The following is a 57,327-nucleotide window of genomic DNA, read 5'->3' as shown; positions in this document are numbered from 1 at the left end:
GTACTTCATGCTCCGGGTGCGCGTCGACGGCGGCCGGCTGACCACCGAGCAGCTGCGCGTCATCGGCGAGATCTCCCAGGAGTTCGCGCGCGGCACCGCCGACCTCACCGACCGGCAGAACATCCAGTACCACTGGATCCGCATCGAGGACGTCCCCGAGATCTGGCGGCGGCTCGAAGCCGTGGGGCTCTCGACCACCGAGGCCTGCGGTGACACGCCCCGCGTGATCCTCGGCTCCCCCGTGGCGGGCGTCGCCGAGAACGAGATCATCGACGGCTCCCCCGCCATCGACGAGATCCAGCGCCGCTTCATCGGCAACCCCGACTTCTCGAACCTGCCGCGCAAGTTCAAGACCGCGATCTCCGGCTCGCCGCAGCTCGACGTGGCCCACGAGATCAACGACGTCGCGTTCGTCGGCGTCCACCACCCCGAGCACGGCCCCGGCTTCGACCTGTGGGTCGGCGGCGGCCTCTCCACCAACCCCAAGCTCGGGGTGCGGCTCGGCGCCTGGGTGCCGCTCGACGAGGTCCCGGACGTGTTCGGCGGCGTCATCGGCATCTTCCGCGACTACGGCTACCGCCGGCTGCGCAACCGCGCCCGCCTGAAGTTCCTCGTCGCCGACTGGGGCCCGGAGAAGTTCCGGCAGATCCTGGAGGACGAGTACTTGAAGCGGAAGCTGGTCGACGGGCCCGCCCCCGAGCAGCCCGCGGGCACCTGGCGCGACCACCTCGGCGTCCACCGGCAGAAGGACGGCCGCTTCTACGTCGGCTTCGCGCCCCGCGTCGGCCGCGTCGACGGCGCCACCCTCACGAAGATCGCCGAGGTCGCCGAGGCACACGGCTCGGGCCGCCTGCGCACCACCGCCGAGCAGAAGATGATCGTGCTCGACGTCGCGCAGGACCAGGTCGACTCGCTCGTCTCCGCCCTCGAAGCGCTCGACCTGCGGGTCAACGCCTCGCCCTTCCGGCGCGGCACGATGGCCTGCACCGGCATCGAGTTCTGCAAGCTCGCCATCGTCGAGACGAAGGCGCGCGGCGCCTCCCTCATCGACGAACTGGAGCGCCGCATCCCCGAGTTCGACGAGCCGATCACCATCAACATCAACGGCTGCCCGAACGCCTGCGCCCGCATCCAGGTCGCCGACATCGGCCTCAAGGGCCAGCTCATGCTCGACGCGGACGGCAACCAGGTCGAGGGCTATCAGGTGCACCTGGGCGGCGCCCTCGGGCTCGACGCCGGCTTCGGCCGCAAGGTCCGCGGCCTGAAGGTCACCGCGGCCGAGCTGCCCGACTACATCGAGCGGGTCCTGGGGCACTTCCAGGCGGAGCGCGAGGAAGGCGAGCGCTTCGCCACCTGGACCGCCCGCGCGTCCGAGGAGGCCCTCAAGTGAGCGAGCGTGCCGCCCCGTTCCACTGCCCCTACTGCGGCGACGAGGACCTGCGCCCCCACGAGGCCGGTCACGGCGCCTGGGAATGCGCGGCGTGCAACCGGGCCTTTCAGCTGAAGTTCCTCGGGCTGCTCGCCCGGGGCGTTCAGCACACCAGCAGTGGAGAGAACCAGATATGACGACCGCTCAGGACAAGAAGTCGCGCACGGACGACGAGTTGAAGGCGCTCGCCGAGCAGGCCGGGCGCGACCTGGAGGACGCCTCCGCGCTTGAGGTCCTCCAGTGGGCCGCCGACACCTTCGGGACACGCTTCTGCGTCACCTCCTCGATGGAGGACGCGGTCGTCGCCCACCTCGCCTCGCGGGCCATGCCCGGCGTCGACGTCGTGTTCCTGGACACCGGCTACCACTTCCCGGAGACCATCGGAACCCGTGACGCCGTCGAGGCCGTCATGGACGTCAACGTCATCACCCTGACGCCCCGTCAATCGGTGGCCGAGCAGGACTCCGTGTACGGCGCGCGGCTGCACGACCGCGACCCGGACCTGTGCTGCAAGCTGCGGAAGGTGCAGCCCCTGGAGGAGGGTCTCGCGGGATACGCCGCGTGGGCCACCGGACTGCGCCGCGACGACTCGCCGGCCCGGGCGAACACCCCGGTGGTCGGCTGGGACGAGAAGCGCCGCAAGGTCAAGATCTCGCCGATCGCCCGCTGGACGCAGGACGACGTCGACGCGTACGTCGCCGAGCATGGCGTCCTCACCAACCCGCTCCTCATGGACGGCTACGGCTCGGTGGGCTGCGCCCCCTGCACCCGCCGCCTCCTGGCGGGCGAGGACGCGCGGGCCGGCCGCTGGGCCGGGAACGCCAAGACCGAGTGCGGGATCCACGGATGACCGCGCCGCAGACTCAGCAGCAACAGACCCGGGAGAACCACGTGACGACCGGAGCCACCGTCTGGCTCACCGGCCTGCCCAGCGCCGGCAAGACCACCATCGCGTACGAACTGGCGGGCCGCCTGCGCGCGGAGGGCCGCCGCGTCGAGGTGCTCGACGGCGACGAGATCCGTGAGTTCCTCTCGGCGGGCCTCGGCTTCAGCCGCGAGGACCGGCACACCAACGTGCAGCGCATCGGCTTCGTCGCCGAACTCCTCGCCCGCAACGGCGTGCTGGCGCTCGTCCCGGTGATCGCTCCGTTCGCGGACAGCCGCGAGGCGGTGCGCAAGCGCCACCAGGCGGGCGACACCGCGTACATCGAGGTGCATGTCGCGACGCCGGTCGAGGTGTGCTCCGTACGCGATGTGAAGGGTCTGTACGCCAAGCAGGCGAAGGGTGAGATCTCCGGTCTCACCGGGGTCGACGACCCGTACGAGGCGCCGGACTCGCCCGACCTGCGCATCGAGTCGCAGAACCAGACCGTGCAGGAGTCGGCGGCGGCTCTCCACGCACTGCTCACGGAGAGGGGTCTCGCATGACCACGGTTGCCACAGTGCCGGACGAGGGCACCCACAGCCCCTACGCGCTCAGCCACCTGGACGCTCTGGAGTCCGAGGCGGTGCACATCTTCCGTGAGGTGGCGGGGGAGTTCGAGCGGCCGGTGATCCTGTTCTCCGGCGGCAAGGACTCCATCGTCATGCTGCACCTGGCGCTGAAGGCGTTCGCCCCCGCGGCGGTCCCCTTCTCGCTGCTGCACGTCGACACGGGACACAACTTCCCCGAGGTCATCGAGTACCGCGACCGGGTGGTCGCCGAGCACGGGCTGCGGCTGCACGTCGCCTCGGTGCAGGAGTACATCGACGCGGGCAAGCTGCGCGAGCGCCCCGACGGGACGCGCAACCCGCTGCAGACCGTGCCGCTCACCGAGAAGATCCAGAGCGAGAAGTTCGACGCGGTCTTCGGCGGCGGACGCCGCGACGAGGAGAAGGCGCGGGCCAAGGAGCGGGTGTTCTCGCTGCGCGACGAGTTCTCGCAGTGGGACCCGCGCCGCCAGCGCCCCGAGCTGTGGCAGCTCTACAACGGCCGCCACGCCCCCGGCGAGCACGTGCGCGTCTTCCCGCTGTCCAACTGGACCGAGCTCGACGTGTGGCAGTACATCGCCCGCGAGAAGATCGAGCTCCCGCAGATCTACTTCGCGCACGAGCGGGACGTGTTCCAGCGCTCGGGGATGTGGCTGACCGCGGGCGAGTGGGGCGGCCCCAAGGAGGGCGAGACGGTCGAGAGGCGGCTGATCCGCTACCGCACGGTGGGCGACATGTCCTGCACCGGCGCCGTCGACTCCGACGCCACGACGCTGGACGCCGTCATCACCGAGATCGCCGCGTCGCGGCTGACCGAGCGCGGGGCGACGAGGGCCGACGACAAGCTCTCCGAGGCCGCGATGGAAGACCGCAAGCGCGAGGGGTACTTCTAACCATGAGCAACAGCACCACTGAGCCGGTCCAGCCGCTCTCCACCGAGCAGTTGTCGGCCACCACCCTGCTGCGGTTCGCCACCGCCGGCTCTGTCGACGACGGCAAGTCCACCCTGGTGGGCCGCCTGCTTCACGACTCCAAGTCGGTCCTGACCGACCAGCTGGAGGCCGTGGAGCGCGTCTCGGCGAGCCGCGGCGCCGACGCCCCCGACCTGGCGCTGCTCACCGACGGCCTGCGGGCCGAGCGGGAGCAGGGCATCACCATCGACGTCGCCTACCGCTACTTCGCCACCGCCCGGCGCCGGTTCATCCTCGCCGACACCCCCGGGCACGTGCAGTACACCCGCAACATGGTCACCGGCGCCTCCACGGCCGACCTCGCCGTGGTCCTCGTGGACGCCCGCAACGGCGTCATCGAGCAGACCCGCCGGCACGCCGCGGTCGCCGCGCTCCTGCGCGTGCCGCACGTGGTGCTCGCCGTGAACAAGATGGACCTGGTCGCGTACGACGAGACCGTCTTCGCGAGGATCGCGGAGGAATTCACCGCCTACGCGGGCGAGCTGGGCGTCCCGGAGATCACCGCGATCCCGATCTCGGCGCTGGCCGGTGACAATGTCGTCGAGCCGTCCTCGAACATGGACTGGTACGGCGGCCCCACCGTCCTGGAGCACCTGGAGACGGTCCCGGTCAGCCACGACCTGGCCACCTGCCACGCGCGCCTGCCCGTCCAGTACGTGATCCGCCCGCAGACCGCCGAGCACCCCGACTACCGCGGCTACGCGGGCCAGATCGCGGCCGGCGCGTTCCGGGTCGGCGAGTCCGTGACGGTGCTGCCCTCCGGACGGACCTCGAAGGTCGCCGGGATCGACCTGCTGGGCACGCCGGTGGACGTGGCGTGGACGCCGCAGTCGGTCACCCTGCTCCTTGAGGACGACATCGACATCTCGCGCGGCGACCTGATCGTGCCCAGCGGTGACGCCCCGCCGACCACGCAGGACATCGAGGCGACGGTCTGCCACGTCGCGGACACCGCGCTCGCCGTCGGCCAGCGGGTGCTGCTCAAGCACACCACCCGCACGGTCAAGGCGATCGTGAAGGAGATCCCGTCGCGGCTCACCCTCGACGACCTCTCCCAGCACCCCGAGCCCGGCCGGCTCGTCGCCAACGACATCGGCCGCGTCAAGGTCCGCACCGCCGAGCCGCTCGCCCTCGACTCGTACGCCGACTCGCGCCGCACCGGTTCCTTCCTGCTCATCGACCCGGCGGACGGCACGACGCTCGCGGCCGGCATGGCGGGCGACGCGTTCGCCGCGCCGACCGACGCCGTGGCGGAGACCGGCTCCGCGGCCGACGACGAGGGCTGGGACTTCTGACCATGACCTACGTCGACATGTTCGCGACGTTCGCGAAAGAGGGCGGCCGCATCGGCAGCGGCGCCCTCGGCAGCGGACAGGGCGGGGTGGCGCGATGTGCGGCGTAACGCCCCGGACGGGAACCGCGCACGCGCACCGCGTGCGCGCCCACGCCCGTCCCTGCCGCACCTGTGCCCCCGTACGAAGACGAAGACCTGCCGACCACCCGGCCACGACCTGACGGCGTGAGACCGGGCCAACGAGAGGACCACCTCCCGTGCCTGCACCACGCACCCGCCTCGCCGCCCTCGCGGCACTGCCCCTGCTCGCCCTGGCGCTCGGCGCCTGCGGCTACGGCTCCGAGGCGGCCGACGCCGACGAGAAGTCCAAGGTCGCCGAGGGCGCCGAGAAGATCGACGGCCTGGACAGCGTGAAGATCGGTTACTTCCCGAACCTCACCCACGCCACCGCCCTCGTCGGCAGCCAGGAAGGCCTGTTCCAGAAGGAGCTCGGCGGCACGGAGGCGAAGTACTCGCAGTTCAACGCGGGCCCCTCGGAGATCGAGGCGCTCAACGCCGGCTCCATCGACATCGGCTGGATCGGCCCGTCGCCCGCCATCAACGGCTACGCCAAGTCGCAGGGCAAGAACCTGCGGATCATCGGCGGCTCCGCGTCCGGCGGCGTGAAGCTCGTGGTGAACCCCGCGAAGATCAAGTCCCTGGACGACGTCAAGGGCAAGAAGATCGCGACGCCGCAGCTCGGCAACACCCAGGACGTCGCCTTCCTCAACTGGATCGCCGAGCAGGGCTGGAACGTCGACGCGCAGAGCGGCAAGGGCGACGTGTCCGTCGTCCGCACCGACAACAAGATCACCCCGGACGCCTACAAGTCCGGTTCCGTGGACGGCGCCTGGGTACCGGAGCCGACCGCCTCCAAGCTGGTCGCCGAGGGCGGCAAGGTCCTGCTGGACGAGGCCGACCTGTGGCCGGACAAGAAGTTCGTGATCACGAACATCATCGTGCGGCAGGAGTTCCTGAAGGAGCACCCGAAGGTCGTCGAGGCCGTGCTGCGCGGCGCCGTGAAGACCAACGCGTGGATCGAGAAGAACCCGGAGAAGGCCAAGGCGGCCGCGAACGCCCGGCTGAAGGCGGACTCCGGCAAGGCGCTGCCCGCCGAGGTGCTCGACCCGGCGTGGAAGTCGATCGCGACGACCGACGACCCGCTGGCCGCCACCCTCGACGCGCAGGCGGCCCACGCCGTCAAGGCCGGTCTCCTGGAGAAGCCCGACCTCAAGGGCATCTACGACCTCCGCCCGCTGAACAAGGTTCTCAAGGCCGCGGGCGAGTCCCCGGTCGACGACGCCGGTCTCGGCGTCAAGTAGCCCCGGACCACGACCCGTTCCCAGGAGGTGACGACCATGGCAAGCACCCTCGCCAAGGCCGCGGAGGACACCCGCACCACGGCCGGCCAAGCCGCGCGGATCGAGCACGTCTCGAAGTCCTTCGGCGGTCCCGCCGGACCCCAGCTGGTCCTGGACGACATCACGCTCGATGTCGCGCCGGGCGAGTTCGTCACCCTCCTGGGAGCCTCCGGCTGCGGCAAGTCGACGCTGCTCAATCTGGTCGCGGGGCTCGACGAGCCGTCCGCGGGCACCATCGCGACGGACGGCCGCCCGGCCCTGATGTTCCAGGAGCACGCCCTCTTCCCGTGGCTGACCGCGGGCAAGAACATCGAGCTCGCCCTCAAACTGCGCGGCGTGCCGAAGCCCGAGCGCCGCCCGAGGGCCGAGGAGCTCCTCGAACTCGTCCGGCTGCAGGGCGCGTACGGCAAGCGGGTGCACGAGCTGTCCGGCGGCATGCGCCAGCGCGTGGCGCTGGCCCGCGCGCTGGCCCAGGACAGCAGGCTGCTGCTGATGGACGAGCCGTTCGCGGCGCTGGACGCGATCACGCGCGATGTGCTGCACGACGAGCTGACCCGCATCTGGCGCGAGACGAACGTCTCCGTCCTCTTCGTCACGCACAACGTCCGCGAGGCCGTGCGCCTCGCCCAGCGCGTCGTGCTCCTCTCGTCGCGTCCCGGCCGGGTGGCGCACGAGTGGCGGGTCGGCATCGAGCACCCGCGCCGCATCGAGGACACCGCCGTGGCGGAACTGTCCGTCGAGATCACCGAACAACTGCGTGGGGAGATCCGCCGCCATGGCCAGCACTGAGACGACAGGACCGGTCAAGGCTGCCGGGGACGGCCAGGACCTCGCCGGCCTGGAGGCGGGCCTCGACGCGCTGGAGACGAAGGCGGGCCCCACCCGCACGCCGGTGCGGCAGGTGCTCGTCCAGAAGGTGGTGCCGCCGCTCACCGCGGTGGTCCTCGTCGTGCTCGTGTGGCAGGCGCTGGTCTCCTTCAAGATCGTCGACGATCCGACGAAGCTGCCCTCGCCGTCCGCGGTGTGGGACGAGGTGACCGACGCGTGGCTGCAGGGCACGCTGCTCGACTACATCTGGACCTCCGTCTCGCGCGGCCTGCTCGGCTTCCTGCTCGCCCTCGCGATCGGCACACCGCTCGGCCTGATCGTCGCGCGGGTGCGGTTCATCCGGGCCGCGATCGGCCCCATCCTCTCCGGCCTGCAGTCGCTGCCGTCGGTGGCGTGGGTGCCGCCCGCGGTGCTGTGGCTGGGCCTGAACAACTCGATGATGTACGCGGTGATCCTGCTCGGCGCGGTCCCCTCCATCGCCAACGGCCTGGTCTCCGGCGTCGACCAGGTGCCGCCGCTGTTCCTGCGGGCGGGCCGCACGCTCGGCGCGACGGGCCTGCGCCACACCTGGCACATCGTGCTGCCCGCGGCGCTGCCCGGCTATCTCGCGGGGCTCAAGCAGGGCTGGGCGTTCTCCTGGCGCTCACTCATGGCCGCCGAGATCATCGCGTCGTCGCCGGAGCTCGGCGTCGGACTCGGGCAGCTCCTGGAGAACGGCCGCAACGCCAGCTCCATGCCCATGATCTTCCTCGCCATCCTGCTCATCCTGATCGTCGGCATCGCCATCGACCTGCTGATCTTCAGCCCGCTGGAGCGGCGCGTCCTGCGCAGCCGCGGCCTCCTCGTGAGGAGCTGAGTCCCGTGCACCGTCCCGTCCTCCTCGTCATCGCCCACGGCAGCCGCGACCCGCGGCACGCCGCGACCGTGCACGCCCTGGTGCGCCGGGTGCGGTCGCTGCGCCCCGGGCTGCGCGTGGAGACGGCCTTCCTCGACTTCAACACCCCTTCCGTCCACGGGGTGCTGGAGCGGCTCGCGGCCGAGGGCGTACGCGACGTCGTGGCGCTGCCCCTGCTCCTGACGCGGGCGTTCCACGCCAAGGCGGACATCCCCGCGGTGCTGCGCGAGGCGCCGCCGGTGCTGCGCGTCCGGCAGGCGGCGGTGCTCGGCCCGTCCCCGCTGCTCCTGTCCGCCCTGGAGCAGCGGCTGTACGAGGCGGGGCTCGACCCCGCCGACAGGTCCTCGACCGGGGTCGTCCTGGCCTCGGCGGGGTCGTCGGACCCGGAGGCGATCGCAGTGATCGCTGATATCGCGCGGGAGTGGCGGCACACCGGTTGGTGCGCCGTGCGGCCTGCGTTCGCCTCCGCGTCCCTGCCGCGCACGGAGGACGCCGTGCGCGAGCTGCGGGCCGTGGCCGGGGTGCGGCGGGTGGCCGTCGCCCCCTATGTCCTGGCCCCCGGCTTCCTGCCGGACCGCATCGCGCGGGGCGCGGCGGGTGCCGACGTCCTGGCCGACGTCCTCGGACCGGCGCCGGCGGTCGCCCGGCTCCTGGTACGGCGCTACGACGAGGCCTATGCGCCTGGCACCTGCCAGGTTGCGCCTCTGGCGCGGACTCCCGCACTGGCCTAGCTTGTGGGTTCATGACCCCGAGCCGATCCCGCACGCTGTGGCTGCGCACCGAACCCCTGCACGCGGTGGTCTACTTCGAGGACCGCTGCCGCGGCCTCGGCCGGGCCGTGGGCCTCAAGGGCTTCTGGATGGGGTACTTCGCGGCCCGCACCGCGCCGATGGGCCGCGTCGGTCCCGGGGTGGCCGCCGCGGCACTGGGTGTCTTCGCCCCCGGCATGGTCGCGCGCGCCCTGCCGTCCGCGTGGGAGTACGCGTCACCGGACCGCGTCATCGAGGAGCGCGCCCGCCTCACGGCCGCCGCCCTGCGCCAACTCGTTCCTTCCGTCGGGACGTTGGCTGCCGCGGTGAACGGCCCCCTGATGGCCATGGTGGAGGACGCCCCGTCGCTCGCCCGCCCGCTGTTCGCCGCCAACCGCGACCTGGCGCACCGCGCCGATCCGGTCGAGCGGCTCTGGCAACTGTGCACGTGCGTGCGTGAGTTCCGCGGCGACGCGCACGTCGCGGTCCTCGCCGACCGCGGTCTGGACGCCCGCGAAAGCCTCGTCCTCGCCGCCGCGACCGACCGCGTGGACGCGGCCGGCATCCGGCAGGACCGGGGCTGGACCGAGGAGGAGTGGGCCGTCTCCGTGGACCGGATGCGCGGCCTCGGCCTGCTCGACGCGCTGGGCCGCGTCACCGAACGCGGCCTTACGGAGCGGGAGTTGATCGAGGACGACACGGACCGCCTCGCGGCACGCCTGCTGCGCCCCCTGCACCACGGGGAGACGGAGGCGCTCCTCACCGCCCTGGAACCGGCGGCCCGCCACATCCTGGACTCGGACGTCCTGCCGTTCCCGAACCCCATCGGACTGCCGCGGGCGGTGGGCTGAGCGTCCCCCGCGAATCCGTTTGCACCCCCGCGCCGGGCGCCCTACCGTCACGCGGATGACACCCGAACTGCGGTCCGAACGCCTTTCCCTCTCTCCCTATGCCGTCTCCGACGAGGCGGACTTCGTGGCGCTGTTCCAGGACGAGGCGGTGGGGCGCTGGTTCGGGGACGGGATGCAGAGCGAGGCGGCGGACCGGGAGCTGTTCGGGCGGATCTTCAGCCGCGTGTACGCGGAGGGGCGCTTTCCCGTGTGGGCAGTCCGGTACGAGGGGCGCTATGCCGGCCACGCCGAGGTCAAGCCCTCGCCGGAGAGCTGGCTCGACGGCCACGAGATCGTCTACGGCCTCACCAGGGAGAGCTGGGGGCTCGGGCTCGGCACCGAGCTGGCGGGGCTCCTCACCTCGTACGGGCACGAGACCCTGGGCCTGGCCGAGGTGCACGCGACCGTCGACGCGGAGAACGCCCCCTCCCTCTCCGTCCTCAAGCGCCTCGGTTACACGCAGAGCCGCACGGTCCCCGAGGAGGGCGGCACGGTCACCCTCCAGCTGACGTCCCGGCGCACCGAGGGCTGAACTCCGGGGGCGGTCTCAGGAGAAGTCGAGGCCGCCGGTGCGGGTGCGCTTCAGCTCGAAGAAGTCCGGGTGGCCCGCGAGGACGCGGAAGCTGTCGAAGAGCCGGGCCGCCTCCTCGCCGCGCGGGATCGCGCGCAGCACGGGCCCGAACCAGACGGTGCCGTCGACGTGGAGCGTCGGCGTGCCCACGTAGCCGCCGGCCCCGGGCTCCTTGCCCGCGTCGTGGCTGCGGCGCAGGACGTCGTCGTACGAGGCGTCGTGCGCCGCAGCCGCGAGATCGGCCGGCAGCCCCAGCTCGGCCAGGGCCTGGGCGGCGACCTCTTCGAAGTCCTCGTTCCCGTCCTGGTGGATGCGGGTCCCGAAGGCGGTGTAGAGGTCGCGGAGGACCTTGTCGCCGTGCCGGTCGGCGGCGGCCGCGGCGATTCTCGTCAGGGTGAGCGAGCGGTCGACCAGGTCCCGGTACCAGTCGGGGAGTTCGTTGCCCTCGTTGTGGAAGAAGAGGCTCATCACGTGGAAGCGGACGTCGAGGTGGCGGTGGCGTTCGACCTCCAGGATCCAGCGCGAGGTGATCCAGGCGAACGGGCAGGCCGGGTCGAAGTAGAAGTCGACCCGGGCCGGGGCTGAGGGGGGCGTGGGGGTGGTGGCGCCGGGTGCGGCGTCGGTGTTGGTCATGCGCCGACACTAACCAGCGAATGGCGCGGACTTCTGGGCCATTGCCGCCCCACCCGCGCGGGCCACTTCACCCCCGACTCCGTCCGCCTCCCCTCCCTTTCTCATCCTCCGTCGATCTCCCGGGCCAGCTCCGCGACCGTCATCGATCCGGCGGGCCGCCGCTCGCGGGCGCACGTGTTCGCCACCCGCTGGAGGGCGTCGTTCACCGGCGTCGGAACCCCGTGCCACCTGCCGAGCAGGGCGATCTCGCCGTTGAGGTAGTCGGCCTCGATGCTGCCCGTGCCGCGGTCCAGGCTCTGCCAGGAGGAGCCGCCGACGCGCGGTGAGCCGTCGAAGGGGTCGAAGCGGATGTGGTCGGCGCGGGCCTGCCGCTGCTCCTCGTCGCCGACCCAGGCGATGCCGGCCGCGGTGAGCGCGGCCTCGCCCTCGGCGCGGGCCCTGGCGTACAGGTTCCGCGCATCGTCGCCGGAGATCGGTCCGGTGACGGCCTCGACGGAGTTGGCCAGGTTGGCGAGCAGCTTCGCGTACTTCCAGCGCAGCACGTCCGCGACGACGGGCGCGAGGATCCGCGACTTCTCCAGGTCCGCGGCGATCCGCCGGGCGGTGTCGTCCGTGCCCGCCGGGTAGCGGCCGATGTGCAGCATGCCCGAGTGGGGGCTGCCCGCGGCGGACACCGCGCCCGGTTCCGTGTGGGAGGCGGGCATCCAGACGCACACGCCGTACACGTGCCGGAAGCGGCGCAGGGCGATGCGCTCGCTCTCCACGCCGTTCTGCGCGCAGACGAGGGGCAGCTTCTCGGCCGCCGTGCCGCCGCCGGCCACCGGGCGGCCGCCCCAGGCGTCGAGGGCCGCCGTGACGTCCTGGGTCTTCACGGCGAGGAAGAGTATGTCGTCGCCGCGCAACTCGCCCAGCTCGGCGGGGTGTTCCACCACCGGCAGCCGGTGGGTCCGTGCCCCCTCGGGTGTCCTGAGGCGCAGTCCGCCGCCCCGCAGCGCCGCGGCGTGGGCGCCCCGCGTGACGAGCACCACGTCGTGTCCGGCCTCGGCGAGCCGCCCGCCCACGGTGCCGCCGACGGCCCCTGCTCCGATGATGACGTAGCGCATGCGTGGCCTCATTCCTCGCTGAACGGTGTCGCCTGGTGGAACCAGAGCCGCCAGGTGCCTTCGGTGCGTCGCCACAGTGAACTGCGGTGTGCCCGGCGGCCGTTGTCGTCCGTGTCGAAGGTCAGGTGCACCAGGTCGTCGGCGAGCTGGACGCCCTTCATGCGGGAGGTGGTGAAGGGCCGGGTGCCGGGTTCCGGGGTCGCCGTGAGGACCCGGACGATCGACGCGCGGTCCCACTGCGCGCCGGACGCGCCGAACTCGGTGAACTCCGGGTGCAGCAGGACCTCGAAGAGTTCGGGCGACGCGCGCACCTCGGGGTCGATGAGGCGCAGCTCGCCCTCGATGGCGGCCTGGACGGCGGCATTGCGGTCAGTCACGGGTCAACTCCACGAGCTGGGTGACGGTGTTCCAGTTGCGGGTGGTGGCGACGAGGCCCTTGGTCAGGGCGGGTCTCGCCAGCTGTTCGGCGAGCTTGGAGCGGCCGAGGCCGTCGGGGGCGTACAGATAGAGGACGCGGTCGCCGAGCCTGAACTCCTCGGGCATGAAGGCGACTTCGTCGATTGCCGCGAAGCGTTCCCGGTCGACCGGTGCGGAGAAGTAGGTGACGTGCAGCTGTTTGGGCTGCAGGCCGGCGGCGGGGAAGGGGCAGGCGTCGGCCACCGCCTTCAGGTAGGCGCTGTCGCGCACGAGGACGTCGACGGCGAAGCCGAAGTGCTCCTCGATCGCCGCCCGGACCTCGGCCGCCAGGGACTCCTCGCCGCCGTGGTCCGCGGTGAAGACGGCGTTGCCGCTCTGCAGATACGTCCGTACGCCGCCGTGGCCGAGCCCCTCCAGGAGCGTCCGCAGGTCGGCCATCGGCACTTTCCTGTGGCCGCCCACGTTGATGCCGCGCAGCAGCGCCGCGTATGTCTTGATCGCCATGTGCACACGATAGAGCGGCCGCCGTGCCCCGTGGGGGTGGGCACGACGGCCGCGGCTCAGCGGGCGGCGAGGGTTACTCGACGACCTTCAGGAGCTTGTTGGGCGTGCCCTCGCTCGGGTTGGAGATCTTGTCGGCGGTGGCACCGTCGGTCAGCGCCTTGGCGACGTCCGCGGGCTTGGCGTCCGGGTGGGCGGCGACGTAGACGGCGGCGGCGCCGACGACGTGCGGGGTCGCCATCGAGGTGCCGGAGATGGTGTTGGTGGCGTCGTCACCGGTGTTCCAGGCGGACGTGATGTCCGAGCCCGGGGCGTAGATGTCCACGACGGAGCCGTAGTTGGAGAAGTCGGACTGCTCGTCGTCCTTGGTGGAGGAGGCGACCGTGATGGCGTCCTTCACGCGGGCCGGGGAGCCCTGGGAGGCGTCGGTCGACTCGTTGCCCGCGGCGACCGCGAAGGTGACGCCGGCGTCGATCGCCTTCTGTACGGCCGCGTCGAGCGCTTCATCCGCTCCGCCGCCGAGGCTCATGTTGGCGACGGAGGGGCCCTGGTGGTTCTTGGTGACCCAGTCGATGCCCGCGACGACCTGCTCGGTGGTGCCGGAGCCCTGGTCGTCGAGGACGCGGACGGCGACGATCTTCGCCTTCTTGGCGACGCCGTGCGCGTCACCGGCGATGGTGCCGGCGACGTGCGTGCCGTGGCCGTTGCCGTCGTCGGCGTTGTCGTCGTTGTCGACGGCGTCGAAACCGGAGACGGCGCGGCCGCCGAAGTCCTTGTGGCTGACGCGGACACCGGTGTCGATGACGTACGCGGTGGCGCCCCCACCCGCGGCGTCCGGGTAGGTGTACTTCTTGTCGGCCGCGGTGTCCGCCTGGTCGATGCGGTCCAGGCCCCACGACGGCGGGTTGTCCTGGGTGGCGTCGATGGTGAACTTCTTGGACTGGACGACCTTGCCGACGGACGGGTCGGCGGCCAGGCGCTTGGCCTCGGTCTCACTCAGGCCCTTGGCGGAGAAGCCGTTGATCGCGGAGGAGTAGTTGCGCTTGAGCTCGCCGCCGTACTCCTCGGCCAGGTCGGACTTGCCGGCCTTGTCGACCTTCTCGTCGAGCATCACGATGTAGCTGCCGGCCACGGCGCCCTTGGCGTCCAGGCCGTACACCTTGCCCTCGGCGGGGGTAGCCGCACCGGCGAAGGAGGTCGCGAAGACGGTGACGCCGACCGCGGTGGCGGCGGTGGCTATCGCGGCGGTGAGCTTCATCGTGCGGGCACGCTTGTGTGTTGCCATGAAGAGGGGTCTCCTCAGTGCTGTGTGGGGGGATGTGGGGGGGTGTTCAGCTGTTTCGCGCAGGGCCTGCCGTGACGACAAGTTCGTCGCGACATCCCTCTGGGGCCGGAAGATCTCCGGGTGTTGGGACGAAACCCTGTCTGATTGACGCGCGCAGATCAATACCTACATACAGCTGTGACTTGTTCAACAAGGTTCCGTAATAACAAACCGGATCTGTGCTGCCGGACCGGACATCCCGGGCCACAGCACCCCCAACTCCCGGTAACAGAAGGCGTTTCGCGCCACACGCGCGACAACGCCGGACGTGCTGGGAGAACCAGCTCGTCCGGCGTCGGGAGCATGCGTGCGGGCGGTCGCGCCTCAGGCCGCGGCGGGGACCTTCTGCTCCTCGAAGGAGTCGATCGTCCGCGTGAAGTCACGGGTCGAGAGCAGCAGCTTGTAGATGATGGCGAGTTCGAAGACCAGCAGGAGCGCACCCGAAATGATCGTCGCGGGAATCACCGCGTCGAAGAGCGGGCCGATCATGAAGACGCCCATCTGGAACTCGATTCCGCTCACCAGGTGCGCGCGGATGCGGTGGCGCAGCAGGAAGGAACGGGCCCGCAGATACGCGGGGAACTTCCGCCGGAACTCCTGGTGCAGGTCGATCACCTGGGCCTTCGGAGCCACCGCCGCCGTCTCCCCCTCGGCTCCGGCCTCCTGCGACTGCTGCTGGGCGTAGGGCGCCTCGCCCGCGGCCCGCTGCAGGTCCTGCTCGATGTCCGCCGAGGGGTTGTCCCGCAGAAGGTCCTCCATGAAGGCGAGCTCGGCGTCGTTCTGCGCGCGCCGGGCGGCCCGCATGCGCGTCTTGATCTGCTTGCGCATGGTGTGCCGGATCTTGAAGATTTCCAGCGAGTTGATGTAGCGCAGGGTGTCGAGCGCGACGACGGCGAGCGCGAGCCAGATGTAGAGGGTGTCGCCGGTGCGGTCGTACTGGCCCCACATCAGCGCGACACCGCACACCATGACGCGGATCCGGTCGAAGACGAAGTCCAGCCAGGCGCCGAAGACGGAGCCCTGCCCGGTGAGCCGGGCGACCTTGCCGTCCATGCAGTCGAGGATGAAGCTGAAGTGGTAGATCACCGCACCGAGGGCGAGCCACTTCCAGTCGCCGAACGCGAAACACGCCGCCGAGCCGAGCCCGAGAAGGAACGCGCCCCAGGTGATCTGGTTCGGCGTGATCCGCGTGTACTTGGCGGTGAGCCGCACGAGCGGCGTGGCGACCGGGTCGACAAGCAACACGGTCCACCACGCGTCACGCTTCTTCTCGGTGATGCGGCGCACCTCGGCGAGGGGCGGTATGTCTCGACGCATGGGGGTCAACTTCCTGGCGTTCGGCGAAAGTTCACCCCACGCTAGGAAGTGGTTCACCCAAGGAACAAGATCTACGCTGTGCAACCTTTGACCGGGGGTAACAGTCAACCTTTCAGGGCGAGTCAATGGGCCTTCCAGCACGGTGGCGCGTTATCAGAGCGTTACCGAATAACTGGGCCGCCGAGGGAACCGCGTCACGCAGCGTCACGTCGGGGTCGTTCGGCCCGCGCCTTCTCCAGCTCCTCCTCGATGAGGTCGGCCGCCCTCCGCGTGCCGCCCTCCCCCGCCACCGACCGCTGGATCTCCCCCAGTCTGCGGGCCACTTCGGGGTCCCCGACCAGCGCGAGGACCGCCTCGCGCAGCGTCTCGGCGGTGGCCTCCTCCATGGGCACGTGCCGGGCGACACCCAGCCCCTGGAGCATGTCCGCGTTGCCGAACTGGTCGACGGCCTGCGGCACGGCCACCATCGGCGTCGCGGTCGCAAGACCCTCCTGGCTGCCGCCCGCGCCGGCGTGGGTGATGAAGGCGTCGGCCTTTTTGAGGACCGCGAGCTGCGGCACCCAGGGGTGCACCTCTACGTTCTCCGGTACGTCCCCGAGCTCGCCCGCGTGGACGTGCCTGCCGACCTGGAGCACCACGTGCCAGCCCGGCAGGCCCCCGAAGGCCTTGACGCACTCGCGGTAGAAGCCGGGCTGCTTGGTGAAGGACGAGCCGAGCGAGACGAGCAGCACCTTCTCGGCGCTCGCGGGCCGCTCCCAGTCGCCCTGCGCCGCCCGGTCGCCCTGGCAGGCGCCGACGAAGGTGTGGACGCTCTCGTCGACCCGGTCGGCGTGCGGCTGCAGCGCCTTCGGGATCAGCACGAGGGAGCGCGACGGCCTGCCGACGAAGGGGTCCGGGTGCTGGGTGATGCCGTTCTCGGCGAGCCAGCCGATGAAGCGTTCGTAGTACGCCCGCCCGCGCTCGGTCTCCTTCAGCTCCGCGTACATCGGCTCGGCGACCTCCTCCTCGTAACCGTCCCAGGCGACGAGGTTCGGCGAGAGGGAGATCTCGGGGACGCCCCAGCGGCGGGCGAGGACGCGTGCCGGGTAGGAGGTGATGTCATACAGGACGAGGTCGGGCTCGTCCCCTTCATAGGCGCGGGCCAGCTCCGGCAGGACGTGGATCGCGTCGGCGAGGAACGGCTCGATGTTGTCGATCAGTTCGGTGCCCCAGGCCTCCGGGTCGTCGTCCGGGGCGGGCAGCGTCGTGGCGTAGGGCCGGGGCTCGGCGCCGGTCTCGGCGACCTTGTCCACGAAGAGGTGCGGGATGGCGTACGTGACGCGGTGGCCGCGCGCGACGAGCTCGCGGATCACTTCGAGGCTCGGGTTGACGTGCCCGTGGGCGGCGATCGAGAACATGGCGATGTGGGCAGGCCCGGATGAGGTCATGCCCGGACCTTAAGCGAGACGAGACGTCTCGTGCAAGTGCAAGTGGTGGGAGTAGCGGGAGCTAGGCGGGGTTGTCGTCGGCGGCCGCCGCCTCGTTGTAGCGGAGCAGATACTCGGCGAACCGCGACAGGTCCGCCCCGCTCCACCCCGCGAGCCGCTCCTGGAAGGCGACCCGGCGTGCGGCGCCGACCTGCGCGAGGACCTCGTTGCCCCGCTCGGTCGGATGCAGCACGTGCACCCGGTGGTCGGCCGGGTCGAGCCGCCGCTCGACGAGCCCGGCCTTCTCCAGGGCGCCGACCTGCCTACTGATGGTCGACTTGTCGAGCGTGTAGTGCGCGGCGAGGTCCGTGGCCCGGCAGCCCCCCTGGTCCTCCAGATGGCCGAGCAGCGTGAAGGACACGAGCGAGAGCTCGGGGTGCATCCGTGCGGCGGTGGCGCGGGCCCGGCGGGCGAACGCGGTCATCTCCCGCTGAATGATCTCGATGGACTCGTCCCGGACGCCGGTTCCGGCCTCGGGTCCAGCCCCGGGCCCTTCTCGATCGGTCACGATTTCTCCCTCTCCTCGAATGGTTGTAGAGTACAACACAAGAAGAGTTGTATATGCCAACCACCTCTGCCGAGCCCAGCCCGAGCACGCCGATCCACCGGAGTCCCCCCTATGTCCGCCACCCCCGCGGAACCCGCCGCCCGACTGCGTGACGTCCTGCGCCACGTCCTCCTCCACCTGCTCACGCCCCTGCTGATGTGCCTCGGCATGGGCCTCGCCTACATGGGCGCGTTCGTCACGCCCGAGCCGAACGACATGCCGATCGCCGTCGTCGGCTCGGGCCCGCAGACCCAGGCCTTCGCGCAGACCGTCAAGGACAAGGCGGGCGACGCCCTGGACGTGCGCACCCTCACCACCCGCGACCAGGCGGTCGACGCCCTCAAGTCGCAGGACATCGCGGGCGCCTACGTCCCCGACGCGAAGTCGCCCGAGCTGATCGTGGCCACCGCCGGATCCGACATGAGCGCGACGGCCGCGCAGAAGATCTTCACGCCCGTCGCGGCGGAGCAGGGCAGGCCGCTGAAGGTCACCGACGTGGCCGCGCCGGTCGACGACGACCCCACGGGCCAGGGCCTGTTCTTCCTGCTCGTCGCCGTGAGCATCGGCTCGTACGCGTCGGTGGCGGTGCTCGGCGCGGCGGGCGCAGGGCTGCGGATGCGGGCCCGCGCAGGGCTCGTCGTGGGTGTCTCCTTCGCCGTCAGCCTGATCGGCGCGGCGCTCGCGGGCCCGGTCTTCCACCTGGTGCACCAGGGGCTGTGGGGCGTGTGGGCCATGTGCTGGCTGTACGCGGCGGGGATCCTCTTCATCGGCGTGGGACTGCACACGTTCCTGAAGCGCTGGACGACGCTGGCGATGATGGTCCTCTTCGTGATGCTCAACTTCACGACGTCCGGCGGGCTCTTCCGCCCCGAGCTGCAGAACGGCTTCTTCGGCTCCCTGCACGCCTTCTGGAACGGCGCGGGCTTCGTCGAGGGCGTCCGCAGCCACCTCTACTTCGGCGGCCACGGACTCGGCGCCCACGTCTGGACACTGGCCGGCTGGCTGCTGCTCGGCCTGGTCGTGGTCGGCGTCGCGGCACTCCGGGAGCGGCGCGGGCGCGCCGCGGTCACCCCGGCGACCGCTCAGGCACGCCACGCACGGGTGGCCGGTGGTGACGCCCAGGAAGAGGAGATGGAGGAGTCGGTGGCGGTGTGACGACGCGGCTGCACTTTTGGGCCCCGCATCGCTTCGGCGGTGCGGGGCCCTGTCGCACTTACCTCCGGCTCGCCCCGTACGAGCCGGTGTAGTCGGGGTAGTCGGGGTAGTCGGGGTAGTCGGGGTAGTTGCCGGTCGGCGGTGCGCCGGGCGGGGCGGTGGTGGGGACCGACGGGGCGTGGTGGCGGCCGTGGGGTCGGGCCGGCCTGCGGGGCCACCACAGGCCGCGGCCGAGGAGCGCGGCCAGGGCGGGCACCAGGACGAGGGAGAGCACGAGCGAGGAGAGCAGGATGCCCAGGCCCGTGGCGAAGCCGATCTCCTGGGTTGCGGGGCTCGCGGCCAGGCTCGCGAAGGACCCGGCGAGCACGATGCCGGCCGTGGCGACGGCGGGCGCGGTGTGCCGTACCGCCTCGGCCACCGCGTGCCGGGCCGGTACCTGCTTCTCCATCTCCTCCCTGATGCGGTCGGTGATCAGGATGTTGTAGTCGGTGCCGAGGGCGACGACGAAGAGGAAGAGCACCAGGGGCAGCGTGAACGAGACCCCCGGCCGGTCGAGGCCGTGCTGGAAGAGCAGCGTGCTGGAGCCGAGCGTGGCCAGGAACCCGAGCCCCACGGCGATCATCAGCACGACCGGGGCGAGCAGGGAGCGCAACAGCAGGAAGAGGATGACCGCGATCAGCAGGGCCGCAACCGGGAACACCAGCCGAAGGTCCTTCTCCACGGCCGTCGAGATGTCGGCGAAGACGGCGGCCGTCCCCGTGACGTACGCCTCGGTGCCCTCCGGGGCGGTCCGTGCGGCCGTCTCCCTGACGGGTCCCGAGACCAGGTCGCGTGCCTTCTGCGTATCGGACTTCACGCTGAGGAACAGGTCGACCCGCGCGGCCGTGCGGTCCTTGCTGAGCACCGGCTCGCCCACCTCGCCGACGCCCTCCGCCTCGGCGAGGGAGCGGGTCATGCCGGTGAGCGAACTCGCCTTGATGTCACCGCCGTTCGTGCTGCGTACGTACACGGTGTGCGGGTCGGAGACGCCCGCGGGCAGGCTGCGCGAGATCTGCTCCGCGGTCCTGGTGGCGGCGGTCTCGTGCAGGCCCTGCTGGTCGTAGCTCATCTTCATGCCGAGCGCGCCCGCGCCCAGCGCGCCGAGCAGCACCAGGCTGCCGAGGGCGTACCGCAGTGGCCTGCTGCTCACCGCGTGCCCCAGGCGTGCGGTGAAGCCGCCGGTGCGCTCCTTCTTCCAGGCGCGCGCGGGCCAGAACATGCCGCGTCCGAAGAGGGCGAGGAGCGCCGGCATGAGCGTGAGGCTGGCGAGGAGCATGACGAGCACGGAGAGCGCGATGGCGGGGCCGAGGACACGGAACTGCCCGAAACTCGCCAGGCCCAGCGTCGCGAAGGCCGCCACGATCGTCAGCGCGGCGGACGTGATCGCGCTGCCGACCCGCCCGGTCGTCTCGGCCGCGGCCGTCCGGGCGTTCTGCCCGGGGTGGTTCCGCAGCTGCTCCCTGAACCGGAACATCAGGAAGAGGAAGTAGTCGATGCCTATGCCGATGAGGACGACGCCGATCAGTGAGGGCGTCGACGCGTCGAGGCTGATGCCGAAGAGCTTCGCCGCGCCGACCACGGTGCCCGAGGCGACCCCGCCGATCAGCGCCACCGCGATCAGCGGCACGAACGCGGCCGCGAGGCTGCGGAACACCAGCACGTTCAGGAGGACGATGAGGCCCATCGTCAGATTGGCGACGAGCTTCCCCGTGGGTTCCTCGGCCTCCGTGTCGTCGACCGTGGAGGCGATGCCGCCGGTGAAGCCGACCCGCATGTCCGCGTCGGCGAACTCGTCCTTCGCGGTGTCGCGGAACTCCTTGTAGACGTCCTGCAGTCCGGGGTCCTGGGGGTTCCCGTCGAACGACACCGTCAGGAGCCGGAACGTCCCGTCCGGCGCCACGGCTCCCGGTGAGACGCGCGGGGTCTGCGAGTGGTCCTTCATGAGCGGTTCGGGCTTCGGCGCCGCGATCCGCTCCCGGCCGAGGCCCGCCGCGGTGTCCGCGATGCGCCGCCGGTCGCCCGCCGTGAGCCTGCCGCCGTCGTTCTTGGCGACGAGCACCGTCAGGGCGTTGGGGTCGGGCCTGGTGCCGAACTCGTCCTCCGCGATGCGCAGCGCCACCGCCGAGTCGTACTTCTTGGGCAGGAAGTCCCCGGCCTGGGAGTCGGTGACGTCGTACATCATCGTCTGCCCCACGAACGACAGGGCCGCTCCGAGGACGGTCCAGACCACGATGGTCAGCCATCGGTGCCGGGTGGAGAAGGAGGTCAGCTTGCGGATCATGCCAACAGGTCATCACGCGGGGCCCGTTGGGAGCGTCGGCCGCCGGGAGGGGACGCGCCCGTGACCGTGGTCCGGTACGGCGTCGCGGGCAGTACTCCAGTACGGGGCGGAAGAACCGCCTCCGCGCCGATTCCCGGCCCCACCGGTCGGGATGTAATGGGTGGAGCGACGGGACATCGGGGCCCGACGGACTGGTTCGACTTGGAGGCGCCCTGATGGGCCGCGACTTCTTCCCGCCGGTACCGCCCACGGGCGGGGCCCGGCCGACGCCGGGTGATGTGGCGGTCGCCGTCGTCGCGGTGGGGCTCGACGTGCTGGCGTACCTCGCCCCGGGCGAGGAGGGCACGGGAGCGGCCGTGACCGTACCGGGTGTCCTGCTGATCGTCGTCTCCCTGGTCCCGCTGCTCTTCAGGCGCCGGCACCCCGTGCCGGTGTTCGGCGCGGTCCTCGCGGTGCAGCTGGCCGTCAATCTGGGGCTCGCCGTCGACCCGGGCACGCCGATGTCGAACAGCTACGGCGGCGCCGTCGCGGTGGGGCTCTACACCGTGGCCAGGTACAGCGGGCGGCGTGCCGTGGCGCTGGCGACCGTGGCCACCGCGCCCGTGCAGATCGCGCGCTACTGGCACAACGACGTGCCCTTCCTGGGGGTCGGCCTCACCGATGTCCTGGTCACGCCCTGCCTCATCGTCGCCATCAGCCTGGCCGTGCGGCAGTGGCAGCGGCAGCTGGAGATCAACCGGAAGCTGCTCGCCGACCGCGCGGTGACCGAGGAGCGGCGCCGCATCGCGCGGGAGCTCCACGACATCGTGGCCCACCACATCACCACCATGTACCTGATGTCGGGCGGCGCCAGGTCGACCCTGGACCGCGACCCCGAGACGGCCCGCGAGGCACTGGTGACGCTGGAGGAGTCCGGCCGCACCGCCCTGCACGAGATGCGGCAGCTCCTCGGGGTGCTGCGCAGCACCGACACCTTGGAGGAGGCGCCGTCGGAGCCCCAGCCCGGGGTGGACGGCATCGAGCGGCTCGTCGCCGACTCCACCGCCGCGGGCCTGCCCGCCGAACTCCACGTCACCGGGCGGTCCCGCCCGCTGCCGATGACCGTCGGGCTCACCCTCTACCGCATCGTGCAGGAGGCGTTGACCAACGCCCGCAAGCACGCGGGGCCCGCCCGTGCGACGGTGCGGCTCGCCTATCTCCCGGACCGCGTCACCGTGGAGGTGACCGACGACGGCGCCGGGGCCGGGGCCACCGCAGGCAGGGCGCCCGGCGGGGGTGTCACGGGCAGCGGATACGGTCTCCTCGGCATGCGGGAACGCATCGCTCTGCACGACGGTTCCCTGCGCGTCGGCAGCCGGACGGAAGGCGGGTTCGAAGTGGTCGCGAGCGTGCCGCTGCCCGCCGACGCGTACGACGCCGGCACCGCCGACTCCCCTGACGCCGCCGACACACACGAGAAGGACGGCACGCGATGACCTCTCCCACCGGACCCACCGCCGGGGCCGAGCCGACGCCGGAGTCGGGCACCGGGCCCGAGCGCATCACCGTGCTCATCGCGGACGACCAGCCCCTCGTCCGCCGCGGCCTGTCGCTCATCCTGCTCTCCGACCCCGCCGTCGAGGTCGTCGGCGAGGTGGGCGACGGCGAGCAGGCCATCGCGGCGGCCCGCGAACTGCGCCCCGACGTGATCCTGATGGACATCCGCATGCCGGTGCTCGACGGGGTCAGGGCCACCGAGCGCCTCGCCGCCGAGCTGCCCGGCTGCCGGGTCCTCGCGCTCAGCACCTTCGACATGGACGAGCACGTGGTCGGTGCCCTGCGGGCGGGGGCCTCGGGGTTCCTGCCCAAGGACGTCTCCCCGGAGGAGCTGGTCGCCGCGCTGCGCACCGTCCACCGCGGCGAGGCCGTCGTCGCCCCGCGGCTGCTGACCCGGCTGCTCGCCACCTTCGTCACCCCGGCCCCGGCCACGCGCCCGCCGGCCGGGGGCCTCTCCGGACTCACCCCGCGCGAGGTCGAGGTGCTCCGGCTGATCGCCGCGGGCCTCGACAACGCGGAGATCGCCCAGCGAATGGCGATCGGCGTCCAGACCGTGAAGAACCACGCCACCGGCATCTTCGCCAAGCTGGGCGTCCGCGACCGCGCGCAGGCGGTCATCGTCGCCTACGAGACGGGACTCGTGCGGGCGGGCCAGGGCAACGGGACCAGGGCCTGAACGCCCGGTGCTGTACGGCGCCCCGTCAGGGCGCGGGGAACTGGGGTTTTCAAGGGGCGCGGGGAACTGGGGTTTTCAAGGGGCGCGGGGAACTGCGCGACCAGCCACATCCGGCCCGCAGCGAACCAGCCGCCCACCCGGCGGAGCACTCACCGCTGATACCTCTTGAGCACCAGATTCCCGTCCTTGACGAGCCGTTTCCTGAGCTCAGGGAGGCCGATCGCCCCGCTGTAGTACTCCTGCAGCGCGGGCGTGGCGACCTTGTCCTTCCACTCCGGGTAGCCGCGCACGGTCTGCGCGGGCGCCGGCCGCAGATGCTCGGCGAGCGCCGTCCCCGCGGCCCAGTCGTCCTTCTTCGTCCGCAGGGCGGGATCCCTCAGGGCCTCCGCGCCCGTGGGCAGCATCCAGTCGCCCCGCGCGAGCTTCACCATGTTGTCCGGCTGGAGGAAGAAGTCGATGAACTCGGCCGCCTCCCTCTTGTGCGGGCTGTCCTCGGAGACGGACAGGGTCTGCGGGCTGACACCCTGCACGAGTCCCTCCTCGCCCGCCGGGGCGGGCAGCACCTGCCAGTCGAAGCCCTCGGGCGCCTGCTGGGCGATCTGCTGGCGGTAGGAGAAGCCGAGCGGGACCATCGCGTACTTGCCGCCGAAGAAGCCGGGCAGGGTGTCGGAGCCGCCCAAGCCGAGGGTCGTGCCCGAGGCGCTCCTGTCGTTGTTGACCTGGTCGTGGACCGTGCGCGGCATGACCGCGTCGGCCGCGCCGAAGCGGACGTCGACCTTGCCGTCCGCGCCCCGGTGGAACATCTTCCCGCCGGTGGACAGCGAGAGGTTGAGCGTCGCGGAGACCGGTTCCTTGAGCGGCCAGGCGACGCCGTACTTCCCGTCCTCGCCGTCGCCGAGCTCCTTGGTGATCTTCCGGAACTCCGCCCAGCTCCACGGCTTCTCGGGCGTCGGGATCCGTACGCCCGACTTCTTGAGCCACTTCGCGTTGGCGATCAGGACGCGCGGCTCCTGGAGGAACGGCACGCCGTAGACCTTGCCCCGGAAGGTCGTCGTCTCCCAGCTGCGCTCGGGGATGTCGGCCTTGAGGCGCTCGGGGAGCAGGTCGCCGATGTCCGCGAGATACCCGCCGTACGCGAAGTCGGCGAGGTCGTCCGACGCGTCGTGGATGATGTCCGGCGCCTCCCCGCCCTCGAAGGAGGTGAGCAGCTGGTCGTGGACGCTGTCCCAACTTCCCTGGACGTACTCGACCTTGACGTCCGGATGTGTGGCGTTCCACTCCTCGACGAGCGCCTTGTTGGCGTCGACGGACTCCTTCTGCCAGGCGAGGGACTGAAACTGGAGAGTGATCTTCCCGTCGTCGTCACCGGAGTCGCCGCTGCAGCCGGTGAGCAGCAGGGCGAGAGCGGTCGCCGTGGCCGCGAGGAGCCGTGGTGCCGTACGCATCAGGCCTTCACCGCCCCGGCCAGCATGCCGCCCGTGATCCGCTTCTGGATGATCGCGAAGATGACCAGCGAGGGGATGGTCGCGAGGAACGCCGCCGCGGCGAGCGGCCCGAGGTCGGCGACGCCCTCCGCGCCGATGAAGCGGTTGAGGATGACCGGCAAGGTCTGCTTCTCCGGGGTCTTGAGCAGGACGAGCGCGAAGAAGAACTCGTTCCACGCGGTGATGAAGGCGAACATCGCCGTGGCCACGATGCCGGGCGCGAGCAGCGGCGCGACGACCGACACGAACGTCCGCACCCTGCTCGCGCCGTCCACCGCCGCGGCCTCCTCCAGCTCCGTGGGGACCGCGCGGACGTACCCGACGAGCATCCACAGCGCGAACGGCAGCGACCACACCACGTACACCGCGATCAGACCGACCAGCGAGTTGATCAGATGCAGGTTCTTCAGGATGAGGAACAGCGGGATGATGATCAGGACGAACGGGAACGCCTGGCTGATCACCACCCATCCGGTGGCCGCCTTCGCGAGGCGGCTGCGGTGCCTGGCCATGACGTACGCCATCGGGGTCGCGATGACGACCGCGATCAGGGCCGCGCTGAGCGCCGCGATCAGGGAGTTGCCCGCGGCCCGCAGGAGCGGCTGCTCGTCGAAGGCCTGCCGGAAGTTCTCCAGGGTCGGGTCCTTCGGGATCCAGGTGGGGTGCAGGCTGCCCAGTTCCCGGGCGGGCTTGAAGGCCGTGGAGATCAGCCAGAGGAACGGGAAGGCGAGGAAGACCAGATAGGCGGCGAGTGCCACGTACTGCGCGGCGCGCGTCGACTTCTTCGTACGCATCATGCCTCGTCGCCTCCCTTCAGGCGGCCGACGAGGTAGCAGGCGAGGATCACGGAGATCACCGCGACCATCACGCAGCCCATGGCGGCGGCATAGCCGAACTGGCCGTAGCGGAACGCCTCTTCGTAGGCGAAGAGCATGGGGAGGCGGGTGCGGCCGCCGGGGCCGCCCTGGGTGAGGACGTAGACCAGGGCGAAGGAGTTGAAGTTCCAGATGAAGTTGAGCGCCGTGATGGCGAGGGCGATCGGCTTGATCGCGGGCCAGGTGACGGTGCGGAACCGGCGCCAGGCGCCCGCGCCGTCCATCGCGGCCGCCTCGTGCAGTTCCCGCGGGGTGTTCTGCAGTCCGGCGAGGAGCGCGACGGTGGTCTGCGGCATGCCCGCCCAGATGCCGACGACGATGACGGCGAGGAGCGCGGTGGCCGTGCCGGTCAGCCAGTCCTTGCCGTCCCCCAGGCTGAGGTCGGCGAGCGTTTCGTTGAGCACGCCCGCGTCCGGGTGGTAGACGAGCCGCCACATGATGCCGACGACCACCTCGGGCATCGCCCACGGAATGATCGCGAGCGCCCGCGCCAGCCAGCGCATCCGCAGTGGCTGGTTGAGCAGGAGGGCGAGGCCGAGGGCGAGGAAGAACTGCGGCACGGTGACGCCGAAGGCCCACAGCAGGCCGATCCTGAACGAGTCCCAGAACAGCGTGTCGTGCAGCAGGTCCTGGAAGTTGAGGGCGCCGATCCACTGGGTGGGTTCGGTGCGGCCCGACTGGGAGTCGGTGAAGGCCAGCGCGATGCCGTAGAGGAGCGGGCCGACGCTGAGGACGAGGATCGGGATCAGCGCGGGCAGCACCAGGAACCACGCGCCGTGGTCCGCGGCCCCTCGTCCCTGCGCGCCTCTCGCTGACCGCTTCGTCGCGGTCGCCAATGTCACGGAATCGGCTCCTTCGGGCGGCTCGTGCGGGTCCGGCCGCCCCGGCGGCCCCCGTCATCGTGCTGATGTGATCTTGGTACGTCAAGCAGCTGCGCGCCCTCGCACGCCGGTTGGCCTGTGCGAATGCGAGACTGTCGGGCGAACGGGGCAACAGGTGCGGGAGGCACGGGATGGACGAGGCACGGGCGCGGGACGTACTGGACGCGGCGGAGCTGCCGGTTCCGGTGAGGGGGGCCCAGCTGCTCGCGCTCGGCGAGAACGCGGTGTTCGCCGTCGGCGAGCTGGTCGTCAAGGTCGGCCGCGCCGCCCCCGAACTCCTCGCGAGGGCGCGGCGCGAGCTGGCCGTCGCCGCGTGGCTGGAGAAGGCCGGCGTCCCCGCCGTGCGGGCCGCCGAGACCGGGGCGCGCCTGGTGGACGGCCATCCGGTGACGCTCTGGCACCGGCTCCCTGATGCCGTGCGGCCCGCGGAGCCGCGCGATCTGGCGGCGCTCATCCGTCGCGTGCACGCACTGGACTCCCCCTCCTTCGAGCTCCCGCGCCGCGAACTGCTCGGCGGTGTGGAGCGGTGGCTGCGGCTCGCCGGTGACGCGATCGATCCGGCCGACGCGGACTATCTGCGCGAGCGCAGGGACGGGTTCGCCGTCGCCGCGGCGGCGCTGACCCCGCACCTCACGCCGGGCCCCGTGCACGGCGACGCGCTGCCCCGCAATGTCCTGGTGGGCCCCGGCGGGCCCGTGCTCGTGGATCTGGAGACGTTCTCCGCCGACCTGCGGGAGCACGACCTGGTCGTCATGGCGCTCTCCCGCGACCGGTACGGGCTCTCCCCGGAGGCGTACGACGGATTCGTGTCGGTCTACGGCTGGGACGTGCGGGAGTGGGAGGGGTGCGGCGTGCTGCGCGGCGCCCGGGAGACGGCGAGCTGCGCGTGGGTCGCGCAGCACGCGCCCGCCAATCCGAAGGCGCTCGTCGAGTTCCGCCGGCGCGTGGCGTCCCTCCGGGACGGCGACGCGACCGTCCGCTGGTACCCCTTCTAGGGCCTAATCCTCGGCCCTCAGGGGCCACACGCCGTCCACCACCGCGTCCGCGTTCCCCTTCTTGCGCAGGAAGTTCTGGAAGTCCGCCGCCCACTCCGCGTACCACTCGATCTGGCGGCGGTGCAGGTCCGCCGGGCCGAGGGACGCGACCTTCGGGTGGCGGTCGGCTATCGCGCAGGCGAGGCGGGCCGCCGCCTGGGCGTCGGCCGCGGCGTCGTGGGCGGCCTCCAGGACCACGCCGTACTCCGTGCAGACCGCTTCCAGGTTCCGCTTGCCCCTTCGATACCGGTCCACGGAGCGGTCGATCGTGTACGGATCGATCACCGGGCCCGGGTCGATGCCGCCGAGGCGGTCGCGCAGGGACGGCAAGCCGTACCTCCGGAGCTCGGCGGAGAGCAGGCTCAGGTCGAAGACCGCGTTGTACGCCACGACCGGGACGCCCGACTGCCAGTACGAGGTGAGGACGCCGGCGAGCGCGTCCGCGACCTCGTCGGCGGGCCTGCCCTCGGCCGCCACCCGCTCGTCCGTGATGCCGTGCACGGCCACCGCCCCGGCGGGGATCGGGATCCCCGGGTCCGCGAGCCAGGTGCGACGCCCCAGCGTCTCGCCGGCCTTGACCTCGATGACAGCGCCGGTGACGATGCGGGCCTCGCTCGGGTCCGTCCCCGTCGTCTCCAGGTCGAAACCGATCAGCAGCTCCTGGTGCCAGCCCATGGCCGCCCCCTTCTTCGTGGTGCTTTCCCCCAGTGACCACCACGATCCCATGCGCCACTGACAATCCGAGGGCCGCATTCCGCTTTCGCCGGCCAGCAGGGTGCCCCGGAGGTCAGGACACCGGCCGCGAGTCCGCCCAGGCCAGCTCGAACTCCTCGCGGTATGTGGTGAAAAGCCCGCTCTCGCCCGGATCGCCCGACTTCACCACCCGGCTGCCGCCCCGCAGCACCAGGACCGGCACCTCCATCCCGCGGGCCCTGCGCAGGTACGACTGGACGACGGCGATGCCGTCCGCGCCGTCCCCGTCGACCAGGTACGCGGTGAAGCGGGGCGTCTCGTCGAAGACCTGGATCTCGAAGGCGCCCGGGTCCCGCAGCCGCGCCCTGACCCGGCGCATGTGCAGGATGTTCATCTCGACGGAACGGCTCAACTCACCCTTCTTGATGCCCAGTTCACGCTCCCGGCGCTTGACCGAGCTGCTCGCCGGATTGAGGAAGAGCAGCCGCACCCGGCAGCCCGACTCGGCGAGCCTGACCAGCCGGCGCCCGGAGAAGTTCTGCACGAGGAGGTTGAGGCCGATGCCGATCGCGTCGAGGCGGCGGGCACCGCCGAAGATGTCCTCGGCGGGGAACTGCCGCAGGAGCCGCACCCGGTCCCCGTACACCCCCACCACGTCCGCGTACCGGTCGCCGACCAGGTCCTCGACGGCGTCGACGGGCAGACGGCGCGCGGAGGGCGTGTCGGTGCCCGAGCCGAGCATGTCCAGGAGTCTGGCCGAGGCGCGCTCCGCCTGGGCGAGGACCGCCTCGGAGAGGGCACGGTTGCGGGAGACCACGTTCCGGGTGACCTCCAGCTCGTCGAGGGCCAGCTCGACGTCGCGGCGGTCGTCGAAGTACGGCTCGAAGCAGGGCCAGTGCTGCACCATCAGCTCGCGGAGCTGCGGCAGCGTGAGGAAGCTGAGGACGTTGTCGTCGGCCGGGTCGAGCAGGTACCCCTTGCGGCGGCTCACCTCGCGCACGGCGACGGCCCGCTGGACCCACTCCTGCCCGGCGGGGCCCGCCGCGGCGACGACCCAGTCGTCGGCGTGGACGGGTTCGTAGACGGGACGCAGAACAGCGGCCACGACCGCGCGCAGCCGCTGCTCCACCAGATTCAGCCAGATGTAGGCCCGCCCGGCGCGCTGGGCGCGCGTACGGACCTCGCGCCAGGCGTCGGCGTCCCAGTCCAGTTCGGGTCCGATCTGAGACCCCGTCTCCATCGGCCGAGCCAGGGACACCGCTCCAGCGGGTACGTCCGCGGAGCTCCCCTCGTGACCCTCGTCACCAGGGGGCAGCTCCCGACCACCCGAGCTCACCCGCGCACCGCCTTCCGCTCCCGGACACTCCCCCGGTCAACGATCAAGGAAGGGTACTCCGGGAGCGGCAGGAGGTGCAGCCCGATGGGAAGGGTGGTTTCTCAACCACCGACCGGGGGCTGGCCGTTCTGGTTCGCGAGGTCCTGCGGAGTGAGCGGGCTCATAGCGGTGACGTCACGGGCGGCCAGCGAGAAGCCCTGCCAGTGGACCGGCATGGGCTGCTGGTCCTCGTCACGCGCGATGTGGTGGTAGCCGATGTGCACCCAGGAGATCGGGTGGTCCATGGTCTGGCCGTTCACCCACTTGTCGACGCTGTCCGGGGTGCCGTTGGGGCAGCCCGGGTTGTTGCTCGCGTACTGCTCGCACTTCTTGTACTGGGTGAAGTACACGTCGTGCTTGGTGAAGGGCCGTCCGGCGTGCTTGCTGCTGGGGCCCGGGACGAACTCGTACGAGCGCGGGTGGCCGTCCTTGTTCTTGCCGGCCCCGCTGACCACGCGCCACCAGCGCATGTCCTTGCGGTCGCCCGCCATCTCCTTGGTGACCTGCGTGCGGGTGGTCTTCGTGGTGGGGCTGCCGTCGCCGGCCGGCGGGGTGACCTTGGAGTCGTACTGCTCGACCTTGGCCTTCGGGGAGCCGTCCAGGCCGAAGTTGAGCCGCCAGAAGACGTTGTGGGCGTGGCTCTCGGCCTTGGCCTGCTGGCCCTTGCCGATGGGCCAGCCACGGTCGTCGCCGCCGTCGTAGTCGTACGGGGAGAGGCTGCCGGTGGCGCCCACGTTGGACGTGATGGTGCCGTCCGAGGAGAACCGCCACTCGGTTATGTACTCGTACCAGGAGGCCTTGTTCACGGTGTAGACGAGCAGGTCCTTGCCCTGGGCGGAGTAGACCTTGCCGTTGCCGCCGGTGCTCGCGTCGTCGTTGAGGCGGTACGCGTGCCCACGCGCGCGCGTGGTGGTGCACAGGCCCTTCACGTCGCCGCGGCGCGGGACCTTGACGGTCTTGATGGTGCCGCCGGGGCATTCACCGGCGTTGAGGTTCTGCAGGGCCTGGCCGAAGTCGGTGCCCGTGACGTCGTCGTACTCGGCCTGGCCGTCGTCGTAGGGCACGTGCACCTGGGCGAGCCGGGCGCTGGTCAGGACGGGGATCGGCTTGGGCTCGCCCTTCGGCTGGTAGCTGATCTTGTCGAGGATCAGGCCGGAGAGCGAGTTGTAGTGCCAGCACATGCGCCAGGTCGTGCCGCCGTCGACGGTCTGCTCGATCTTGTAGGCGTCGCTGCAGTCGGCCGCGGGGGCGGGCGCCTTGGCGGGAGCCTTGGCCGGGGCCGCCGACGCGGGGGCGGCGACGGTGACGGCGCCGCCGAGGAGCGCGGAGACCGCGAGGGCCATCGTGGCCCCCTTGCGGGCGCGCGAAAGTCTGTTGACGTGCATGGTGGAGTGAACTCCCTCGTACGAGGAGAAGTTGGTGTGTGGTGTCGTGGGCGCGGGCGGCCGGGTCAGCCGAGGCGGCCCACGGTGCGGGTGCTCAGGTCGACGACGAGGGCCCGGGTGTCGATCCACGGACCGTTCTTGACCTTGGTGACGACCTGCAGGCACCGGTGCTTGCCGCACTCGGTGAGGTCGGACGGCACGCGCTTGACGGTCTCCTTGCGGAAGACCATGCCGCTCAGCTGCAGCTGCTGCGGGCCGGTCAGGGCCTTGCCCGTGGCGTGCTTGAAGTCCTTCTTCAGGCCCTTGCCGAGCGGGTCGGCGATCAGCAGCCTGGCGCCCTCGGCGAGCTCTTCCTGGCTGGGCGGCGGCTGGACGTTCTGCGTGGTGACCGTGTCTTCGACCTTGCCGGTCTCCACGTTGACCGTCTTGGTGATGACGGCGTCCTTCTTGTAGTCGTAGTAGACGACTTCGGCGCGGCGCGGCGCGGTGCCGGTGTCCGCCGGGTCCGGCTCGCTCAGGTTGGTGGACAGCAGCTGCGGGCCGCGGTCTCCCTCGACGTCCCGGGCGCTGGAGCGCAGCTGTCCGGAGACCGATGCCTTCTCGGCGCGCTCCATCTCCTCGTCGGTCAGCGGGTCGCTGCCGATGCCCTTCGCGCCCTCCTCGGGCGCGGCCTCCACGACGCCGTCCTTGGCGATGGCGTCCTGCTCCGCCGCTGCCGCGTTGGCCTGGCGGTCCCCCGAGCCGCCCGCCTCCGCACCCGGCATATTGACGCCCACCAGCACGGCGGTGGCGGTCGCCGCGACCGCCGCTCCCGCCACCACCTTCCCGAGGTGGCGTCTGACTATCTCTCGCACTACTCCCCCTACTCCCCTGGCGCCCCATTCGTGGGCATACCGAGTATGTGGTCAGACGGTTAGACGGGTACAACTCCTGGGTGGTTGCCCCACTTTCCGGGCGACTGTGGCCGAAGTGGCCCCCTCTTGCGGGGGCGTGAGTGGAAGAGTCGTATTCATGCAGGTCTGGCCTGGGCAGGCGTATCCCTTAGGTGCCACATATGACGGAGCCGGCACGAATTTCGCGGTCTTCTCCGAGGCCGCAGAGCGCGTGGAGCTGTGCCTTCTGCACGACGACGGCTCGGAGACGGCCGTCGAGCTGCGCGAGTCCGACGCGTTCGTGCGCCACGCGTACCTGCCCGGCGTCATGCCGGGACAGCGCTACGGCTTCCGGGCGCACGGTCCCTACGCGCCGGAGCAGGGGCACCGCTGCAACTCCGCGAAGCTGCTGCTCGATCCTTACGCGCGCGCGGTGAGCGGGCGCGTCGAATGGGGCGAGGAGGTGTACGGCTACCACTTCGACGAACCGGACGAGCGCAACGACCTCGACTCGGCGCCGCACATGATGACGTCGGTCGTGGTGAACCCGTACTTCGACTGGGGCGACGACCGCCCGCCGCGCACCCCGTACCACGAGACGGTGCTCTACGAGGCCCATGTGAAGGGCCTGACGATGCTGCACCCGGACCTTCCGGACGAGCTCAGGGGGTCGTACGCCGCGCTCGGGCACCCGGCGATCGTCGAGCATCTCACCGGTCTCGGCGTCACCGCGCTTGAGCTGATGCCGGTCCACCAGTTCGTGAACGACCACCGTCTGGTGGACATGGGCCTGAACAACTACTGGGGCTACAACACCATCGGCTTCTTCGCCCCGCACAACGCGTACGCCTCGTGGGGCGACCGCGGCGAGCAGGTCCTGGAGTTCAAGCAGGCGGTGAAGGCGCTGCACGAGGCGGGCATCGAGGTGATCCTCGACGTCGTCTACAACCACACGGCCGAGGGCAACCACCTGGGCCCGACGCTCTCCTACAAGGGGCTCGACAACGCCTCGTACTACCGCCTCATGGACGATCCCCGCTACTACATGGACACCACGGGGACCGGCAACTCGCTCCTGATGCGCTCGCCGCACGTGCTGCAAATGATCATGGATTCGCTGCGGCACTGGGTCACGGACATGCACGTGGACGGGTTCCGCTTCGATCTCGCGGCGACGCTTGCACGGCAGTTCCACGAGGTGGACCGGCTCTCGTCCTTCTTCGACCTCGTGCAGCAGGACCCGGTGGTCAGCCAGGTGAAGCTGATCGCCGAGCCCTGGGACGTCGGCGAGGGCGGCTATCAGGTGGGCAACTTCCCGCCGCTGTGGACCGAGTGGAACGGCATGTACCGCGACACGGTGCGCGACCTGTGGCGCGGCGAGCAGCGCACCCTCGCGGAGTTCGCCTCCCGGCTGACCGGCTCGTCGGACCTCTACCAGGACGACGGGCGGCGCCCGCTGGCGTCGATCAACTTCACCACCTGCCACGACGGCTTCACGCTGCACGACCTCGTCTCGTACAACGAGAAGCACAACGAGGACAACGGCGAGGACAACCAGGACGGCGAGAGCCACAACCGCTCCTGGAACTGCGGTGCCGAGGGCGCGACGGACGATCCGGACGTCCTGGCGCTGCGCGCCCGGCAGATGCGGAACTTCACCGCCACCCTGATGCTCTCCCAGGGCGTGCCGATGCTCAGCCACGGCGACGAGTTCGCGCGCACGCAGGGCGGCAACAACAACGCGTACTGCCAGGACAACGAACGGGCGTGGGTGCACTGGCCGGACGGCGAGAACTCGCTGCTCGCCTTCACCCGCACGATGGCGATGCTCCGGCGCGACCACCCGGTCTTCCGCAGGCGCCGGTTCTTCCACGGCCGGCCGGTCCAGGGCACGCACGACGAACTGTCGGACATCGCCTGGTTCACCCCGGAGGGCGAGGAGATGGAGGAACAGGACTGGGAGGCCTCGCACGCCAGGGCGCTGAGCGTGTTCCTGAACGGCAACGCCATCTCGGAGCCGGGGCCGCGCGGTGAGCGGATCTCCGACGACTCGTTCCTGCTGATGTTCAACGCGTCCCCGGAGCCGATCGAGTTCGTGGTGCCGGTCAACCACGGCCGTCAGTGGCAGCTCGTGATCGACACGGCGCACGAGGACGGGGTGCCGCCGGAGCCGGGGCCGAAGGTGCGGGCGGGCGACCGGCTCACGCTGGCCGACCGGAGCCTCACGGTGCTGCAGCGTCCGGCGTGACGGTGGCGCGGGGCCGCTGAGCGGGGACCTCGGGGCGGTGGGGTTCGTGGCGGGCGATCAGGGCGATCACGAACGCCACCGCGGCGGCCGCGCTGCCGAGGGCGAACGCGGCCCCCGCGCCGTGGGACTCCGCGAGCCGCCCGGCCACCGCGAGCGTCACCGCCTGGCCGCCGACGAAGGCGCTCGCCGCGAAGGTCATGCCCTCGGCGAGCCGCTGCGGCGGCACGGCGCGCTCGGTGAGGGCGAAGCCCGTGATGAGGTTCGGGGCGTAGATCGCACCGAAGAAAGTGACCACTACGTAGAGGCCCGCCAGGCGGTCGGTCCACACCAGGGGCAGCGACAGGAGCGCCGCGGCCGCCGTCGCCACGCGCCACCGGGCGGTCAGCCCGAAGCGCTCGGGCAGCGCGGCCATGGAGAGCCCCACCACCGCGCTCATCACGCCCATCGCCGCGTACACGAGCCCGGCCTGCCCCGGCCTGCCCAGCTCCTCGGTGAGCGCGGTGATGCCCGCCCCGCAGGCGCCGAGCAGCACGCCGAGGAAGAGGAGCCCCACCCGCACCACGTACACGGAGCGCGGCAGCGGCGGGCGTTCGCCACGCGCGCGTGGCGGTCCCCCGGCGGCCGCCCTGGGGGTACGTCCCGTGGGGTGCAGCGCGAAGGCCGTGCCGCAGACGGCGACCAGCAGCGCGGCCGCCCCGAAGGCGTACGCAGGGTGGCCCGCCACGGCGGCGAGGCCCACGAAGGCGGGGCCGAGCACGAAGGAGAGCTCGTCCATGGTGCTCTCCAGGGACAGCACGGTGCTCGCAAGACGGTCGTCGCCGCCCTTGGCGCGCACCAGCGGGACGACCCGCGCCCTGGCCAGCGGGCCGATCCCCGGGATCGTCGCGCCCGCCAGGGCGCCCAGGGCGACGAGGCCAGGCGTGGGCAGGTCCGCGAGGGCGCCCAGGGTGTACGCCGCGATCGCCACGGCGTTGACGAGCGAGAGGACGAGCACCACGGTCCGCTGGCCGTGCCGGTCCGCGAGCCGCCCGACGAACGGCCCCAGGGACACCTGGCCGAGCGCGAGCGCACAGGCGATGATCCCGCCGGTGGCCAGCGACCCACTGGTCTCCGTCACCAGCAGCACACTGCCGAACTGGATCATCGCCACGGGGAGCCTGCCGAGGAACGAGACGACGGGGAGCGCCGCCCCCGTCATCCGGAGCACCGTGCGGTACGCGTCCCGTGTGTTCTGAGCCATCGTCCGACGCTAACGACGTCGTAGGGCGGACACGCATGAGTCGATGACACGAAAGCCTCCAGACCGGGTACGTACGTTCGCATGACGCGCATGACACCGGAGCGCCCCGGCTCCGCGGTACCACCGCCGCCCACCGCCACGTACCGGCTCCAGCTGCAGCCGGACTTCCCCTTCGCGGCCGCCGAGGCGGCCGTCCCCCATCTGGCCTCGCTCGGTGTCTCGCATCTGCACCTGTCACCGGTCCTTGAGGCGGTCCCCGGGTCGACGCACGGCTACGACGTGGTGGACCACGCGCGCGTGCGGGACGAGCTGGGCGGCGAGGAGGGGCTGCGGTCCCTGTCCCGCACCGCCCGGCAGTCCGGGCTCGGCCTGGTCGTGGACATCGTGCCGAACCACATGGCGGCGGTCCCGCGGCACAACCACGCGCTGTGGGAGGTGCTGCGCGAGGGCCCGCGGTCGCCGTACGCGCGCTGGTTCGACATCGACTGGGACGCGGGCGGCGGGCGCGTCCTGCTGCCCTTCCTCGGCGGCCGGCTCGGGGACGAGCTCGGGCAGCTGCGGGTCGACGGGGCCGTGCTGCGCTACCACGAACACGCGTTCCCCATCCGGGAGGGCACCGCGGAGCTGCCGCTGCCGGAGCTGCTCGACGCGCAGTGGTACCGCCTGTCCTGGTGGCGGCTCGCCCGCACCGAGCTCAACTACCGGCGCTTCTTCACCATCTCCGATCTCATCGGGGTGCGCGTCGAGGACCCGGACGTGTTCGACGCGACGCACGGGAAGATCCTGGAGCTGCTCCGCGAGGGCGTCGTCGAAGGCCTGCGGATCGACCACCCGGACGGCCTCGCCGACCCGGGAACGTACCTCCAGAGGCTGCACGAGGCGACCGGCGGGCGCTGGACGGTCGTCGAGAAGATCCTCGCCGACGGCGAACATCTGCCCGCCGCCTGGCCGGTGGCCGGCACCACCGGCTACGACGCGCTGCGGCACATCGACGGCGTCCTCACCGACCCGGCGGGCGCCGGCGAACTCCTCGGCCAGTACCGCCGCTTCGCCGCGCCGCCCGCCGACCGGGGCGGCGACTGGGACGCGACCGTGCGCAGAGCCGCGTACAAGGTCGTCACGCGCGAGCTGGCCGCCGAGGTCGACCGGCTCACGCGCGCGGCGGGCACCATCTGCGCGGCCGTCCCCGCGCTGCGCGACCATGCCCCGTGGATGCTGCGCACCGCGCTGCGGGAACTGCTCGTGCGGCTGCCCGTCTACCGGCCGTACGCCTCCGGGGGCGACGCGCCCGAGACGGTGCTCACCGCCCGCGCCGCCGACGAGGCCAGGGCGGCCTTCAGCGTGCCCGAGGAGGCCCGGACGGTCGATGTCGTGCGGGACCTGGCGCTGGGGCGGCTGCGGGCGGCTCCGGAGGTCCTGTCGGCCGTGGAGGAGTTCCGGGCGCGGTTCGCGCAGACCGCGTCGGCGCTGCGCGCCAAGGCCGTCGAGGACACCGCGTTCTACCGGCACGCGCCGCTCCTCTCGGCGGCGGAGGTGGGCGGGGCGCCCGAGCGTCCCGCGGTGCCGGTGGAGGAGTTCCACGCGTACTGCGCGCGCGTGCAGCGCGACTGGCCCTACTCGGGCACCGTCCTGACGACCCACGACACCAAGCGGAGCGCCGACGTCCGGGCCGGTATCTCCGTCCTGACGCAGTGCCCGGGCCGGTGGGCCGACCTCCTGGTCGAGGTCACCGAGCAGACCTCGCGCGTGGGCGGCACGTGCGCCCCCGATCCGCAACTGGCGTGGGCCGCCTGGCAGACGGCGGTCGGCTTCGGCTTCCCCTACGACATGCGGCTGCAGAACGCCCTCCTGAAGCACGTGCGCGAGGCAGGGCTGCACACCAGCTGGACCGAGCCCAACGAGGCGTATGAGAAGGCGGTGGGCGCGTTCGTGGAGGCGGGCCCGTGCGGGCCGCCGCTGTACGCGGTGGCGGCCTTCGCGCGCGAGCTCGGCGACCACGTGCGGGCCAACGTCCTGGGGGCCGCGCTGCTGCACCTGACGATGCCCGGGGTGCCCGACCTCTACCAGGGCACGGAGGGCGAGTACCGCGCCCTGGTCGACCCGGACAACCGGCAGCCCGCCCGCTTCCAGCCGCACGTCCTGGAGCGGCTCGACGCCCAGCGGGAGCCGTGGGACCTCTCGGAGGAGAAGCTGGCCCTCACCGCGACGGCGCTGCGGCTGCGCGGGCGGCGGCCGGAGCTGTTCGGGGGCACGGGCACGTACGAGCCGCTGGCCGCAGAGGGGCCCGGCGCCGCGCACTGCCTGGCGTTCATCCGCTCCGGAGAGGTCGTGGTGGCGGCGACCCGGCTGTCCCTGCGGCTCGCGGACGCGGGCGGCTGGCGGGAGACGGAGCTGGCGCTCCCGGCGGGCCGGTGGGCCGATCTGCTCGCTCCGGAGCGGGAGTTCGAGGGCCACGCGCGCGTGGCGGAGCTCTTCTCCGTGTCGCCGGTGGCGCTCCTGGAGCGGATCGCCGACGCGGGCGTCACCGAGGGCGTCACTGAGGGCGTACGAGCAGAGTCCGCGGGCCGCGCGTCAGCAGCCCCCGGGGATCCGGTCTGAAGCCCGGCGCCCAGCGCAGCCCCGGCAGGGCGTCCAGCAGGGCGTGCAGGCCGTACCCGGCGGTGCGGGCCGCGAGCTCGGCGCCCGGGCAGGCGTGGCGGCCCGCGCCGAACGCGAGGCGCCCCGGGTCCGCGCGGCGGATGTCGTAGCGGTCGGGGTCGGCGAACCGCGCGGGGTCCCGGTTCGCGGCGCCGACCAGGCACGCCACGACGGCCCCCGCGGGCAGCGTGGTGCCGGCCACGACGACCGGGCGGACCGCGCGGCGCAGCACGACGGGGGCGGGCGGGTCGCGGCGCAGGGACTCCGCCCAGGCGGCGGGGATCAGTTCGGGCCGCTCGCGGACCAGGGCAAGCTGTGCGGGGTCGTCGAGGAGGTTGGCGAGGAACGAGGCGAGGGCGAGCGCGGTCGCCTCGCCTCCGCCGCCGAGGAGCGAGCCGACGAGGCCGGCCACGGCTTCGTCCGAGAGGGGCCGCCCGTCGACCTCGGCGGCGCAGAGCACGGAGAGCAGGTCGTCGCCGGGCCGGGACCGCCGCCGCGCCAGGTGGGGGCGGAGCCGGGCGTCCAGTTCGTGGTGGCCGCCGCCGAGGTGGCCGAGGCCGTCACGGCACCACCGCTGGACGCGTGCGGTGTCCTCGTGGGGCAGGCCGAGCGCGGCCACGACCGCGGCGGTCGGCAGCCACCGGCAGAACTCGGTGACCAGGTCCGTCTCCGGGCGGGCGGCGATCCGGCGGGCCAGTACGTGGGCGGTGCGCGAGGCGCCCGCGGCCAGGGCGGCGACGGCGCGGCCCCGCAGCGCCGGTTCGACCAGGGCGCGGTGCGCCCGGTGCGTGGCGCCCTCCATGTGCGCGAGGGTCCGCCCCGGCGGCAGCGCGACGAGCTCGTCCCGCGCGAGGGCCTCGCACACGTCCCCGTACCGGCTCACCAGCCACGCACCGAGAAACTCGTCGCGGGCCAGGGGGTGGCTCTCCCGCAGCACGCGGAACGCCGGGTACGGGTCCCGCGCGAGCACGGGCGACAGGAGACCGGGCGGGGTGGCCGCGGGTATCGGGTCCTCGGGCGGGACGGAGAGGCAGCGCACCGCGGGGCTCCCACCTGTGCGTCGGCGCGGCGAGCGGCCGCGCGGGTGTGTTCAAGACGACCACCGCGCGGCCCGCACCGCAGGCCTCGTACAGCCGTACGGGTGATGCGGTCCGTGACACGCCCTCCGCCCCATGGCGTACTGCGATGGCCTCAGTGGCGCACCCGGCGCCGGTGCGGGCGATGCGGGCGCTCGCGAGGCGGCTGCGCCGGGGCCGAGGGGCCGCTGCTGCGGGCGGTGTGCTGGGCGCTCGCCCTGGTGCCGGGGCTCGCCGACGACTGGCGGCGGCTGCCGCCCGCGGACACCTCCATGGCGTACATAGACAGCGTCGACGCCTTCGGGCGGCGCCGAGCGGTTCAGGGCCCGCTGGGTGCCGCTGGAGCGCCAGGTGGAGCACCAGTCGCTCACGGCGGTCGCGGCCGCGTGGCACGCGCGCGTGAACCGACGCTCAGTTCACCGCGAGGCGGAACGCCATCCGGCCGAAGCTCACGGAGTCGCCGTCCCGGACGATGGCCGCCCCGGTCACCCTGCGTCCGTTCACCGAAGTGCCGTTGGTCGAGCCGAGGTCGCGCAGCACCCACATGCCGCCCTGCCACCGCAGCTCGGCGTGGACCCGGGAGACCGTGTCGTGGCTGAGCCGCAGGCCGTTGGCCGGGTCGCGGCCGATCCGCAGCGGGTGGTGGCTGTCGGGTGACGGAAGCAGCAGCTTCGGCAGGCGCTCGGCCTCCCAGGCCCTGCGCAGCTTCATCGTGAACCCGGAGACGGCTTCCACACCGCCGAGCACCATGCGCGACCAGCGGCCCTCGGTCCGCAGGTCGTCGGTGAGCGCCGCCAGTTCGTCGGGCCTGCGGGCGGCGAGCACGAGCTCCATGCGGCGCAGGAACGTGTCGTGCGAGAGCCTGCCGACGGCCGCGCCCTCCTTGAGTGCGTCCAGCGCCCGGTCGCGCTCGGCGTCCGTCACCCGCGCGGGGGCCGCCGGGAACGTGGAGAACTCGAAAGAGGATGTCACCAGGCAATTGTCGGGTACGCGCGCCCCGGGTGTCCAGAACGGGTGGACCGGCGGCCGATCGACCGCTTCCTCCCACGGGACGACGGCTTCTGACGCACCATGGGACCCACGGTGTGACGGACAGCGGACGAGGGAGAACCGTCGGTGAGGTTCGAAGTGTGGGCGCCGGAGGCCGAGCGGGTCGTGCTGGAGTGTGCGGGCACCACGTGCGCGATGGAGCGCGACGCGGACCGCGGGGGGTGGTGGACGGCGGAGGCGGCGGCCGATGACGGCACGCGGTACGGCTTCTCGGTCGACGGGGGGCCGGTCCTGCCCGACCCGCGCTCGCGGCGCCAGCCGGACGGGCCGGACGGCCTCAGCGCCGTCGTCGACCACGACCGGTACGCGTGGCGCACGCCATGGGCGGGGCGCGGCGTGCGGGAAGCGGTCCTGTACGAGCTGCACGTGGGCACGTACACGCGCAAGGGCACGCTGGACGCGGCGGCCGGCCGGCTCGGACATCTGGCGGAACTCGGCGTCACGCATGTGGAGCTGATGCCGCTGTGCCCCTTCCCCGGGCGGCACGGCTGGGGGTACGAGGGGGTGTCGCTGTGGGCGGTGCACGAACCGTACGGCGGCCCGGAGGCACTGAAGCGGTTCGTCGACGCGGCGCACGCGCAGGGTCTCGGCGTCGTCCTCGACGTCGTCCACAACCACCTCGGCCCGGCCGGCAATTACCTGCCCGCGTTCGGGCCCTACTTCACGGAGACGCACCAGACACCGTGGGGCGCCGCGGTCAACCTGGACGCGCCCGGCTCGGACGAGGTGCGCGCGTATCTGATCGGCAGCGCCCTCGCCTGGCTGCGCGACTACCGGCTCGACGGCCTGCGGCTCGACGCCGTGCACGCGCTGCGGGACACGCGCGCGTGCCACTTCCTGGAGGAACTCTCCGCGGCCGTCGACTCCCTGGCCGCGGAGCTCGGCAGGCCGCTGTCCCTGATCGCCGAGTCGGACCTGGGCGACCCGCGGCTCGTCACCCCGCGCGCGAGCGGCGGCCTCGGCCTGCACGCACAGTGGAACGACGACTTCCACCACGCGCTGCACACCGCGCTCACCGGTGAGTCGCAGGGCTACTACGAAGACTTCGCGCGGGCCCCGCTGGCCGCGCTCGGCAAGACGCTGACGCGCGGGTTCTTCCACGACGGCACGTACTCGACGTTCCGTGGCCGCGCCCACGGCCGACCCGTGGACCGCGCGCGGACGCCCGCGTACCGCTTCCTGGCGTATGCGCAGACCCACGACCAGATCGGCAACCGCGCGCAAGGCGACCGTCTCTCGGCCGCTCTCTCCCCCGGCCTGCTCGCCTGCGCGGCCGCGATCACCCTGACGAGCCCGTTCACACCGATGCTGTTCATGGGCGAGGAGTGGGGTGCCACGACGCCCTGGCAGTTCTTCACCGACCACACGGACCCCGAGCTCGCCGAGGCCGTGCGCCGGGGCAGGCGCAGGGAGTTCGCGGCGCACGGCTGGGCCGAGGAGGACATTCCGGATCCGCAGGACCACGGGACGCGCGACCGGTCGTGTCTGGACTGGTCGGAGCCCGCGCGGGGCCACCACGCCCGGCTGCTCGCCTGGCACCGCGAGCTGATCGCCCTGCGGCGCTCCCGGGGCGACCTGACCGACCCCGACCTGGCGGCGGTGCGGGTCGCGCACGACGAGGGGGCCCGCTGGTTCGCGTTCCGGCGCGGCGACCTGCGGATCGCCGTGAACCTCGGCAAGGAGCCCGTCGTCGTACCCCTGGACGGGCGCCACGCGCGCGTGGTCGCCGCGTGGGAGCCGGTCGAGGCGCCGGGACCGGACGGGGTGGTGCGGCTGCCGGCCGAGTCGTGCGTGATCCTGGCCACCGCGTGACGCGCCGCGCGGCCCCCGGCGTGCGGCGCCTCGCCTATCTTGAGGGCCTCATCTGGGGAGGCGAACCATGAAGCAACGATTTCTGGGCCGGACCGGGCTGCGCGTCAGCGAGTTGTGCCTGGGCACGATGATGTTCGGCAGCGCCGCGGACGAGGCGACGTCGCACCGCATGCTGGACGCGTTCGCGGAGGCGGGCGGCACGTTCGTCGACACGGCCGACATGTACGGGCGCGGTGTGTCGGAGGAGATCCTCGGCCGCTGGCTCAAGGGCCGCCGCAGGGACGAACTCGTCGTCGCCACCAAGGTGTTCGCGACGATGAGCGACGCGCCGAACGCCGGCGGGCTGAGCCGCAAGCACATCCTGTCGGCGGTCGACGCGAGCCTCCGGCGCCTCGGCACCGACTACATCGACCTCTACCAGACCCACGTGTGGGACGCGACGACGCCCGTCGAGGAGACCCTGTCCACCCTGGACACCCTCGTGAAGGCGGGCAAGGTCCGCTACTTGGGAGCGAGCAACCACTCCGGGGCGCAGCTGCAGAAGGCCCTCGACGTGGCGCGGGCGCACGACTGGGAGCCGTACTCCTGCCTGCAGCCGTTCTACAACCTCCTCGGGCGCGAGATCGAGTGGGAGCTGCTGCCCCTCAGCGCGGCGGAGGGCGTCGGTGTCATCCCGTACAGCCCGCTGCAGGGCGGCTGGCTCTCGGGGAAGTTCCGGCGCGACATGACGGCACCGCCCGAGGGCACGCGCGGAGCGGCGTCCTGGAAGGAGCGCGCCACCGAGGAGACCTGGCAGGTCGTCGACGCCGTTCTGGAGGTCGCCGAGGAGGCCGGGCGCACTCCGGCCCAGGTGGCGCTGCGCTGGCTCCTCCAGCAGCCGGGGGTGACGGCGCCGATCGTCGGGGCGCGGTCCGTGGAGCAGCTGACCGACAACCTCGGCTGCGTGGGCTGGGAGTTGACGCCCGAGCAGCACGAGCGGCTGACCACGGCGAGCGCGCGGCCGCTGCCCTACCCGTACGACGTCCTCGCGTACTACCCGGGCCGCGAGCCGCGCACCGGCCCCCGCACGGACTTCAGTTGACGCCTTCCAGCCTTCGGTTGACGCCTTTCAGCTGACGATCGCCATCTCGCGGGCGGTGGCGTTCAGCCGCCGCCCGCCCTCCTCGGTGACCGTCACGATGTCCTCGATGCGCACTCCGAAGCGACCCGGCAGATAGATTCCGGGCTCTACGGAGAAGCACATTCCCGGCACCAGCGGCTGCTCCTCGCCCTCGATCATGTAGGGCGGTTCGTGAGTGGTGACGCCGATGCCGTGTCCGGTGCGGTGGATGAAGTACTCGCCGTAGCCGAACTCGGTGATCACGTCGCGGGCCGCGCGGTCGATGTCCTGGCAGGCGGCGCCGGGCCGCACCGCCGCGCAGCCCGCCGCCTGCGCCTCGCGCACCACGTCGTGGACGCGCTGCTCCTCGGCGGTGGGCTCGCCGACGTGGACCGTGCGGGAGGTGTCCGAGCCGTAGCCGTCCAGCAGGCCGCCGAAGTCGAGGACGACCATGTCGCCGTGCTCGATGACGCGGTCACCGGCCTCGTGGTGGGGGTTGGCGCCGTTGGGGCCCGAGCCGACGACGGTGAAGTCGACCTGGGAGTGGCCGAACCGCCGCAGCAGGTCCGCGAGGTCCGCGGCGACGTCGGTCTCCCTGCGGCCCGCGAAGGGCACCTTCTGGATCTCCTCGTACGCCGCGTCGGCCGCCGCGCCCGCCGCCGCGAGGCGTTCGAGCTCGGCGGCGTCCTTGACGGCGCGGAGCATCGGGAGGGCCTGGGTGAGGGAGACGTAGGAGGTGCCGGGCAGGGCCTGCTGGAAGCCGAGGAGGTGCATCGCCCAGGCGTTGTCGCTCACTCCGAAGCGGCCCGACACGTCCAGGAGGGGCGCGGTGACGGCGTACGGGTCCTTGCCGTCGGTCCAGTCGCGCAGGGTGAGCGCGGACGCGCCCGCGGCCCGTGCGGCGTCCGGGGCCTCCAGGGTCGGCACGACGAGGACGGGGTCCTGTCCGGCGGCGAGCACGAGGACCGTCAGGCGTTCGGTGGCCGCGGTGGGCCGGTAGCCGGTGAGCCACACGAGGTCGGGTCCCGGGGCGACGAGGACGCCCGCGAGGCCGGCGTCCGCGGCCGCCGCGGCGGCGCGGTCCATGCGTGCTCGGTAGTCGTCGGCGGTGAAGGGCGCGGGCGCGCTGCTCATGAGGACCTCCTGTTGTCTACGTCAGGAATCCTGCCCCCGGCGGCGCGCGGGCGCGAACCCGGGTCCCGTCACGGGCTCTCCCGTGACGGGTTCTCACGTAACGGGCTCACATGACGGGCTCACATGACGGGCTCACGTGACGACGCCCGGCCTGACCGACAGGGCCTGACGGGCACCGCCCGCGTGGCGCACCGTCAGGGTGACCTGCCTGCCGGGGTGTGCGGCACCGACGACCGCGGCGAGCTGGGCCGCCGAGTCGATACGGGTCCTGCCGAACGCCAGCAGGGTGTCGCCGCGCACCAGCCCGGCCGTGTGGCCGGGGCCGGGGATGTGGACGCCGACCAGCTGGGCGCCCGGGCCGCGCAGCGCGTCGACGGCCTCGACGCCGAGGGTGGCGGCGGGTGGGTGCGGGGCCTTCTCGTCCGGGGGGACGGGGGGCTTCGCGGGAGCGGCGCCGGCGCCGGGAGCGGCGGGCCCGGGTGCCGTCCTCCCCATCCCGCCCGTCTCGCTCCGCATCTCCGCGAGCTTGCTCATGCCGACGACCGTGGCGCCCACCGTGCCGAGGCCGATGCCCGTGAGCACCAGGACCACCGCGCACAGCAGCCCGAACAGCAGGGCCGTCAGGCGCCTGCCGCGGCGCCTCGCGGCGTGCGGCCGGTGGCTCTTCCCCGGCCGGGCAAGCTTTCCGGGCCGGGGCGGCTTGCCCGGCCCGGGCAGCTTCCCGAGGCGCCTCCCGGGGGCCGGGCCCTGGCTGTGGCCGGGGTGCTGCCCCGGCATCGGCTTGGGACGCAACGTGGTCTGATCCATGGCTCGCCTCCGGCCACAGCTCTACCCGGCGTGACCCGGTGGCGACGCCTCACGAACGAGTGACGTCCAGCTGTGCGGCCAGCGCCGCCGCGGGTCCGCGCAGGGTACCCGCGTGGAGCAGCTCCGTGCGGTGGACGACACGGGGCGCCGTCAGCGGCACGGCGACCGTGCCCGGCGCCTCGTCGGCCACCGGCCGCGGCAGCAGGGCGAGGCCGTGGCCCGCCGCGACCAGCGCGGCGAGGGTACGCAGGTCCGTGCCGTCGTAGCGCAGCGCGGGCCGGAAGCCCGCCGTGCCGCAGGCGGTGCGGAGCCGGGCCAGCGGCAGGCCGGTGCCGGGGGCGTCGAGCCAGCGGGCGTCGACGAGGTCGGCGAGCCGCAGCCCGGTGCGGCGGGCCAGCGGATGGTCCTCGGGGAGCAGTACGGCGACGGGCTCCTGCGCGATGCCGCGCGCGGTCAACGGCGCCACGTCCGGGAGGCGCAGCGGGTCGTTCGGGGCGGCGAGGCCGTCGACGAGGCCGAGGTCGGCGGCGCCGGTCGCGACGGCCGCGGGTATCTCGTCGCGGGGCAGTACGGACAGGGTGACCCCCGCGAGGGGCAGGGCCCGCACGGTACGCCGGGTCAGCGCGGTCGGCGTGGCCGCGAGCGTCAGGCCCTGCTCGGGGGTGGCCGCCATGCGGACGATCTCGGCGCGGGCCGCGTCGAGGCGCAGCAGCAGGGGGTCGGCGTGCTCCAGGAGGCGCGCGCCCGCCGGGGTGGGGGCCACCGGGCGGCGGGTCAGCAGGGCCGCGCCGAGGTCCTGCTCCAGGGCGGCGATGTGCTGGGAGACGGCGGACTGGGTGTAGCCGAGCTCGCGGGCGGCCTCGGAGAACGAGGCGAGGCGGGCCACTGTCACGTACGTGCGCAGGAGGTGCGGATCCATGCCCCCAGGATCGTGCAGGAAAGATCGCGCAGGACAGCTCGCGCTGAGCGGATCGCGCAGGACAGCTCGTGCAGGGCAGACCGTGCAGGGCAGACCGTGCTGGGCATCAGTAACGCTTATGGAGCGTGCAGATTTCATCGTTGGACGTGAACCTCGGGCCGCGCCCAAAATCATCGGCATGACCGCAGCAACGCACGCCTCAGTCCTCGGCACCCCCGCGTCCCGCGCCGCCCGCATCGCCCTCGTCGGCGACCGCTCCCCCAACGTCACCGCCCACACCCGGATTCCGCTCCTCCTGGACTCCCTCGCCGCCACGGACCACCTCGCGCTCGACCCGTACTGGATACCGACCGGGGACGCCGAGGACCCGGACGCCGTGCGCGGCTTCGACGCGGTGTGGGTGCTGCCGGGCAGCCCCTACCGCAGCGAGGCGGGCGCGCTCACCGCGATCCGCACGGCGCGCGAGAGCGGCATCCCCTTCCTCGGCACCTGCGGCGGCTTCCAGCACACGCTCCTCGAATTCGCGCGGAACGTGTGCGGTCTGACCGGTGTCGCGCACGCCGAGAACGACCCCGACGCGGACGACTTCCTCATCGCTCCGCTCGCCTGTTCGCTGGTCGGCCACGAGGGCACGGTGACCATCGCCCCGGGCTCGCTCGCCGAGTCCGTCGTCGGTGCCCGCACGTCGATCGAGCGCTACCACTGCTCCTACGGCCCCGGCGCCCACCTCGACACGCTCCGCGAGCACGGGCTGCGCTTCACGGGCGAGGACGAGGAGGGCCGGCCCCGGATCGCCGAACTCCCCGGCCACCCCTTCTTCCTGATCACCCTCTTCCAGCCGGAGCTGGACGGCGACGGCTCGCGGCCGCACCCGATCGTGCGAGCGCTGGCGCGAGCCGCCGTACGCCACGCGGGCGTGCCCGCCTAGCCGGAGCGGTCTAGCCGGAGTGGTCTCCGTGGCCGCCGCCGTGGCCCGCGCCGTGGTCGAACTTCAGGGCCTCCTTCGGCATGACGACGAAGGGCCGCATCATGCCCATGTCCTCGTGCTCCAGGAAGTGGCAGTGGTACATGAACCTGCCGTACGCCCCGTCGAACCTGCCCATGACGCGCAGCATCTGTCCGCCGGGGACCCGGAAGACGTCCTTCCAGCCGCGCTCGTTCGGCGCCAGGGGGACCGGCCGCCCCGGGTCGGCGGCGACCGGGGCGCGGGTGCCGCCGATGGTGACGTCGAAGCCCGAGACGTCGTACGTGTCGCGGCCGAGGAGCTGGAAGTCCGCCAGGTGGATGTGCATCGGGTGGAGCACCGGCGGGTTCGCCGCGAGGTTCAGGAAGCTCCACTGCTCGTGGCTGCCCTCGGCGATGGTGATGCCGAGGCCGTCGTTGAACGTGCGGGCGATGCGGCGGTAGGTCTTGACCTTGCCGTCCTCGCCGCGCACCTGGATGATCCCCTCGGTCGGGACCTGTATGTCGCCCGGCTCCTTGACCTCGGCCATCTCCCAGATCTCGGGGTGGCCGCCACCGCCCTTGGTGGCGGGCGGGGTCAGCACGATCAGCCGGTGGCCGTGCTGGATGTCGTGCGAGAGCGGGCGGAACGAACCCGAGAGGATCTCCGGCAGCTCGAAGGTGTCCGGCTCGGCGCACTCACCGACGCGGAACTCCATGACCTGCGGATAGCGCACGTCGTTCGCCACGTCGGGCACGCCGGGCGCCTGGCCGCGCCCCTTGTTGACCAGGCGGAGCCGCTGCCCGGCCAGTCCCCTGAAGTCGACGAGGAGGTCCATGCGCTCGGCCGGCGCGACGGTGAGCGTGGGCAGGGCCCCTTCGAAGTCGACCGGCACAGGGCGTGGCAGGAGCCCGCCGTCACTGCCGATCTGGTGGAGGACGCCCTGCACGGGATTGTCGTCCTCGTCGATCAGGACGAGGTCGTAGATGCGGGCGTTCGACGCGTTGACCAGGCGGAAGCGGTACCAGGCCGCGTCCACGTCGGCGTACGGCCAGATGCGGCCGTTGACCGTGGTGTACGGGCCGGTGAAGGGCAGGGAGACCGGCTTGCCCGTCTCGGCGTTCTTCGGGTCGACGATGGTGGTCTTGTGCAGGAGGCGGCCGTTCAGCCGGTTGTCGCCCTCGTCCGTGTCGAGGTTCCTGTCGGCGATGAGGAGAGGGATCTCCCGCTCGCCACAAGGGAGTTGAAGCGCGTCCTCCTCGTCGTCCCGGACGAGGTACGTGCCGTACAGACCCGCCATGACGTTCCACCGTGTGATGTTCATGGCGTGGTCGTGATACCACCACTGGACCGCCTGGTGGTCGTTCGGATACTCGGAGAGCTGGGCGTCGCCGTACCCCACGGCGTTGTCCGCCCAGCCGTCGTTGCCGCCGCCCGTCTGGGCGCCGTGCAGGTGTGTCACCGACCAGGCGGGCAGCGCCGCCACGTCCTTGTTCGGCTCGACGCCCGCGCGGCCGGGCAGCGTGCTGGGCGGCGGGTCGGCGCGCGGGACCTCGACGGCCGTGACGGGATACTCGCCCTGCGGGATGCGGTTGGTCCAGGCGATGCGGATCCGCTGCCCGCGCCGCACCTCGATGGTGGGGCCGGGCACCGAGCCCTCGTACCCCCACATCAGCGTCGGTGGCAGTTGCGGGTGCAGGCGCACCCAGGTCGGGCGCAGCGCGATCTCGGTCTCCTCCCGCACGTCCGCCGAGTCGGGCCGCAGGACCGGCGGGACGGTCAACGGCGCCACGAACGGCACCAGTTCCCCGTCGACGGGCGCCTTCGCCTCCCCTTCGGTACGCGCGTGGTCGCCCGCCGGCCGGTCCGTGGTGCGCTCGTCATCCGCGATGCGCTCGATGATGTCGGTCATGGTGGAACACCCCCGTGTTCATCCCCCGTTGCGCGGCCGCTCGAAGGCCGCCTTCACTTCAGAAGACTCCCGGCGCCCCAGTGAAGTTCCACGAACCCTGCATTCCGGATGAAACCATCTGAAGGGGACCGCTCGGCACCCGGTCGGGCACGAAGCCGTGGGCGCGCCTGGCCAGGTCCTCCGCGCCGTAGCGCCGGCATGCGCGGTGCCAGTGCACGATGCCCGCCAGCCAGTTCCGCAGATCCGCCACGTAGCCGTCCATGGCCGCCCGTGCCGTCCGCGACAGCGCGAAGTCGTCGTAGAGAACCGGGAATTCGTGCGCGGCGACATGCTCGAACTGCCGCATGCGCTGGGTCGTCAGGTCGTGGACGACGCGCAGCGCGGTCGGGTAGTCGCAGCCGAAGAAGTTCTGCACGACCAGGATGCCGTTGTGGATCTCGCCCTCGTACTCGATCTCCTTCTGGTACGAGAAGATGTCGTTCACGAGCATGGCGTAGTCCATGGCGGCGTTCTCCAGGGAGCGCACGGGTCCGCTGCGGTAGATCTCCGGCGGCACGGACGGGCCGTGGCCCATGCGGCACAGGCTCATGGTGAGGTCGGAGCCGAAGGTGGCGCGGCGCATCTCCAGGTAGTCGACCGGGTCGGGGATGCGGCCGTACAGCTGGTTGAAGACCTCCCACACCCAGCTCTCCGTCATCACTCCCACGGCGTCCCGCAGCCCCCGGCGCTGTGTGTCGGTCATGTCGCGGGTCGTGCGCCGCCACAGGTCGACGAGGCCGCGCTCCATGGCGTTCGTGGGCTCCGGCACGGGGTCGCCCGCGAGGGTCATGCAGGCGGTGAGGCGCTCCGTGCAGAGCTTCGCGGCGGCGAGGTCGCGGCGGTGGCCGAAGACCAGGGGGTAGTAGTCGTCTCCGTAGGTGCCCCAGGCCAGCCACTGCGAGCTGAGGTCGAGGGCCTCCTGCGTGCCGTCGGGGTCGAGTCCCGCGGCGCACAGCGGCAGGTCGTACGCGTCGAGCTTGTCCTCGTCCCAGACGCCCTCCGCCAGGATGCCCATCGCGTGCGCCCACCCGGTGATCCCCTGCCGCGCGGCGTCCAGGCCGGAGTTGAGCCGCAGCGGGAACGGCATGTAGAGGTCGGGCACTCGGGAGGGGCCCACCTTCTGGAAGGGCACGTGGGTGAAGGACCGCAGCCGTTCCGTCCCGGCGGCCGCGAGCAGTGCGCCCACGTCGGCCGCCGAGGTCCCGAGGCCGGTGGGCCCGGCGAGCGGCGAGGCGTCGAGCGCGCCCTCGTTCATGTACCGGCTGGAGCGCAGGTGCCACTCGTGGCCGCCCGACTGCCAGTCCTGCAGTCCGCGCGTGTAGGCGGCGACCGCGGCGAGTTCGGGCGGGGTGAGGCCCTTCTCCAGGGCGAGGGCGGGCACTTCGGTGACGGCCGTGTGCTCGAACTGGTGCAGCCGTGAGGTCAGGATGTCGTTGACGATGTCGGCGGCTTCCTGGGTGGTGCAGTCGAAGAAGGTCTCCAGGACGAGCACGCCGTTGCTGAGCTCGCCCTCGTCCTGGACCTCCCGCTGGTACGAGAAGAGGTCGTTCCGCAGGTGGACGCCGTCGCTGAAGGTCTCCATGAGCACGCGCAGCGGCCTGGACCGGGCGACCGCCGCGGGCACCTCGGCGGTCGCGTACTCGATGAGGCCCGCCGACCAGGGGGCGCCGCCCACCTTGCGGCGCATCTCGATGTACTCGACGGGGTTGGCGATCCGCCCTTCGTTGATGTTGGAGAGCTCCCACATCGACTCGTTCAGCAGGTGCTCCGTCGATTCCGCGAAGCGGCGGCGCCAGTCCTTGGACATCGAGGGCACCGTGCGCGCCCACAGGTCGGCCAGGCCCGCCTCTACGGGGTTCCGCGGCTCGGGCACCGGGACCGACAGGTCCATCGGCATGAAGAGGGGCAGCCGGTCCAGGTGGGCCTTGCCGGCCGCGCGGTCCTGGGTGCGTTTGTACATGTCCAGGAAGTGGTCGTCGAAGAAGAACACCCACACGTACCAGTCGGTGATCAGCGACAGGGCGGGCCCGTCGCAGTCGGGGTGGGTGTAGGCGCACAACAGGCCGTAGTCGTGCGCGTCGAGGTCGCTCTGCTCCCAGATGCCGGAACCTTCCAGCATCCCCATCTCGCGCGCCCACTCCGCGGAGTGCGCGCGGGCCTCCTCCAGGTGGGGATTGAGTCGTGCGGTGTACGGCATGTAGAAGTGCGGCAGTTCGAACGGCTGCGTCATGAGCCCCGCTCTACCCGAGCCCTCCGACCGGCATCCGCGCAAGGGCAGATGATCGCACCATCGCGTGAATCGGGGGCGCTTCGGGGCGTGTCGGGGGCGTGCGGCGGTATGGGGCGACGGCGTGCAGGGGGCGCCGTCCCGCAGCCCGGCGGGGACGTCGGCGGGACCGCCCCTGGTCCGGCCCCACCGAATCACCGGTTTCGCCGCGTGCGCACGGCTCACGCCTCTAGGCTGCCGTCCACGCCCCCGGAAGGAATCACCTCCATGACCGATGCGCCGCCGCGAGCGGAGCTGCTTCTGGACCGAGAGGTCCCCGAGGACCTGCGCCAGGAGCTGGTCGCCGCGTTCGACCGGCTCGGCGTCCCACCGGTCCGGGTCCGGCGCACCCTCGACCACCGCGGGGCGGCCGACATCCCGTGGATCGTCCTGGCGTCGCTGCCCCTCCAGGCGTTCCTCAGCGGCCTCGGCGCCGAGGCGGTCAAGGACGCGTACGACGCGTTCAAGGGTGTCGTACGACGGACGGCGCGCCCCGCGTCGCCCGCGGACGGCACCATGGGTGAGGCCCGTGAGACCCGCGAGACCCGCGAGGCGCGGCCGATGGTGTTGCGGGACGCGGTCACCGGCCTCGACATCGTGCTGGAGCCGGATCTCCCCGCCGAGGCGTACGAGACGCTCACCGCGCTGGACCTGGCGGAGTTCGCGGTGGGGCCGCTGCACTACGACCGCGCCCAGGGCCGCTGGCGTTCGGTCCTTGACGAGGCCGCCGGCTGACCCGCCGGCCGGAGGACGTGGCGGTCCGGCCGCCGCGGATCGGGGGCTGACTGTGACTGCGCGGATCGCGTGTGCGGACCTGACCGGGGCCGAACAGGCCTGCGTCGACGGCGAGTCGGCGCTGGCGGAGGGCGACACCACGGACGCGGAACGCCACTTCCGGCGCGCGCTGGCGCTGGTGCCGGTGCCGGTCGAGGCGGACGCCACGGGTGACGCGGACGGTGCTCCCGGAGACGGCGCCACCGGGGGTGATGCCGCCGGGCGCGCGCGGCTCGCCGCGCGGGCGTGGACGGGGGCGGGCCGGGTGCGGCTCGCCCGCGGGGAGGTCGAGGGCGCGGAGGCGGATTTCGAACGGGCCCACGGCCTGCGTCCCGCGGCCGCGGGGCCGCTGCACTGGCTGGGCTGCGCGGCCGCGCACCGCGGGGACCTCGCCGCGGCGGAGCGCCACCTCACCGCGTCCCTCGCCTGCGCCGTTCCGCACAGCCGCAGCCTCGTCCAGCGCGCCTACGTCCACGCCCGCGCGGGCCGCCCGGACGCCGCGCTGAGCGACCTGCGCGCCGCCGCCCTGGCCGGGCCGCTCGACGACGAGGCCCGCTGGGTCGTGGCGGCCCTCTCGGGCCGCTCCCCACGCGAGGTCTCGCTGCGGCTGCGCAGGGCGGCCCTCACCTCGCTGGCGGGACCCGGGGGCGGAGGCGGGCAGCGACAGGCGGAGCGGGGCGGAGAGCGGTGGCGGCGAGCCGCGGAGCGGTGGGGGCGGGCCGGTGCGCTGATCGACGCCGCACGCGGGGTCGACCCGAGGCCCTGGCCCTTCGCCCCGCTGTACGCCGTGACGCTGGTGCGGAGCGGGCGGCGCGCGTCCGCCGTCGCGCTGCTCGGGGACGCGGTCCGGCACGATCCCGCCGACCACCGGGTCACCCACACGCTCGCGGTGGCCCTGCTCAACTCGCCCGTGGAGGAGGGCTGTTGCACGTGGGAGCGGTGTGTAGCCGCCTGGGCCGCCGTGCTGCACGACGCCGGGTTCTGGGAGCACGTCCGGACCGCGGCCGCCCGCCGGTACGGCGTTCCGGTCGAGCCCGCCCTCGTGCCCGACCTGCGGGCCGGACTGCGCGAGGTGCTCGAACGGCGCATGCCCGACGACGACACCGCGGCCCGCGTCGCGCCCGGCCCGCTGCTCCAGCGCGAGGCCGACGCCGCGAAGCTGCTGGCGGCCGTCGGCGGCTTTCCGTCCGCGGGCGGCGGGGCTCCGCTGATCTGCGGACCGCTGCGGATCGCGGAGCTCGGCAGGACGACGGAGTTCGGGGCGTTCGCCGCAGCGCGGGAGGCGGCGGTCGCGGACACCCTCACCGCGGCGCGGGAGGCGGCGATTGCGGGCACCGGGGCGCCCTCGGGGTCCACCTCGCCGCCCGGAGGGGTTGCGGGATCCTCCCCATCCGGTACGCCCGGCACACTCCCGCCCCACCACCCCTCCCTCACCTACGCCTTCTCCGAACTCGGCTTTGCGCAGCTCCTGTTGGGGCAGGGCAAGGCCGTCGATGCTCTGGCCGCGCTCGCCGAGTTGCGTTGTTCCGGTTGCCGGGCGCGGGGCGGGCCCGGGGCCGGGGCGGTGTGTGAGCCGGGGTGTGCGCGGTTCGACGAGTTGAATCCTGGTTACGCGGGGCTTCCGGACAAGCACCGCAGGCTCGCTCTCGACGCGCGTGGGCTGGCGCTGGAGGCGCGGCTGAGCATGGGGCGTTCCGAACTGGGCTCTCCTCGCCCGGACTTCGGGGCTGCCGCCGCGTACTGGCGGCGGGCGCTGGTGCACAGCAGGGAGCTGGACCGGTACCGCGAGACGCAGACCGCCATCGTCGACATGGCGCTCGGCGCGGCGCGCGAGGCACACCGCGCGGGACGGCTGAGCCTCGCCGTGGACACGCTCGACATGACCCGGTCGGTGATCGGGGCCAATGAACGGGGACGGCTTGAGGGGCAGTTGGCGCGCGTCCTGGCCGATCGGGGGATCTCCGTGGCCAACGACGCGGAGGCCCTGCTCGATCAGCCCGCGGCCGACCTGCGCCGCTCCGTCGCCTTCAACCCACACCTGCTGCGGGCGCAGGTCAGCCTCGGTGCCGTACTGCGCGGGCTCGCCCTGGCCCGCTGGAGCTCGGGCAGCCTGTCGGGCGCGCGGGCGACCCTGCGGGAGGCCATCGACCAGCTCACCGCCGCGCTCACCCACTTCCCGGACGACCCCTACCTCGAAGAGCAGCGGGAAGCCGCGGTCGCCGACCTCGACCACGTCATGTGGCAGCCCGACGAGAGTGAGCAGTGACGGCCGTGCTCACCTACGAGGAACTCCGCATCCGGGTCCGTCACGTCGGCGGGTCCCGCTACCTCGTGACCGCCAACGGCCCCGCGTGCGCGGCCGAGGTCATCGCGGTCGGCGGAGAACCCGCGGCGTTCCGCGCGCAGTGGGACCGGCTGATCTCGGCGGAGCTCGGCCTCGCACCGATGGGCGAGCAGCACACCGTCGCCCAGCTGCGGGCGCTCGGCCGGGGCGTCTTCCGGCTGCTGTTCGGCGACGCGGGCACGGCGGAGGAGAACGGTGCGGGGAAGAACGGCGCGGAGGAGGACGGCGCGGACGGGGGCCGCGAAGAGATCGGGGACCGCGTCGGGGTGTGCGTCGACGCGGCGCTCGACCGCGCCCAGCGGATGCGTCCCGCACGCGGGCTGCGGCTCCGCTTCGACCTGCCGCCCGAGCTGCGCGACCTCCCCCTGGAGTCGCTCTGCGCGCCGCCCGGCAGCCCCCAGCAGTCGCTCGCCCTCAACCACGGCTACTCACTGACGCGTTCGCTTGCGGGCGGGCCGCTGGGGCAGCGGCTGCCCGAACCCGCGGACGAGCCGAGCCTGATCCGGCTCCTGGTCGCCTGCGCCTCGCCCCGCGGACTCGACCCGCTGCGGGCCGCCGCGGAGGTGGCCGCGCTCCGCCACGACCTGCCCGAAGTGGCCGTACAGACAGCGGTGCTTGAGCGGACGACGCGCGCGAGCCTGGAGTCGGCGCTCGGCGCGCACTCCGAACTCCCCACGGCCGTGCTGCTGATCGCGCACGGTTCGTACGACGAGGAGATCGGGCAGGGCGTGGTGTCCCTGGAGACGGAGACCGGTGGCGTCGACCGGGTGCCCGCGGACCTGCTCAGCGCGATGCTGCTCAAGGCGCGACGGCTCAGGCTCGTCGCCCTCAACCTCTGCTCAGGGGCGGACAGTTCGCACCTCGAACCCTTCTCCGGGCTCGCCCAGGCCCTGATCGGCGGGGGCGTGCCCGCCGTGGTGGCGATGCGGGGGCGGGTCAGCGACGTGTCGGCGGGCGTGTTCAGCCCCGAGCTGCTGAAGGGCATCGCGACCAACAAGACCGTCGACGAGGCCGTGGCCGCCGCACGCCTTCGCATCTCCCACCAGCCGGAGCACACGGCCGTCGAGTGGGCGACGCCCGCGCTGTTCCTCCACGAGGGGTGCCGGCAAGGCTGGCTCTTCAAGGCGCGCGAGGTGCGGGACGACGAGTTCGGCACCGGGGCGGTGGCCGACCCGCTGCGCGAGGGCGAGGACGCGCTGCGGACCTTCCAGAGCCCCGTCGGCCACGTCGGCTCTACGGTCCTGATCGGCGCGGCCCGCTTCCAGCGCGACCTCGGGCACTGGGCGCAGGTGCAGCGGATCCTGCGGACGGCGACGCGGAGTTACGCCGACGAACAGCGCCGGATGCGGGCCGAGGCCGCCTTCGAACTGGCCTGGCCTGAGCTGGAGAAGCTGTGCGCGCTGCTCGCCGGGGAGCGGGACGCGGCGGCCGCCGAGGCACAGCTGGACGTGGTGCGGGAGCTGCTGCCGGGGCCGGTGCCTGGCGCACTCGCCGCGGAGGTCGCCGGGCTGCGGCGGCTCGCCTCCCTCGTCGACGAGGCGCGCGCCGCGGAGGCGGCCGGCGACTGGACCACGGCCATCGCCCGGTACGAGGAGGTGCTCGCCGCCCGGCCCGGCGGACTGCGGGACGTGGTGGAGCGGCTCGCGGCGGCACGGGACGAACTGCACGTGGCGCGTGTCTGCGAGGCCGCCGAGCAGGCCCGGCAGGCGGGCGACTGGGCGGCCGCCGCCCACGCCTACGCCGCCGTCCTCGCGCTCCGCCCCGCCCACGGCACCGCCACGGCGTGGTCCTCCTACGTGGCCGGCCGGGCCGCCGAGGAGCGCGCCGACTGGCGTACGGCCGAATCCGCGTACGCGGCGTGCGCGGGGCTCGACGACGCGGCGCCGCGGGCGGCGTACGCGCGGGGGCGGGCGGCGGCGGAGTCCGGGGACTGGCCCGCGGCGCGGGAGGCCTTCGCGCAGGCGGGGCCCGACCGCGGCGCGTGGGAGGCCTACTCCGCGGGCAGGGCGGCGGAGCTGATCGGCTCGTGGGCCACGGCCGCCGAGAGCTTCGCGGCGGCGGACGGCTTCCTGGACGGCGGTGTGCGGCTCCTGTACGCGCGCGGCTGCGGCGCGGCGGAACAGGGGCACTTCGCCGCGGCCCTTGCGGACCTGGAGGCGGCGGCCGCGCAGGGGTGGCGGGCCGCGGAACCGTTCCTCGGCGACCTGCGCGCGCACGTGTACGAGGCGGCACTGGCCTGCGTGGACGCCGCGGACTGGCCGGCCGTGCTCTCCCACCTCGCCGCCCTGCCGGACGACTTCCGCGCCACCCGCCCGCTGCGGCACTACGCGCAGGGCCGGTCGGCGGCGGCCGCGAGCGACTGGGCGGCCGCGGCGGAGGCCTTCGGGGGATGCGGGGACCCCGGGGCGGTGGAGCACGTCCCTGCCGACGCACAGGACCTCTGCGCCTACGCCCAGGGACGCCTCCGCCAAGCGGCAGGGCGGTGGGACGAGGCGCTCGCGCTGTTCGGGGGGCTGCCGTCCGAGATGGGGGACGTACCCGACCGGGTGCTGTACTCGCGGGGGCGGGCCGCCGATGCGCGTGGAGAGTGGAACGGCGTCATCGACGGGTTCGGGCGGCTGCCCGACGGTTACGCGGACGGCGAGGTGGGCGTCCGACGTCTCTACGCACGCGCGCGCGTGGCCGCCGACCTGCGCGGCGACTGGGCGGCCGTACTCAGCCTCCTCACCGGCGTGCCGGACGCGGCGCGGGAGGGCGCGGTGGGCGCCCTGCGCCGGAAGGCCGAGGGCCGCAGGGCGGAGGAGGAGGGTGACTGGGCGTCGGCGTGCGAGATCCACGGCCGAGCGTTCCCCGACGGCACCCCGCCACCTCGGGGCGAGCCGCACGGCCGGACCTTTTCCGACGGCACCCAGCAACCCCCGGGCGGGCAGCACCGC

Annotated in this window: 48 protein-coding genes and 1 pseudogene (1 of these 49 only partly in view); 25 read left to right on the top strand and 24 right to left on the bottom strand. The window is 72.5% G+C overall.

Annotated features, from left to right (window positions below):
- The 12 genes from AB0H82_RS32320 to AB0H82_RS32265 form a co-directional block, all read left to right on the top strand.
- Positions 1–1,390: the 3' portion of a nitrite/sulfite reductase gene (locus AB0H82_RS32320; protein ID WP_362999065.1), read on the top strand. It extends 308 nt beyond the left edge of the window; the window shows 1,390 of its 1,698 coding nt (coding positions 309–1,698); its start codon lies beyond the left edge, outside the window; it ends in the stop codon at positions 1,388–1,390.
- A complete protein-coding gene (locus AB0H82_RS32315) occupies positions 1,387–1,566 on the top strand; it encodes a hypothetical protein (protein WP_362999064.1) in 180 nt (59 codons plus the stop codon). The genes AB0H82_RS32320 and AB0H82_RS32315 overlap by 4 nt, the downstream gene beginning before the upstream one ends.
- Entirely contained in the window at positions 1,563–2,279 is a 717-nt protein-coding gene (locus AB0H82_RS32310) for a phosphoadenylyl-sulfate reductase (RefSeq protein ID WP_362999063.1), read from the top strand. The genes AB0H82_RS32315 and AB0H82_RS32310 overlap by 4 nt, the downstream gene beginning before the upstream one ends.
- Positions 2,276–2,857 (top strand): adenylyl-sulfate kinase, encoded by a 582-nt coding sequence (gene cysC / locus AB0H82_RS32305; protein WP_362999062.1) that lies wholly within the window; start codon positions 2,276–2,278, stop codon positions 2,855–2,857. Before AB0H82_RS32310 ends, cysC begins: the two co-directional genes overlap by 4 nt.
- Positions 2,854–3,792 (top strand): sulfate adenylyltransferase subunit CysD, encoded by a 939-nt coding sequence (gene cysD / locus AB0H82_RS32300; protein ID WP_362999061.1) that lies wholly within the window; start codon positions 2,854–2,856, stop codon positions 3,790–3,792. Before cysC ends, cysD begins: the two co-directional genes overlap by 4 nt.
- Positions 3,793–3,794: 2 nt before the next feature.
- A complete protein-coding gene (locus AB0H82_RS32295) occupies positions 3,795–5,165 on the top strand; it encodes a GTP-binding protein (RefSeq protein WP_362999060.1) in 1,371 nt (456 codons plus the stop codon).
- A gap of 256 nt (positions 5,166–5,421) precedes the next feature.
- Positions 5,422–6,525, top strand: coding sequence for an aliphatic sulfonate ABC transporter substrate-binding protein (locus AB0H82_RS32290; RefSeq protein WP_362999059.1), 1,104 nt, complete (start codon positions 5,422–5,424; stop codon positions 6,523–6,525).
- Between the two features lie 36 nt (positions 6,526–6,561).
- The gene (locus AB0H82_RS32285) at positions 6,562–7,353 is read left to right on the top strand and encodes an ABC transporter ATP-binding protein (protein WP_362999058.1); all 792 of its coding nucleotides are present in this window, start codon (positions 6,562–6,564) and stop codon (positions 7,351–7,353) included.
- A complete protein-coding gene (locus AB0H82_RS32280; protein WP_362999057.1) occupies positions 7,340–8,248 on the top strand; it encodes an ABC transporter permease subunit in 909 nt (302 codons plus the stop codon). The genes AB0H82_RS32285 and AB0H82_RS32280 overlap by 14 nt, the downstream gene beginning before the upstream one ends.
- A gap of 5 nt (positions 8,249–8,253) precedes the next feature.
- Positions 8,254–9,018 (top strand): sirohydrochlorin chelatase, encoded by a 765-nt coding sequence (locus tag AB0H82_RS32275; protein ID WP_362999056.1) that lies wholly within the window; start codon positions 8,254–8,256, stop codon positions 9,016–9,018.
- A gap of 11 nt (positions 9,019–9,029) precedes the next feature.
- Complete coding sequence (locus tag AB0H82_RS32270) at positions 9,030–9,887, top strand: hypothetical protein (RefSeq protein ID WP_362999055.1); 858 nt, start codon at positions 9,030–9,032, stop codon at positions 9,885–9,887.
- Between the two features lie 55 nt (positions 9,888–9,942).
- The gene (locus tag AB0H82_RS32265; RefSeq protein WP_362999054.1) at positions 9,943–10,458 is read left to right on the top strand and encodes a GNAT family N-acetyltransferase; all 516 of its coding nucleotides are present in this window, start codon (positions 9,943–9,945) and stop codon (positions 10,456–10,458) included.
- A gap of 15 nt (positions 10,459–10,473) precedes the next feature.
- Here the strand turns inward: AB0H82_RS32265 and AB0H82_RS32260 are convergent, their stop codons facing one another.
- From AB0H82_RS32260 to AB0H82_RS32225, 8 genes are all read right to left on the bottom strand, one after another.
- On the bottom strand, positions 10,474–11,130 hold the full coding sequence (locus AB0H82_RS32260; protein WP_362999053.1) for a DsbA family protein: 657 nt from the start codon (positions 11,128–11,130) through the stop codon (positions 10,474–10,476).
- Between the two features lie 101 nt (positions 11,131–11,231).
- Positions 11,232–12,233 (bottom strand): 2-dehydropantoate 2-reductase N-terminal domain-containing protein, encoded by a 1,002-nt coding sequence (locus tag AB0H82_RS32255; protein WP_362999052.1) that lies wholly within the window; start codon positions 12,231–12,233, stop codon positions 11,232–11,234.
- A gap of 8 nt (positions 12,234–12,241) precedes the next feature.
- The gene (locus AB0H82_RS32250) at positions 12,242–12,610 is read right to left on the bottom strand and encodes a DUF4440 domain-containing protein (RefSeq protein WP_362999051.1); all 369 of its coding nucleotides are present in this window, start codon (positions 12,608–12,610) and stop codon (positions 12,242–12,244) included.
- Positions 12,603–13,154, bottom strand: a complete 552-nt coding sequence (locus AB0H82_RS32245; RefSeq protein WP_362999050.1) for a DUF1697 domain-containing protein — start codon at positions 13,152–13,154, stop codon at positions 12,603–12,605. The genes AB0H82_RS32250 and AB0H82_RS32245 overlap by 8 nt, the downstream gene beginning before the upstream one ends.
- A gap of 73 nt (positions 13,155–13,227) precedes the next feature.
- The gene (locus AB0H82_RS32240) at positions 13,228–14,436 is read right to left on the bottom strand and encodes a S8 family peptidase (protein WP_362999049.1); all 1,209 of its coding nucleotides are present in this window, start codon (positions 14,434–14,436) and stop codon (positions 13,228–13,230) included.
- A 363-nt stretch (positions 14,437–14,799) separates the two neighbouring features.
- A complete protein-coding gene (locus tag AB0H82_RS32235; protein ID WP_362999048.1) occupies positions 14,800–15,792 on the bottom strand; it encodes a CDP-alcohol phosphatidyltransferase family protein in 993 nt (330 codons plus the stop codon).
- A 194-nt stretch (positions 15,793–15,986) separates the two neighbouring features.
- Entirely contained in the window at positions 15,987–17,219 is a 1,233-nt protein-coding gene (gene mgt, locus AB0H82_RS32230; RefSeq protein WP_362999047.1) for a macrolide-inactivating glycosyltransferase, read from the bottom strand.
- Between the two features lie 61 nt (positions 17,220–17,280).
- On the bottom strand, positions 17,281–17,682 hold the full coding sequence (locus tag AB0H82_RS32225; RefSeq protein WP_362999072.1) for a MarR family winged helix-turn-helix transcriptional regulator: 402 nt from the start codon (positions 17,680–17,682) through the stop codon (positions 17,281–17,283).
- Positions 17,683–17,877: 195 nt separating this feature from the next.
- Between AB0H82_RS32225 and AB0H82_RS32220 the strand changes: the two genes are divergently transcribed.
- On the top strand, positions 17,878–18,960 hold the full coding sequence (locus AB0H82_RS32220; RefSeq protein ID WP_362999046.1) for a hypothetical protein: 1,083 nt from the start codon (positions 17,878–17,880) through the stop codon (positions 18,958–18,960).
- Positions 18,961–19,018: 58 nt separating this feature from the next.
- Here the strand turns inward: AB0H82_RS32220 and AB0H82_RS32215 are convergent, their stop codons facing one another.
- Positions 19,019–21,280 (bottom strand): MMPL family transporter, encoded by a 2,262-nt coding sequence (locus tag AB0H82_RS32215; protein WP_362999045.1) that lies wholly within the window; start codon positions 21,278–21,280, stop codon positions 19,019–19,021.
- A 215-nt stretch (positions 21,281–21,495) separates the two neighbouring features.
- Between AB0H82_RS32215 and AB0H82_RS32210 the strand changes: the two genes are divergently transcribed.
- On the top strand, positions 21,496–22,755 hold the full coding sequence (locus AB0H82_RS32210) for a sensor histidine kinase (RefSeq protein ID WP_362999044.1): 1,260 nt from the start codon (positions 21,496–21,498) through the stop codon (positions 22,753–22,755).
- Positions 22,752–23,492, top strand: a complete 741-nt coding sequence (locus AB0H82_RS32205) for a response regulator transcription factor (RefSeq protein ID WP_362999043.1) — start codon at positions 22,752–22,754, stop codon at positions 23,490–23,492. Before AB0H82_RS32210 ends, AB0H82_RS32205 begins: the two co-directional genes overlap by 4 nt.
- 149 nt (positions 23,493–23,641) lie before the next feature.
- Here AB0H82_RS32205 and AB0H82_RS32200 read toward each other — a convergent pair whose 3' ends face one another.
- Genes AB0H82_RS32200 through AB0H82_RS32190 form a run of 3 tightly spaced genes read right to left on the bottom strand, consistent with a single transcriptional unit; the run spans position 23,642 to position 26,693 of the window.
- The gene (locus AB0H82_RS32200) at positions 23,642–24,937 is read right to left on the bottom strand and encodes a sugar ABC transporter substrate-binding protein (protein WP_362999042.1); all 1,296 of its coding nucleotides are present in this window, start codon (positions 24,935–24,937) and stop codon (positions 23,642–23,644) included.
- Positions 24,937–25,770 (bottom strand): carbohydrate ABC transporter permease, encoded by an 834-nt coding sequence (locus AB0H82_RS32195; protein ID WP_362999071.1) that lies wholly within the window; start codon positions 25,768–25,770, stop codon positions 24,937–24,939. Before AB0H82_RS32195 ends, AB0H82_RS32200 begins: the two co-directional genes overlap by 1 nt.
- Positions 25,770–26,693: a sugar ABC transporter permease gene (locus tag AB0H82_RS32190; protein WP_362999041.1), complete on the bottom strand. Its 924-nt coding sequence runs from the start codon at positions 26,691–26,693 to the stop codon at positions 25,770–25,772. Before AB0H82_RS32190 ends, AB0H82_RS32195 begins: the two co-directional genes overlap by 1 nt.
- A 170-nt stretch (positions 26,694–26,863) precedes the next feature.
- Here AB0H82_RS32190 and AB0H82_RS32185 point away from each other — a divergent pair, with 170 nt between their 5' ends.
- The gene (locus AB0H82_RS32185; RefSeq protein ID WP_362999040.1) at positions 26,864–27,727 is read left to right on the top strand and encodes an aminoglycoside phosphotransferase family protein; all 864 of its coding nucleotides are present in this window, start codon (positions 26,864–26,866) and stop codon (positions 27,725–27,727) included.
- 3 nt (positions 27,728–27,730) lie between these two features.
- Here AB0H82_RS32185 and AB0H82_RS32180 read toward each other — a convergent pair whose 3' ends face one another.
- From AB0H82_RS32180 to AB0H82_RS32165, 4 genes are all read right to left on the bottom strand, one after another.
- Complete coding sequence (locus AB0H82_RS32180) at positions 27,731–28,441, bottom strand: 3'-5' exonuclease (RefSeq protein WP_362999039.1); 711 nt, start codon at positions 28,439–28,441, stop codon at positions 27,731–27,733.
- Positions 28,442–28,553: 112 nt separating this feature from the next.
- Positions 28,554–29,795, bottom strand: coding sequence for an SAV2148 family HEPN domain-containing protein (locus tag AB0H82_RS32175; RefSeq protein WP_362999038.1), 1,242 nt, complete (start codon positions 29,793–29,795; stop codon positions 28,554–28,556).
- A 101-nt stretch (positions 29,796–29,896) separates the two neighbouring features.
- Positions 29,897–31,219 carry a copper amine oxidase gene (locus AB0H82_RS32170; RefSeq protein ID WP_362999037.1) on the bottom strand — a complete coding sequence of 441 codons (1,323 nt, stop codon included), beginning with the start codon at positions 31,217–31,219 and terminating at the stop codon, positions 29,897–29,899.
- A gap of 65 nt (positions 31,220–31,284) precedes the next feature.
- On the bottom strand, positions 31,285–32,073 hold the full coding sequence (locus AB0H82_RS32165) for a Tat pathway signal sequence domain protein (RefSeq protein ID WP_362999036.1): 789 nt from the start codon (positions 32,071–32,073) through the stop codon (positions 31,285–31,287).
- Between the two features lie 157 nt (positions 32,074–32,230).
- On the opposite strand from AB0H82_RS32165, the gene glgX reads away from it, so the two are divergent.
- On the top strand, positions 32,231–34,339 hold the full coding sequence (glgX, locus tag AB0H82_RS32160) for a glycogen debranching protein GlgX (protein WP_362999035.1): 2,109 nt from the start codon (positions 32,231–32,233) through the stop codon (positions 34,337–34,339).
- Here glgX and AB0H82_RS32155 read toward each other — a convergent pair.
- Positions 34,314–35,579 (bottom strand): MFS transporter, encoded by a 1,266-nt coding sequence (locus tag AB0H82_RS32155; protein ID WP_362999034.1) that lies wholly within the window; start codon positions 35,577–35,579, stop codon positions 34,314–34,316. The two genes, glgX and AB0H82_RS32155, sit on opposite strands and share 26 nt — an antisense overlap.
- 90 nt (positions 35,580–35,669) lie before the next feature.
- Between AB0H82_RS32155 and treY the strand changes: the two genes are divergently transcribed.
- Positions 35,670–38,177 carry a malto-oligosyltrehalose synthase gene (treY, locus tag AB0H82_RS32150; protein ID WP_362999070.1) on the top strand — a complete coding sequence of 836 codons (2,508 nt, stop codon included), beginning with the start codon at positions 35,670–35,672 and terminating at the stop codon, positions 38,175–38,177.
- Here the strand turns inward: treY and AB0H82_RS32145 are convergent.
- Positions 38,113–39,255: a cytochrome P450 gene (locus AB0H82_RS32145; RefSeq protein WP_362999033.1), complete on the bottom strand. Its 1,143-nt coding sequence runs from the start codon at positions 39,253–39,255 to the stop codon at positions 38,113–38,115. The genes treY and AB0H82_RS32145 overlap by 65 nt on opposite strands.
- 161 nt (positions 39,256–39,416) lie before the next feature.
- Between AB0H82_RS32145 and AB0H82_RS32140 the strand changes: the two are divergent.
- A pseudogene (locus AB0H82_RS32140) lies at positions 39,417–39,691 on the top strand (3-hydroxyacyl-CoA dehydrogenase); the annotation flags it as partial.
- A 12-nt stretch (positions 39,692–39,703) separates the two neighbouring features.
- Here AB0H82_RS32140 and AB0H82_RS32135 read toward each other — a convergent pair.
- The gene (locus tag AB0H82_RS32135; protein ID WP_362999032.1) at positions 39,704–40,264 is read right to left on the bottom strand and encodes a DUF1707 and FHA domain-containing protein; all 561 of its coding nucleotides are present in this window, start codon (positions 40,262–40,264) and stop codon (positions 39,704–39,706) included.
- Between the two features lie 144 nt (positions 40,265–40,408).
- Between AB0H82_RS32135 and treZ the strand changes: the two genes are divergently transcribed.
- Together treZ and AB0H82_RS32125 are read left to right on the top strand one after the other, a co-directional pair.
- Positions 40,409–42,154, top strand: coding sequence for a malto-oligosyltrehalose trehalohydrolase (gene treZ / locus AB0H82_RS32130; protein ID WP_362999031.1), 1,746 nt, complete (start codon positions 40,409–40,411; stop codon positions 42,152–42,154).
- Between the two features lie 67 nt (positions 42,155–42,221).
- Complete coding sequence (locus AB0H82_RS32125; RefSeq protein ID WP_362999030.1) at positions 42,222–43,235, top strand: aldo/keto reductase; 1,014 nt, start codon at positions 42,222–42,224, stop codon at positions 43,233–43,235.
- A gap of 27 nt (positions 43,236–43,262) precedes the next feature.
- Here the strand turns inward: AB0H82_RS32125 and AB0H82_RS32120 are convergent, their stop codons facing one another.
- From AB0H82_RS32120 to AB0H82_RS32110, 3 genes are all read right to left on the bottom strand, one after another.
- Positions 43,263–44,387 carry an aminopeptidase P family protein gene (locus tag AB0H82_RS32120; protein ID WP_362999029.1) on the bottom strand — a complete coding sequence of 375 codons (1,125 nt, stop codon included), beginning with the start codon at positions 44,385–44,387 and terminating at the stop codon, positions 43,263–43,265.
- A gap of 132 nt (positions 44,388–44,519) precedes the next feature.
- Positions 44,520–45,194 carry a PDZ domain-containing protein gene (locus tag AB0H82_RS32115; protein WP_362999028.1) on the bottom strand — a complete coding sequence of 225 codons (675 nt, stop codon included), beginning with the start codon at positions 45,192–45,194 and terminating at the stop codon, positions 44,520–44,522.
- Positions 45,195–45,243: 49 nt separating this feature from the next.
- On the bottom strand, positions 45,244–46,113 hold the full coding sequence (locus tag AB0H82_RS32110) for a LysR family transcriptional regulator (protein ID WP_362999027.1): 870 nt from the start codon (positions 46,111–46,113) through the stop codon (positions 45,244–45,246).
- 178 nt (positions 46,114–46,291) lie between these two features.
- Between AB0H82_RS32110 and AB0H82_RS32105 the strand changes: the two genes are divergently transcribed.
- Entirely contained in the window at positions 46,292–47,041 is a 750-nt protein-coding gene (locus tag AB0H82_RS32105; protein ID WP_362999026.1) for a hypothetical protein, read from the top strand.
- Positions 47,042–47,051: 10 nt separating this feature from the next.
- Here AB0H82_RS32105 and phsA read toward each other — a convergent pair whose 3' ends face one another.
- Entirely contained in the window at positions 47,052–48,968 is a 1,917-nt protein-coding gene (phsA, locus tag AB0H82_RS32100; protein WP_362999025.1) for an O-aminophenol oxidase PhsA, read from the bottom strand.
- Between the two features lie 58 nt (positions 48,969–49,026).
- Entirely contained in the window at positions 49,027–51,237 is a 2,211-nt protein-coding gene (gene cyc2, locus AB0H82_RS32095; protein WP_362999024.1) for a germacradienol/geosmin synthase Cyc2, read from the bottom strand.
- 264 nt (positions 51,238–51,501) lie between these two features.
- Here cyc2 and AB0H82_RS32090 point away from each other — a divergent pair, with 264 nt between their 5' ends.
- From AB0H82_RS32090 to AB0H82_RS32080, 3 genes are all read left to right on the top strand, one after another.
- Entirely contained in the window at positions 51,502–52,008 is a 507-nt protein-coding gene (locus tag AB0H82_RS32090; protein WP_362999023.1) for a hypothetical protein, read from the top strand.
- Positions 52,009–52,060: 52 nt separating this feature from the next.
- Positions 52,061–54,313 carry a hypothetical protein gene (locus tag AB0H82_RS32085; RefSeq protein WP_362999022.1) on the top strand — a complete coding sequence of 751 codons (2,253 nt, stop codon included), beginning with the start codon at positions 52,061–52,063 and terminating at the stop codon, positions 54,311–54,313.
- Positions 54,310–57,327, top strand: a 3,018-nt coding sequence (locus tag AB0H82_RS32080; protein WP_362999021.1) for a CHAT domain-containing protein, incomplete at its 3' end; no start/stop codon positions are given. The genes AB0H82_RS32085 and AB0H82_RS32080, both read left to right, overlap by 4 nt.

It is taken from the genome of Streptomyces sp. NPDC050732 (assembly GCF_040654255.1).
Lineage (GTDB): Bacteria > Actinomycetota > Actinomycetes > Streptomycetales > Streptomycetaceae > Streptomyces.
The sequence above is the reverse complement of the archived record's forward strand: the minus strand, read 5'-3'. Positions and strand labels throughout refer to the sequence as shown.

Bases quoted from the DNA above. Each gene is read 5' to 3' on its own strand.
- AB0H82_RS32310 (WP_362999063.1), top strand. From the start codon at position 1,563: ATGACGACCGCTCAGGACAAGAAGTCGCGCACGGACGACGAGTTGAAG.
- cysC (WP_362999062.1), top strand. From the start codon at position 2,276: ATGACCGCGCCGCAGACTCAGCAGCAACAGACCCGGGAGAACCACGTG.
- cysD (WP_362999061.1), top strand. From the start codon at position 2,854: ATGACCACGGTTGCCACAGTGCCGGACGAGGGCACCCACAGCCCCTAC.
- AB0H82_RS32295 (WP_362999060.1), top strand. From the start codon at position 3,795: ATGAGCAACAGCACCACTGAGCCGGTCCAGCCGCTCTCCACCGAGCAG.
- AB0H82_RS32285 (WP_362999058.1), top strand. From the start codon at position 6,562: ATGGCAAGCACCCTCGCCAAGGCCGCGGAGGACACCCGCACCACGGCC.
- AB0H82_RS32280 (WP_362999057.1), top strand. From the start codon at position 7,340: ATGGCCAGCACTGAGACGACAGGACCGGTCAAGGCTGCCGGGGACGGC.
- AB0H82_RS32270 (WP_362999055.1), top strand. From the start codon at position 9,030: ATGACCCCGAGCCGATCCCGCACGCTGTGGCTGCGCACCGAACCCCTG.
- AB0H82_RS32265 (WP_362999054.1), top strand. From the start codon at position 9,943: ATGACACCCGAACTGCGGTCCGAACGCCTTTCCCTCTCTCCCTATGCC.
- AB0H82_RS32260 (WP_362999053.1), bottom strand. From the start codon at position 11,130: ATGACCAACACCGACGCCGCACCCGGCGCCACCACCCCCACGCCCCCC.
- AB0H82_RS32255 (WP_362999052.1), bottom strand. From the start codon at position 12,233: ATGCGCTACGTCATCATCGGAGCAGGGGCCGTCGGCGGCACCGTGGGC.
- AB0H82_RS32245 (WP_362999050.1), bottom strand. From the start codon at position 13,154: ATGGCGATCAAGACATACGCGGCGCTGCTGCGCGGCATCAACGTGGGC.
- AB0H82_RS32240 (WP_362999049.1), bottom strand. From the start codon at position 14,436: ATGGCAACACACAAGCGTGCCCGCACGATGAAGCTCACCGCCGCGATA.
- AB0H82_RS32235 (WP_362999048.1), bottom strand. From the start codon at position 15,792: ATGCGTCGAGACATACCGCCCCTCGCCGAGGTGCGCCGCATCACCGAG.
- mgt (WP_362999047.1), bottom strand. From the start codon at position 17,219: ATGACCTCATCCGGGCCTGCCCACATCGCCATGTTCTCGATCGCCGCC.
- AB0H82_RS32225 (WP_362999072.1), bottom strand. From the start codon at position 17,682: ATGACCGCGTTCGCCCGCCGGGCCCGCGCCACCGCCGCACGGATGCAC.
- AB0H82_RS32220 (WP_362999046.1), top strand. From the start codon at position 17,878: ATGTCCGCCACCCCCGCGGAACCCGCCGCCCGACTGCGTGACGTCCTG.
- AB0H82_RS32215 (WP_362999045.1), bottom strand. From the start codon at position 21,280: ATGATCCGCAAGCTGACCTCCTTCTCCACCCGGCACCGATGGCTGACC.
- AB0H82_RS32210 (WP_362999044.1), top strand. From the start codon at position 21,496: ATGGGCCGCGACTTCTTCCCGCCGGTACCGCCCACGGGCGGGGCCCGG.
- AB0H82_RS32205 (WP_362999043.1), top strand. From the start codon at position 22,752: ATGACCTCTCCCACCGGACCCACCGCCGGGGCCGAGCCGACGCCGGAG.
- AB0H82_RS32200 (WP_362999042.1), bottom strand. From the start codon at position 24,937: ATGCGTACGGCACCACGGCTCCTCGCGGCCACGGCGACCGCTCTCGCC.
- AB0H82_RS32195 (WP_362999071.1), bottom strand. From the start codon at position 25,770: ATGCGTACGAAGAAGTCGACGCGCGCCGCGCAGTACGTGGCACTCGCC.
- AB0H82_RS32185 (WP_362999040.1), top strand. From the start codon at position 26,864: ATGGACGAGGCACGGGCGCGGGACGTACTGGACGCGGCGGAGCTGCCG.
- AB0H82_RS32180 (WP_362999039.1), bottom strand. From the start codon at position 28,441: ATGGGCTGGCACCAGGAGCTGCTGATCGGTTTCGACCTGGAGACGACG.
- AB0H82_RS32170 (WP_362999037.1), bottom strand. From the start codon at position 31,219: ATGCACGTCAACAGACTTTCGCGCGCCCGCAAGGGGGCCACGATGGCC.
- glgX (WP_362999035.1), top strand. From the start codon at position 32,231: ATGCAGGTCTGGCCTGGGCAGGCGTATCCCTTAGGTGCCACATATGAC.
- AB0H82_RS32155 (WP_362999034.1), bottom strand. From the start codon at position 35,579: ATGGCTCAGAACACACGGGACGCGTACCGCACGGTGCTCCGGATGACG.
- treY (WP_362999070.1), top strand. From the start codon at position 35,670: ATGACACCGGAGCGCCCCGGCTCCGCGGTACCACCGCCGCCCACCGCC.
- AB0H82_RS32125 (WP_362999030.1), top strand. From the start codon at position 42,222: ATGAAGCAACGATTTCTGGGCCGGACCGGGCTGCGCGTCAGCGAGTTG.
- AB0H82_RS32120 (WP_362999029.1), bottom strand. From the start codon at position 44,387: ATGAGCAGCGCGCCCGCGCCCTTCACCGCCGACGACTACCGAGCACGC.
- AB0H82_RS32115 (WP_362999028.1), bottom strand. From the start codon at position 45,194: ATGGATCAGACCACGTTGCGTCCCAAGCCGATGCCGGGGCAGCACCCC.
- AB0H82_RS32110 (WP_362999027.1), bottom strand. From the start codon at position 46,113: ATGGATCCGCACCTCCTGCGCACGTACGTGACAGTGGCCCGCCTCGCC.
- AB0H82_RS32105 (WP_362999026.1), top strand. From the start codon at position 46,292: ATGACCGCAGCAACGCACGCCTCAGTCCTCGGCACCCCCGCGTCCCGC.
- phsA (WP_362999025.1), bottom strand. From the start codon at position 48,968: ATGACCGACATCATCGAGCGCATCGCGGATGACGAGCGCACCACGGAC.
- cyc2 (WP_362999024.1), bottom strand. From the start codon at position 51,237: ATGACGCAGCCGTTCGAACTGCCGCACTTCTACATGCCGTACACCGCA.
- AB0H82_RS32090 (WP_362999023.1), top strand. From the start codon at position 51,502: ATGACCGATGCGCCGCCGCGAGCGGAGCTGCTTCTGGACCGAGAGGTC.